This is a genomic window from Psychrobacillus sp. FSL K6-2843, assembly GCF_038626375.1.
GTDB classification, from domain to species: Bacteria; Bacillota; Bacilli; order Bacillales_A; family Planococcaceae; genus Psychrobacillus; species Psychrobacillus faecigallinarum.
Genome location: NZ_CP152021.1, coordinates 2,537,165 through 2,594,835 on the forward strand (window position 1 = coordinate 2,537,165; position 57,671 = coordinate 2,594,835).

The 57,671-nt window shown below is 35.3% G+C and carries 56 protein-coding genes, 2 tRNA genes and 1 riboswitch (2 of these 59 running past the window's edge); of the genes, 12 read left to right on the forward strand and 46 right to left on the reverse strand.

Annotation, left to right across the window (positions count from 1 at the left end):
* On the reverse strand, window positions 1-166 hold the start of the coding sequence (locus MKY94_RS12825) for a DNA ligase D (RefSeq protein ID WP_225215944.1). Its footprint begins 1,673 nt before the window's first position; only the first 166 of its 1,839 coding nucleotides appear in the window; the start codon lies at window positions 164-166; the stop codon falls past the left edge of the window.
* A gap of 121 nt (window positions 167-287) precedes the next feature.
* Between MKY94_RS12825 and MKY94_RS12830 the strand changes: the two genes are divergently transcribed.
* Window positions 288-1,115, forward strand: a complete 828-nt coding sequence (locus MKY94_RS12830) for a Ku protein (protein ID WP_144535629.1) — start codon at window positions 288-290, stop codon at window positions 1,113-1,115.
* Window positions 1,116-1,258: 143 nt separating this feature from the next.
* Here MKY94_RS12830 and MKY94_RS12835 read toward each other — a convergent pair whose 3' ends face one another.
* The 7 genes from MKY94_RS12835 to MKY94_RS12865 form a co-directional block, all read right to left on the reverse strand.
* Entirely contained in the window at window positions 1,259-1,381 is a 123-nt protein-coding gene (locus MKY94_RS12835) for a hypothetical protein (protein WP_255475373.1), read from the reverse strand.
* Between the two features lie 270 nt (window positions 1,382-1,651).
* Window positions 1,652-2,533: an ROK family protein gene (locus tag MKY94_RS12840; RefSeq protein ID WP_191696807.1), complete on the reverse strand. Its 882-nt coding sequence runs from the start codon at window positions 2,531-2,533 to the stop codon at window positions 1,652-1,654.
* 12 nt (window positions 2,534-2,545) lie between these two features.
* Entirely contained in the window at window positions 2,546-3,244 is a 699-nt protein-coding gene (locus tag MKY94_RS12845; RefSeq protein WP_191696806.1) for an N-acetylmannosamine-6-phosphate 2-epimerase, read from the reverse strand.
* Between the two features lie 17 nt (window positions 3,245-3,261).
* Complete coding sequence (locus MKY94_RS12850) at window positions 3,262-4,176, reverse strand: dihydrodipicolinate synthase family protein (RefSeq protein ID WP_191696805.1); 915 nt, start codon at window positions 4,174-4,176, stop codon at window positions 3,262-3,264.
* Window positions 4,177-4,189: 13 nt separating this feature from the next.
* Window positions 4,190-5,071, reverse strand: coding sequence for a carbohydrate ABC transporter permease (locus MKY94_RS12855; protein WP_225321658.1), 882 nt, complete (start codon window positions 5,069-5,071; stop codon window positions 4,190-4,192).
* A gap of 14 nt (window positions 5,072-5,085) precedes the next feature.
* The gene (locus MKY94_RS12860; RefSeq protein WP_151113901.1) at window positions 5,086-5,931 is read right to left on the reverse strand and encodes a sugar ABC transporter permease; all 846 of its coding nucleotides are present in this window, start codon (window positions 5,929-5,931) and stop codon (window positions 5,086-5,088) included.
* 131 nt (window positions 5,932-6,062) lie between these two features.
* On the reverse strand, window positions 6,063-7,439 hold the full coding sequence (locus tag MKY94_RS12865) for an extracellular solute-binding protein (RefSeq protein ID WP_191696804.1): 1,377 nt from the start codon (window positions 7,437-7,439) through the stop codon (window positions 6,063-6,065).
* A 275-nt stretch (window positions 7,440-7,714) separates the two neighbouring features.
* Between MKY94_RS12865 and MKY94_RS12870 the strand changes: the two genes are divergently transcribed.
* Entirely contained in the window at window positions 7,715-8,512 is a 798-nt protein-coding gene (locus tag MKY94_RS12870; protein ID WP_342577147.1) for a response regulator, read from the forward strand.
* Between the two features lie 4 nt (window positions 8,513-8,516).
* Entirely contained in the window at window positions 8,517-10,325 is a 1,809-nt protein-coding gene (locus MKY94_RS12875) for a histidine kinase (RefSeq protein ID WP_342577148.1), read from the forward strand.
* Window positions 10,326-10,470: 145 nt separating this feature from the next.
* Here the strand turns inward: MKY94_RS12875 and gltS are convergent, their stop codons facing one another.
* A complete protein-coding gene (gltS, locus tag MKY94_RS12880; protein WP_191696801.1) occupies window positions 10,471-11,655 on the reverse strand; it encodes a sodium/glutamate symporter in 1,185 nt (394 codons plus the stop codon).
* 10 nt (window positions 11,656-11,665) lie between these two features.
* Window positions 11,666-12,577: a formimidoylglutamase gene (gene hutG, locus MKY94_RS12885; RefSeq protein WP_342577150.1), complete on the reverse strand. Its 912-nt coding sequence runs from the start codon at window positions 12,575-12,577 to the stop codon at window positions 11,666-11,668.
* A 137-nt stretch (window positions 12,578-12,714) separates the two neighbouring features.
* Between hutG and MKY94_RS12890 the strand changes: the two genes are divergently transcribed.
* Complete coding sequence (locus MKY94_RS12890) at window positions 12,715-13,593, forward strand: LysR family transcriptional regulator (RefSeq protein WP_342577152.1); 879 nt, start codon at window positions 12,715-12,717, stop codon at window positions 13,591-13,593.
* Window positions 13,594-14,121: 528 nt separating this feature from the next.
* The gene (locus MKY94_RS12895) at window positions 14,122-14,541 is read left to right on the forward strand and encodes a pyrimidine dimer DNA glycosylase/endonuclease V (RefSeq protein WP_342577154.1); all 420 of its coding nucleotides are present in this window, start codon (window positions 14,122-14,124) and stop codon (window positions 14,539-14,541) included.
* Window positions 14,542-14,603: 62 nt separating this feature from the next.
* Here MKY94_RS12895 and MKY94_RS12900 read toward each other — a convergent pair whose 3' ends face one another.
* From MKY94_RS12900 to MKY94_RS12915, 4 genes are all read right to left on the reverse strand, one after another.
* Window positions 14,604-16,067, reverse strand: coding sequence for an amino acid carrier protein (locus tag MKY94_RS12900; RefSeq protein WP_154310510.1), 1,464 nt, complete (start codon window positions 16,065-16,067; stop codon window positions 14,604-14,606).
* A 32-nt stretch (window positions 16,068-16,099) separates the two neighbouring features.
* The gene (locus tag MKY94_RS12905; protein ID WP_342577155.1) at window positions 16,100-17,695 is read right to left on the reverse strand and encodes an amidohydrolase; all 1,596 of its coding nucleotides are present in this window, start codon (window positions 17,693-17,695) and stop codon (window positions 16,100-16,102) included.
* 146 nt (window positions 17,696-17,841) lie between these two features.
* Window positions 17,842-18,441: a YitT family protein gene (locus MKY94_RS12910; RefSeq protein WP_342577156.1), complete on the reverse strand. Its 600-nt coding sequence runs from the start codon at window positions 18,439-18,441 to the stop codon at window positions 17,842-17,844.
* Window positions 18,442-19,047: 606 nt separating this feature from the next.
* On the reverse strand, window positions 19,048-19,953 hold the full coding sequence (locus MKY94_RS12915; protein WP_342577157.1) for an HNH endonuclease: 906 nt from the start codon (window positions 19,951-19,953) through the stop codon (window positions 19,048-19,050).
* Window positions 19,954-20,345: 392 nt separating this feature from the next.
* Here MKY94_RS12915 and MKY94_RS12920 point away from each other — a divergent pair, with 392 nt between their 5' ends.
* Window positions 20,346-21,350: a nucleoid-associated protein gene (locus MKY94_RS12920; protein ID WP_154310507.1), complete on the forward strand. Its 1,005-nt coding sequence runs from the start codon at window positions 20,346-20,348 to the stop codon at window positions 21,348-21,350.
* A 236-nt stretch (window positions 21,351-21,586) separates the two neighbouring features.
* On the opposite strand, the gene MKY94_RS12925 is transcribed toward MKY94_RS12920, so the two are convergent.
* The 5 genes from MKY94_RS12925 to MKY94_RS12945 all read right to left on the reverse strand — a co-directional run bounded on the left by MKY94_RS12925 (window position 21,587) and on the right by MKY94_RS12945 (window position 27,657).
* Window positions 21,587-22,834, reverse strand: a complete 1,248-nt coding sequence (locus MKY94_RS12925; RefSeq protein WP_342577158.1) for a dicarboxylate/amino acid:cation symporter — start codon at window positions 22,832-22,834, stop codon at window positions 21,587-21,589.
* Between the two features lie 603 nt (window positions 22,835-23,437).
* Window positions 23,438-24,619, reverse strand: a complete 1,182-nt coding sequence (locus tag MKY94_RS12930; protein ID WP_342577159.1) for a nucleoside transporter C-terminal domain-containing protein — start codon at window positions 24,617-24,619, stop codon at window positions 23,438-23,440.
* Between the two features lie 522 nt (window positions 24,620-25,141).
* Window positions 25,142-25,975 (reverse strand): permease prefix domain 1-containing protein, encoded by an 834-nt coding sequence (locus tag MKY94_RS12935; protein ID WP_342577160.1) that lies wholly within the window; start codon window positions 25,973-25,975, stop codon window positions 25,142-25,144.
* A gap of 1 nt (window position 25,976) precedes the next feature.
* Window positions 25,977-26,312: a PadR family transcriptional regulator gene (locus MKY94_RS12940; protein ID WP_144535586.1), complete on the reverse strand. Its 336-nt coding sequence runs from the start codon at window positions 26,310-26,312 to the stop codon at window positions 25,977-25,979.
* A 121-nt stretch (window positions 26,313-26,433) separates the two neighbouring features.
* Complete coding sequence (locus MKY94_RS12945; RefSeq protein WP_151113603.1) at window positions 26,434-27,657, reverse strand: DUF819 family protein; 1,224 nt, start codon at window positions 27,655-27,657, stop codon at window positions 26,434-26,436.
* Between the two features lie 433 nt (window positions 27,658-28,090).
* Here MKY94_RS12945 and dhaK point away from each other — a divergent pair, with 433 nt between their 5' ends.
* Window positions 28,091-29,842, forward strand: a complete 1,752-nt coding sequence (gene dhaK, locus MKY94_RS12950) for a dihydroxyacetone kinase subunit DhaK (protein ID WP_342577161.1) — start codon at window positions 28,091-28,093, stop codon at window positions 29,840-29,842.
* A gap of 79 nt (window positions 29,843-29,921) precedes the next feature.
* Here dhaK and MKY94_RS12955 read toward each other — a convergent pair whose 3' ends face one another.
* From MKY94_RS12955 to MKY94_RS12985, 7 genes are all read right to left on the reverse strand, one after another.
* Window positions 29,922-30,437: a glycosyl-4,4'-diaponeurosporenoate acyltransferase gene (locus MKY94_RS12955; RefSeq protein WP_342577162.1), complete on the reverse strand. Its 516-nt coding sequence runs from the start codon at window positions 30,435-30,437 to the stop codon at window positions 29,922-29,924.
* 10 nt (window positions 30,438-30,447) lie between these two features.
* Window positions 30,448-31,572: a glycosyltransferase gene (locus MKY94_RS12960; protein WP_342577163.1), complete on the reverse strand. Its 1,125-nt coding sequence runs from the start codon at window positions 31,570-31,572 to the stop codon at window positions 30,448-30,450.
* A 16-nt stretch (window positions 31,573-31,588) separates the two neighbouring features.
* Window positions 31,589-33,091, reverse strand: a complete 1,503-nt coding sequence (gene crtI / locus MKY94_RS12965; protein WP_342577164.1) for a phytoene desaturase family protein — start codon at window positions 33,089-33,091, stop codon at window positions 31,589-31,591.
* On the reverse strand, window positions 33,091-33,978 hold the full coding sequence (locus MKY94_RS12970; RefSeq protein ID WP_225321657.1) for a phytoene/squalene synthase family protein: 888 nt from the start codon (window positions 33,976-33,978) through the stop codon (window positions 33,091-33,093). The genes crtI (MKY94_RS12965) and MKY94_RS12970 overlap by 1 nt, the downstream gene beginning before the upstream one ends.
* A gap of 77 nt (window positions 33,979-34,055) precedes the next feature.
* A complete protein-coding gene (gene crtI / locus MKY94_RS12975) occupies window positions 34,056-35,609 on the reverse strand; it encodes a phytoene desaturase family protein (protein WP_144535577.1) in 1,554 nt (517 codons plus the stop codon).
* Window positions 35,610-35,881: 272 nt separating this feature from the next.
* Entirely contained in the window at window positions 35,882-36,019 is a 138-nt protein-coding gene (locus MKY94_RS12980) for a YfhE family protein (RefSeq protein ID WP_144535575.1), read from the reverse strand.
* Between the two features lie 468 nt (window positions 36,020-36,487).
* Complete coding sequence (locus tag MKY94_RS12985; RefSeq protein WP_154310494.1) at window positions 36,488-36,646, reverse strand: hypothetical protein; 159 nt, start codon at window positions 36,644-36,646, stop codon at window positions 36,488-36,490.
* Between the two features lie 514 nt (window positions 36,647-37,160).
* Between MKY94_RS12985 and MKY94_RS12990 the strand changes: the two genes are divergently transcribed.
* Both MKY94_RS12990 and MKY94_RS12995 read left to right on the forward strand, forming a co-directional pair.
* Window positions 37,161-38,099: an RNA polymerase sigma factor gene (locus MKY94_RS12990; protein WP_144535573.1), complete on the forward strand. Its 939-nt coding sequence runs from the start codon at window positions 37,161-37,163 to the stop codon at window positions 38,097-38,099.
* Between the two features lie 718 nt (window positions 38,100-38,817).
* Complete coding sequence (locus MKY94_RS12995; RefSeq protein WP_144535571.1) at window positions 38,818-39,348, forward strand: GNAT family protein; 531 nt, start codon at window positions 38,818-38,820, stop codon at window positions 39,346-39,348.
* Between the two features lie 705 nt (window positions 39,349-40,053).
* Here the strand turns inward: MKY94_RS12995 and MKY94_RS13000 are convergent.
* The 7 genes from MKY94_RS13000 to MKY94_RS13030 all read right to left on the reverse strand — a co-directional run bounded on the left by MKY94_RS13000 (window position 40,054) and on the right by MKY94_RS13030 (window position 45,737).
* Window positions 40,054-40,127 (reverse strand) — tRNA-Arg (locus tag MKY94_RS13000).
* 201 nt (window positions 40,128-40,328) lie between these two features.
* A complete protein-coding gene (locus MKY94_RS13005) occupies window positions 40,329-41,477 on the reverse strand; it encodes a Ger(x)C family spore germination protein (RefSeq protein ID WP_144535569.1) in 1,149 nt (382 codons plus the stop codon).
* Window positions 41,461-42,927 carry a spore germination protein gene (locus MKY94_RS13010; protein ID WP_342577165.1) on the reverse strand — a complete coding sequence of 489 codons (1,467 nt, stop codon included), beginning with the start codon at window positions 42,925-42,927 and terminating at the stop codon, window positions 41,461-41,463. The genes MKY94_RS13005 and MKY94_RS13010 overlap by 17 nt, the downstream gene beginning before the upstream one ends.
* Window positions 42,927-44,066, reverse strand: coding sequence for an endospore germination permease (locus MKY94_RS13015; RefSeq protein ID WP_144535565.1), 1,140 nt, complete (start codon window positions 44,064-44,066; stop codon window positions 42,927-42,929). The genes MKY94_RS13010 and MKY94_RS13015 overlap by 1 nt, the downstream gene beginning before the upstream one ends.
* Window positions 44,067-44,336: 270 nt before the next feature.
* On the reverse strand, window positions 44,337-44,849 hold the full coding sequence (locus MKY94_RS13020; protein ID WP_342577166.1) for a hypothetical protein: 513 nt from the start codon (window positions 44,847-44,849) through the stop codon (window positions 44,337-44,339).
* A gap of 183 nt (window positions 44,850-45,032) precedes the next feature.
* Window positions 45,033-45,365, reverse strand: a complete 333-nt coding sequence (locus tag MKY94_RS13025) for an antibiotic biosynthesis monooxygenase (RefSeq protein ID WP_144535561.1) — start codon at window positions 45,363-45,365, stop codon at window positions 45,033-45,035.
* A 39-nt stretch (window positions 45,366-45,404) separates the two neighbouring features.
* Window positions 45,405-45,737, reverse strand: a complete 333-nt coding sequence (locus tag MKY94_RS13030) for a hypothetical protein (protein ID WP_342577167.1) — start codon at window positions 45,735-45,737, stop codon at window positions 45,405-45,407.
* A 302-nt stretch (window positions 45,738-46,039) separates the two neighbouring features.
* Here MKY94_RS13030 and MKY94_RS13035 point away from each other — a divergent pair, with 302 nt between their 5' ends.
* Window positions 46,040-46,246 carry a helix-turn-helix transcriptional regulator gene (locus MKY94_RS13035; protein WP_144535557.1) on the forward strand — a complete coding sequence of 69 codons (207 nt, stop codon included), beginning with the start codon at window positions 46,040-46,042 and terminating at the stop codon, window positions 46,244-46,246.
* The gene (locus MKY94_RS13040; protein ID WP_342577168.1) at window positions 46,243-46,725 is read left to right on the forward strand and encodes a hypothetical protein; all 483 of its coding nucleotides are present in this window, start codon (window positions 46,243-46,245) and stop codon (window positions 46,723-46,725) included. The genes MKY94_RS13035 and MKY94_RS13040 overlap by 4 nt, the downstream gene beginning before the upstream one ends.
* A 222-nt stretch (window positions 46,726-46,947) precedes the next feature.
* On the opposite strand, the gene MKY94_RS13045 is transcribed toward MKY94_RS13040, so the two are convergent.
* From MKY94_RS13045 to MKY94_RS13100, 12 genes are all read right to left on the reverse strand, one after another.
* Window positions 46,948-47,331 carry a VOC family protein gene (locus MKY94_RS13045; protein WP_342577170.1) on the reverse strand — a complete coding sequence of 128 codons (384 nt, stop codon included), beginning with the start codon at window positions 47,329-47,331 and terminating at the stop codon, window positions 46,948-46,950.
* A 411-nt stretch (window positions 47,332-47,742) separates the two neighbouring features.
* Window positions 47,743-47,816, reverse strand: a tRNA-Arg gene (locus MKY94_RS13050).
* Window positions 47,817-47,892: 76 nt separating this feature from the next.
* Window positions 47,893-48,399, reverse strand: a complete 507-nt coding sequence (locus tag MKY94_RS13055) for a metallophosphoesterase (protein ID WP_154310488.1) — start codon at window positions 48,397-48,399, stop codon at window positions 47,893-47,895.
* A gap of 14 nt (window positions 48,400-48,413) precedes the next feature.
* Complete coding sequence (locus MKY94_RS13060) at window positions 48,414-49,007, reverse strand: XTP/dITP diphosphatase (protein WP_144535551.1); 594 nt, start codon at window positions 49,005-49,007, stop codon at window positions 48,414-48,416.
* Window positions 49,004-49,765 carry a ribonuclease PH gene (gene rph, locus MKY94_RS13065; RefSeq protein WP_151113597.1) on the reverse strand — a complete coding sequence of 254 codons (762 nt, stop codon included), beginning with the start codon at window positions 49,763-49,765 and terminating at the stop codon, window positions 49,004-49,006. Before rph ends, MKY94_RS13060 begins: the two co-directional genes overlap by 4 nt.
* A gap of 65 nt (window positions 49,766-49,830) precedes the next feature.
* Entirely contained in the window at window positions 49,831-50,628 is a 798-nt protein-coding gene (racE, locus tag MKY94_RS13070) for a glutamate racemase (RefSeq protein ID WP_144535547.1), read from the reverse strand.
* Between the two features lie 9 nt (window positions 50,629-50,637).
* Window positions 50,638-51,096: a MarR family transcriptional regulator gene (locus MKY94_RS13075; RefSeq protein WP_144535545.1), complete on the reverse strand. Its 459-nt coding sequence runs from the start codon at window positions 51,094-51,096 to the stop codon at window positions 50,638-50,640.
* A 77-nt stretch (window positions 51,097-51,173) separates the two neighbouring features.
* On the reverse strand, window positions 51,174-51,398 hold the full coding sequence (locus MKY94_RS13080) for a LuxR C-terminal-related transcriptional regulator (protein WP_225215939.1): 225 nt from the start codon (window positions 51,396-51,398) through the stop codon (window positions 51,174-51,176).
* A 61-nt stretch (window positions 51,399-51,459) separates the two neighbouring features.
* A complete protein-coding gene (locus MKY94_RS13085) occupies window positions 51,460-51,912 on the reverse strand; it encodes a thioesterase family protein (protein WP_154310487.1) in 453 nt (150 codons plus the stop codon).
* A gap of 295 nt (window positions 51,913-52,207) precedes the next feature.
* Window positions 52,208-52,984 (reverse strand): succinate dehydrogenase iron-sulfur subunit, encoded by a 777-nt coding sequence (sdhB, locus tag MKY94_RS13090; RefSeq protein WP_186318036.1) that lies wholly within the window; start codon window positions 52,982-52,984, stop codon window positions 52,208-52,210.
* A 2-nt stretch (window positions 52,985-52,986) separates the two neighbouring features.
* Window positions 52,987-54,747, reverse strand: coding sequence for a succinate dehydrogenase flavoprotein subunit (gene sdhA / locus MKY94_RS13095; RefSeq protein ID WP_144535540.1), 1,761 nt, complete (start codon window positions 54,745-54,747; stop codon window positions 52,987-52,989).
* Between the two features lie 46 nt (window positions 54,748-54,793).
* Window positions 54,794-55,405 carry a succinate dehydrogenase cytochrome b558 subunit gene (locus MKY94_RS13100; protein WP_151113595.1) on the reverse strand — a complete coding sequence of 204 codons (612 nt, stop codon included), beginning with the start codon at window positions 55,403-55,405 and terminating at the stop codon, window positions 54,794-54,796.
* A gap of 291 nt (window positions 55,406-55,696) precedes the next feature.
* On the opposite strand from MKY94_RS13100, the gene MKY94_RS13105 reads away from it, so the two are divergent.
* Window positions 55,697-56,110, forward strand: a complete 414-nt coding sequence (locus MKY94_RS13105) for a YslB family protein (protein WP_191696790.1) — start codon at window positions 55,697-55,699, stop codon at window positions 56,108-56,110.
* A gap of 61 nt (window positions 56,111-56,171) precedes the next feature.
* Here MKY94_RS13105 and MKY94_RS13110 read toward each other — a convergent pair whose 3' ends face one another.
* Entirely contained in the window at window positions 56,172-57,392 is a 1,221-nt protein-coding gene (locus MKY94_RS13110; protein WP_342577171.1) for an aspartate kinase, read from the reverse strand.
* A 104-nt stretch (window positions 57,393-57,496) separates the two neighbouring features.
* A riboswitch (Lysine riboswitch) is annotated at window positions 57,497-57,671 on the reverse strand (it continues 1 nt past the right edge of the window).

Here is a 57,671-nt window from a genome sequence, read left to right on the forward strand (position 1 = left end):
AACAAAATTGTATAATTTCCGGAAACATTTTATTGAGGATGTTTTCATTTCTACTTTTTAAAATAGGCTCAACCTCCCATTCTAAAATACAGCGAAATCCATCATATTTAGTTTCATAAAGCCAATCCTTATCCAAAGGAATATTCTCACTTGCAGTTAAAAGCATCGGTTTAATATGATTCCCCTACTTTCCTTTTTTGTTAGCTTTTGATTATTTTATCTTCCTAATACATAAAACGAGTCAAAAGATTACATAGTAAGGGAAAAGGAAAAGCAGGTGGAAATATATGCATACAGTTTGGAAAGGAAGCATTAGCTTTGGTCTAGTCAATATTCCTATTAAGCTTCATGCTGCAACTGAAAATAAAGACATTAAACTTCGCCAGCTTCATAAGGAATGCATGAAGCCCATTTCCTATAAGAAAGTTTGCGAGGGCTGCAGTGAAGAAGTGAAGAGTGATGACATTGTGAAGGCTTATGAATACTCTAAAAATAAATTTGTAGTACTGGATGAAGAGGAACTTGAAAAACTACGTAAAGAAAATGAGGATAAAGCCGTTGAAATAATTGATTTTGTCAAACTTGAAGAGATTGATCCTATATTTTTTGAAAGAAGTTACTTTATGGCTCCAGACAGCGGTGGTTCGAAGGCATACTCACTATTAAGAAAAGCACTAGAGGACTCTGGAAAAATTGGAGTGGCTAAAATTATTATTAGGGCTAAAGAGCAGTTAGCAGTGGTTCGAGTTTATAAGGAAATGCTAGTGATGGAAACCATCCATTATCCGGATGAGGTGAGAAATGCTTCGGATGTCCCGAATATTCCTCTTGAACAAACTGTAGTAAAAAAGGAATTAGAAACTGCTCTATTATTAGTTGATCAGCTAACTACTGAATTTAATCCTGACAAGTATACGGATGATTATCGAACGGCACTTATGGAATTAATTGAAGAGAAAAAAGTTAGTAACCCAACTGTAGAGGCTGACAGTAAACAGCCCGCTGTTGCATCAAATGTTACTGATTTAATGGAGGCACTCCAAGCGTCCTTAGACAAAACGAAAAAGAAAAAGACTCCTGCCCGGAAAAGAACTCCAAAGGCAAAGACGTCTTAAGTTTAATCATCAATAAGTAAAGCCTTCCTTTATAGGGGGCTTTGTTTGTTCTTTATTCATTGTTCACTTGTTACATAAAATAACGTAACTTCCTTCATCCCTCTGTCTCAGACAACACTTAAAATTTTTTCACAAAGTGGTTATTATTTCCTTTTGTCTTTTTGAGATCTGCTTGTTGTAATGAAAACAATCAAAAGCGCAATAATTGCTATAAAAGCAAGGATGCTAATAATAAGTAGAAAACCTGGTAGCGCAATTGTTGGCATTATTAACCTCCATGAATTATTAAAAGATACCCTTTTAATTTACATACTAGAGATAGCTTAGTAAATAGTTTTTTAGAAACTCCCTCAATAATTTTTATTGTTTTATCAATTCAGTAGTCATAAGAATTATTTATAAAAAAAACCGTCCCCTTATAGTAAGGTAAAGACGATTGTAGGGCTGACTATTTGTTTATTCAGTAACTATTGTATATTTCTACTCTTCTATTTGAATACAAAACCATTTGTGCAATCCAGTAACTTTATTTGCGATCAATACATATGCAAAGACACTGCACCCAGTAGTCCAGCTTTGTTACCAAGCGACGCCTTTACTATTTCTAACTCGGAGTAGCTTCCTATTATTAGTTCTTTAACTTTACTATTTACCAATGATACTAATTTATCCTGCTCCATTATTCCGCCACCTAAAATAATGGCGGGTGGATTAAAGATATGTGTTAATGAAACTAAGCCATACGCTATATCAATTATCCACTCATTTAATATTTTCTCTAATTCTATATTTCCTTGTTCAAGTTCTTCAAAAATTATTCGACCATTCACATACTTTTTTTCAAACTCTTTTGCTTTTTCCACTAACGCTCTAGTGGAGGCATACATTTCATAACATCCAAGACGTCCACAAGTACACTTCTTGCCACCCGGTTGTAAAATTATATGACCAAACTCAGCTGCACAGCCATTAAAACCTTTGTATATTCCTGATTTTAAAACAATTGCACCGCCTATACCTGTTCCATAGGTTAAACATAAAAACTCTTCAAATTTTTTACCTACACCATAATATTTTTCTCCTAATGCAGCCGCATTAACATCATTTTCAACAAGCACAGGGACATCGAACTTATCTTCAAAAATATCCTTTAACTTCATCCCAGTAAATTTAGGTATGTTTTCATTTGCATAAATGATTGAGCCATCTTCGCTATTAACTTGCCCTGCAGTACTAATTCCAATGGCTTGAAAATCCTCATAATTGCTCGTTATTAACTGTATTATTCTTGTAATTAGATGGTCTGCTCCCATGTTTGCTTCTGATTCGTATTCTCTAAAATTTGATATGCTCCCTCTTTCATCAGAAAAGCAAAGCTTAATTGATGTTCCTCCAATATCTATAGCTAATATTTTCATAAAGCTTCATCCTTACCCATTGGATTTCATCGCTTCTACAAATCTTTTAGTAATATTCATCGGTCTTGTTATTGCAGTTCCAACAACCGCTGAGTATGCTCCTAGTTCAAACACACATTTTAGTTCCTCTGGTGTCCAAATCCCACCTTCTGCAATAACTGGCATAGGAAAATCTCTCACTAGTTTTTCTATTAGCAATTTATCGGGCAGTACTGTACCTTGAGTATATTCTGTGTAACCACTAAGTGTTGTGCCTAAGCAATCAAATCCTAATTCATAAGCTTGTTTTCCTTCTTCATAAGTAGAGCAATCAGCCATGAATAGTTGATCACTATACTGTTTTCGAATAGCTGGAAAAACCTCGCTTATTACTTTACCGTCTGGTCTCAATCTATTAGTAGCATCAATCGCTATAATATCGACGCCTTCTCGATAGAGTAGGTCTATTTCTTTTTGAGTTGGTGTGATGAAAACATCTGATTTACTATAGACATTTTTTATAATTCCTATGATTGGCAAATTTACGTTTTTTTTTATTTCTTTAATATCTTCAATACTATTTGCTCTAATCCCTTTAGCGCCACCCATCATCGCTGCATAAGCCATTCTTGCCATAATGTATGGACTATGCAGCGGCTCATCAGGAAGAGCCTGACAAGAGACGATGAGTTCATGATGGATAGAATGTAAAATTTCCTGTTTAGTTTTCATTTATTAACATCCCCACACTAAATCGTTTGATATTTCACAATTGCTTCTTCAATTTTCTTTTTAATGTCGTCAATTTTTTTAATATCTTCTCCAGTTACTGCCTCTAAAGGACCTCTTACACTGCCGATATTTATTCCGCTTAGTTTTAAAACACCTTTTATAACGGAATACATTGAACCATTCAATGAACATAGTGCGATAATAATGTCATTAATATCATGTTGAATTTTTCTGGCATCTGAGAAGTTACCTGCTGAAATAAATTCCTCTGCTTTTAGGAATAACTCTGGCATCACTCCATATGTCCCACCAATCCCACCCTCTGCACCTATTAATCTACCAGACACATATTGTTCATCTGGACCATTAAAAACGATAAAGTCTTCATGGGATGCTGCTTTAAATCGCTCGATATCCATAACTGGCATAGAAGAATTTTTCACGCCGATTAGTTTGTCATTTGTTAATAATCTTTTCAGTAACGGAACAGAAAGATTATAGCCAGTTGTTTGAGGAATATTGTAAATGATAAAAGGCAAATCTGTTGAATCCATAATTTCCGTCCAGTACTTTTCAATTGCACTTTCAGGGAGCTTGAAATAGATTGGAGGAATAGCAGATAACGCATCATAACCTACTTCTTTTGCATACCTCGCTAGTTCAATGCTTTCCTTTGTTGAAGGTGCTCCGACATGTGCGATTAGTGTAATTTTTCCCTGCAGGTTTTCAGCAACACATTTTAGTGTTGCTTTTCTTTCATCAAGCGTTTGATATATACACTCTCCGGAGCTTCCTCCTACATAGAGGCCTCGGATACCTTTTTCATAGAGATGGGTACTTAAATTTTTTATTCTTTCTAGTGATACTTCTCCTGCCTCATCATAACAGGCATAAAAAGCAGGTATAATTCCTTTAAACATATTTAGTTGCATATTCTTTCACTCCTTATTTGATAGAACCCATCGTAATTCCTTGTGTAAACGACTTTTGGAATAACATGAAAATGATAATCATAGGTACTGAAGCTAATGCAGCACCTGCCATCATGACTCCATAATCTGTTTTATATTCTCCTTGCATCGTGGCAATGCCTAAGGGCAAAGTCATCATATCAGTCGAACGTGTAATTACGAGTTGACTAAAATAATCATTCCAACTTAGCATGAAAGTAAAAATCGCCAGTGCACCTATAGCTGGTTTTAGCATCGGTAGTACGATATAAAAAAAGGAACGAATTTCACCACAGCCATCTATTTTTGCTGCTTCTAAAAGTTCATTTGGTATTGTTTGCGAGAATTGCTTCATCAAAAAAACACCAAATGGCCAGCCGATTGCTGGAATGATAAGTCCTTTATATGTATCAACCCAGCCCAAATCGGTTAGCATCGTAAACAATGGAACTAAAATCACCTGTTTAGGTAGCGCCATAGCAGCGATCAGTGCGATAAAAATCAGCTTGCGACCAGGGAATACTTTTTTAGCAAGTACGAAGCCTGCAGTTGCACTTACAAAACATACGGCAATCATCTCAGCACTTGCGATAAAGAAACTATTAAACGTCCAACGCCAAACTGGATTGCTAAATAATGTTATCCAATTATCAAGTATAGGATTAAGTGGAAACCATTCTGGTGGAATCGTGATTGCTACAACTTGAGATTTGAATGCACCAGTAACAATCCAATAGAGTGGGAAAATAAAGAACAGTCCAGAGAGGACTAATATAATAGTTGAGATTATTTTAAAAACGCTTAATTTACGTAACCATTTTAAATTTCCAAGTACATTATTTTTCTTCTTAATCTTTAATGGAGATGTTATTCTCAAAACGTTCCCTCCTTTTAATACTCCACATCATTTCCTAAGTATTTAAATTGAATAATTGAAATTATTCCAATGATGATGGCTAGAATGACACCCATGGCAGAAGCTATACCAAAATTACCTAGAAGGAATGCCTGTTGGTAAACACCATACATCACTGTCGAAGTACTATAAATCGGTCCACCAGAGGTGAGTAATTGTATAAGAGCAAAGCACTGAAATGAATTTATAGTCGTAATGACAATTACATATAAGCTTGTAGGCATTAATAATGGCCAAATAATTTTCCGGAAAATTTGCCCTGGTGTAGCTCTATCAATTTGTGCCGCCTCTATATAACTTGTAGGAATATTACCTAAGGAAGCAACATATAAAATGATTGGCTGACCAACAGATGTCGTGATTAATATTACGGTTATGGCCATTAATGCAGTTTTTGGATCACCCAGCCAGGATTTTGGATCCATACCGAAAAAGTTTGTCACATAGTTAAGTAATCCAAAGTTTGGATGATAGATCCAACCCCAAACTACTGTAACACTGACGACAGAGGTAACTGCTGGTAGATAAAATATACCTCTACAAAATGATCGGATAAATTCACTTTTCTTGTAAATCGACATCGCAACAAAAATAGAAAAACCAATTACTATAGGAACTGCAACAGCAACTAATACAATCGTATTTATAACTGACTTATGGAAGGTTTCATCATGATATAGCGTTACATAATTTTCCAAACCAATGAATTCAAAATTCGTAATGCTATAATCAAAAAAACTCATGTATATCCCTCTTAACATTGGATATACAACAAAAATGAGGAAAAATGTTAACGCTGGTAACAAGAACAAATAACTCATCAACCAATCTAGCAATTTGTTTTTGTTTGGCTTACGAATAGTTGCTAACAATTTTCTACCACCCCAATCCTAATTCTTTTAAAGAAAGGAGCAACACATCAAAGATGTTGCTCCTTTTTTGTTTATCCGTTTTAGTTTGCAGACTTTGCTTTTTCAATCGTTGCATTTGCTTTTTCCGCAAAATCATCTAACGCTTCTTTTGGTGTTTTCGTTTCAAGAATTGCTTCCTGCAACGCTGGGAACCAGAAAGTACGAATCTCTGCATAACCATCTGCAGTTGTTGGAGGATCTGTTATAAACTTACGTGCTAGTTCTGAATAATCATACTCAGAACCTTCATACAGACCAGTAACTGAGTTACGAGCTGATAATCCTCCTGTTTGGATAAGGTTTTTCTTGCCCCATTCAGGATCGTTCACGATGAAATCAATTAGTTTCTTAGAAGCCTCTATTTTTTTGTCGTCCTCATTATTGAAGACAGCTAAACCCCCAAGAAATGGCTCTAGCTTCGGATCTGATCCATCAGGAGTTGGATAAGGTAGTAAAACATCTTCAAAGTCTTCTGTTTTATTTGGAGCAAACAATGATTTTAGTACAGCAGAATAGTTAATAGCGAACGCCATTTTCCCTTGTAGGAATAAATCGTTATGATCTCCTGCCTCAAGTGAAGCAGCACCAGGTGCAACTAGACCATCCTTCGAAGCCTGCACTACCCACTCAAGTCCTTTCACGCCTTCGGCAGAGTTAATCGCCACTTTACTATAATCCTCATTTAAAAATCTGCTTGCACCTAAGTTTGTAATATAGCCTCGTGTTCCCTGGTCTCCTGCTACACTCTTTGCATAAAACCCAGAGGGAATAATACCTGGTGCTTTTTCTTTAACCGCATTTAATGCTTTCTCGTATTCCTCAACCGACCATGTACGATCTGGTCGATCTAAAGGTAACAAATCTAGTTCACCGATTTCTTCGAATAATGTTTTATTAACAGCCATCATGAATGGTCCTGTATTGAATGGGTACATATATACTTGGTCACCGACCATCGATTGCTTTAATAGAGCTGGAGAAATATCGTTCATTACATCAGTTGGCATCATGTCATTCAACGGTGCAAGCAAATCTTTCTTGCCCCAGTCAATAATTCTTCCAGGAGCATCGTAAATTACATCAGGTGCTGTATTCGTAGCAATTGCTACATTCAACTTTTCAGGTCCGCCTTCAAAAGTCAGCATTTCTAAATTCACTTTAATGTCAGGATTCTTTTCCTGAAAAGCAGCTATAATTTCTTCCTCATACTTTCCTACTTTTCCATCTAAAGCCTGGAAGTTCGGGAAATTCCACCATGTTATTTCTACTGATTTGCCGTCGCTAGATACCGGAACTTTTGTTGAATCATTCTCCTTTTCATTGTCGTCCCCAGCCTCCTGACTACACGCTGCCAAAAACATTGATACGACAAATGCAATTACGATAAACAAAATGAACCTTCTTTTTGAACCTTGCATAGTATCCCCCCTAATACAATTATGGAAATATCGGTAAACGCTTTCATTTCCTGTTTTTATCTTAAAGTCAAAAATAAAACTTCACAATCCTTTGTATTTTACATTCATACACCTATTCTGACATGTATACTTGAAAAATATATAATTATTGGAATGTTCATATAATTAGTATTGGGAAAATCTTCTTTATCGTGTACACTATAGCAAATACAAAAAATGCTCTAGTTACAAAATCTTCTAAAACAATAACTACTAATTAATCATTTTGGGGGAATATGATGTATAAATTGATGATTGTTGAAGATGAACCTATCATTCGTTCTGGATTAAAGCATTATTTCGATTGGAAGGAATTAGGCATACAAACAATTGTTGAGGCAGAGAATGGCAAAGATGGTGTAGATATAGCCTTAGTTGAATTGCCTCATTTAGTCATAACAGATATTCGAATGCCGGTGATGGATGGTCTTGAGATGATCGGTAGTCTTCGAACCAAACTCCCTGAAACCTTGTTCATTATTTTAACTGGCCATAGTGAGTTTGAGTATGCACAAAGGGCCATTCAATATGGAGGTGTTCATGATTACTTACTCAAACCGTTACAATATGAAAATAGTTTTTCAGTTATTAAGGAATGTATAGAAAAAATCCGTGTCAAACAACTTGAATCCAAAGTAAATACGGAGAAAAATATAGATTTACTTGGGACATCTCAACTTTTGAAAAAGATGGAGTTCCTTACTCAAGAGGATCTACAACTTTTTAAGAAAATTGAATCCTATATAAAAAAACATATCAATCAAGAATTAACGCTCAATATGGTTGCTGAGCATTTCTTTTATAATCCATCCTATTTAAGCAGGTTATTTAAAACAAAACTAAACATGAATTACATGACCTTTGTAAGCGAAATCAGAATTGGATATGCTTTAGAATGTCTGAAAGAATCTAAATACTCCATTACCGAGGTTTCTCTTATGTGTGGATATAAAAGCTATAAGCACTTCGTAAAATTATTTAAAAGTGTCTCGCAAATGACACCTACGGAATATAGAAAACAGTTAAGGATATAATGTGATGATCCTATTGAAGCGACTTTTTCAACTTTTTCAGTTTAAGCATGTTAATTATCAAATCTTTGTCATGATGATTATAACAATTACTATTCCACTACTCATTTTGTCTGTTATTATTTATATTTTTTCTATACAATCAGCTAAAAATGAATATCAAAATAGTTCAAACCTTATTCTTAATAATTTATCATTTAATTTCGACCAATACTTACGAAGTGTAGAGATCGGTGCTCTTACGGCTCATATGGATAGTAGGCTTCAAAATGCACTAGAAAATTGGGGGAAAACTGACTCGGAAAAGGACTATGTTCAAAGTATAGAATACGAGAATGCAATTGAACGCTTCATAAGTAGTATTGAAATGACTATTGAGAATGTTGATAGTGTGCAGATCTTTTTAGATAATCGCGTTTTTTATTCTAGCTTTAAAAGAGCTGTTTACGATGTTAGTAGCCTTTCGAGTGAGGAAATGTATCAACAAACTATGGAACAAAAAGGTAAGGTAGTTTTGTTTGGTACACATGAGCCATTTCATCGACCAAATTCGAATGAGTCAGTTATATCCATCGCCAGAGTCATAAACAAAAGCGGTACTAGAAATCCTTTAGGTGTTCTACTTATAGATATCCGTTTAGATTCATTACGGAATATCTTAAACTTATCCGAGAATAGCAATCGAAATTTTATCATTCTCGATGATATCGGCAAGGTTGTCTATGCCTCTGATCTAAATCAGATCAATTCTGATAAGACATTTAAGACACACACTTTGTTAGGCATTTCTGACTCTAAGGAGGATACCGGTAGCTTCTATGCGGAGATAGGTGGAGTTAATTCTTTTTTTAACTACGTTACTTCTCCATACTCACAGTGGACAGTTATTCAATATATTGATGAACAGGAAATGACGAAGCACGCGAACCTACTTCGTCAGGTTATTTTGTGGTTGGCACTATTTTCACTAGCAATGGCTATGTTATTCATGGTGATCTTATATTCCCGTGTTACAAAACCGATTATCTTTTTAAGTAAGCAAGTGAAAAAAATAGGGAGCGGAAAATTCGATGTAAACCTAACTAGCGACCGTCAGGATGAGTTTGGAGGCCTATATCAAGGGATTAGCAAAATGGTCACTGATTTACAGGCGTATATTGAGCGAGCCTCTTACTTAAAAGCACAACAGCAACTTGCGCATTACCGAGCACTAAAAAGTCAGGTAAATCCACATTTTTTAGCAAATGCCTTAGAATCCATTCAAATGAAAGCAGTTATAAACAAACAAAGAGAGATAGCTGAAATGATTGGATTACTAGGACAGTTATTTCGAATCACTATACAAAGTGGTAAAGAGACTATCACAGTGGAAGAAGAATTGACTCATATCCGCTTGTACATACAAGTACAGCAAATGAGGTTCGGAGATAAAATACAGTATTTAGAAAACTTAGCACCACAAAGTGGTTCAATACAAATAGTACATTTTTCTCTTCAGCCTCTAGTTGAAAATGCAATTGTCCATGGCCTAGAGCCCAAGCTTGGAGCCGGTATATTAGAAGTATCTACTACTTTCTTGGACAAGGATCTTCTCATCATGATTCGAGATGATGGAGTCGGGATAGACAACAAGCAACTTCGACAATTACGAGCTTATTTAGACGAATCCTCTAACACATTAACGGAAAAGCATATCGGGCTCAAAAATGTACATGAACAAATTCGCTATTATTTTGGAAACAAATATGGAATCACCATTGATAGCGTTTTAGGTGAAGGCACTACTATAACTGTACGAATTCCAGCACTTTCTTGATACGAAAACTCTATTATGGATTCTATTCTTCATTTATGGGGACCAATTATTAAGAAGTGACCTATATATTCGATATTAAATAAAAAAGCGCAAACACTTGAAGTTCAAGCGTTTGCGCTTTTAGGATTCTATTGGTTCCATTATTTTATTTAAATAGATTAATTGTTGTAATAATAATTGGCATTCCGAAAACATCGATTAAGAATGCTCCTACAATCGGCACGATTAGGAATGCTTTGCGTGATGGACCAAATTTAGAAACAACTGCAGACATATTGGCCATTGCGTTAGGCGTTGCTCCTAGGCCATGTCCAAGGAAACCCGATACCATAATTGCTGCATCGTAATTTTTTCCGAGCAATCGAAAAAGAACGAACACTGCGAATAATACGATGAAGATTACTTGTACTAAAACGATGATAAATAACGGTAAGGCTAAATCTGCGATTTCCCATAGCTTTATGCTCATTAATGCCATAGAAAGGAAAATACCGAGGGAAATATCACCAATTAAATTGATTTCTTTCATGTTGATTAATTCAGGCTTGAAACGATCAACGATATTACGAACGATTACTGCTATAAACATAGCACCTACATAACCAGGTAATACAAACCCTGTTAAAGTAGAGAACAATTCCCCTGCATATGTACCTGCCGCCATACAAAAAGTGATTAAGAAAACTTGCATCATGAATGATTTTTCTGTAATCGGATGTTCTGATTTCTCAACATATGCTTCTGTTTCTTCTGAAGATGGCTTTAAGTTAAATTTGCGGATTAAGTACCCGATAACAGGACCACCAACAAGTCCACCAGCTACTAGTCCACATGTAGCTGCTGCCATTCCAATTGATACGGCAGAAGGAACGCCTAAGCCTTCAATTGTTTCCCCAAAAGCAGCAGCGGCACCATGTCCCCCTTCCATGGATACAGCTCCAGCCATAACACCGATTAATGGATGAAGATCCATTACTTTCGCTAAAGAAACGCCAATCACATTTTGCATTAAGGCTAAGAATCCACAAGCCAACCAATAGATTACTAGCAATTTTCCACCTAACTTAACAAGTTTAAAACTCGCGCCGAGTCCAATGGTTGTAAAAAATGTAATCATGAAAATAGATTGTAGTGAAGTATCTAATGTAATTTCGATAATGTCGAAACCCTTCAAAATCGTCGCTAAAATAGCGAATAGTAAACCTCCCACAACAGGAGCTGGAATACAAAAACGATTTAAAAACCCAACTCTTTTAACTAAAAATGAACCTATTAGAAATAATGTTACTGCTAGACATAGTGTTGTAATTTGATTTATAGCCATATACATTCCCCTTTGGTTATTCGAAGCTATTCATAATTACTTCATTAATAAAGTAAGCCCCCAATTTTGCTGTTTGATTGTTTATATCGAGTGTCGGATTAACTTCACAGATACTGAAACTTACAGTGTTTTTATGCGAAATCATCTGACGTAAAATGTCACGAACCTTTAAAGTGGATAAACCAAATGGAGATGGTGCACTGACGCCTGGAGCTTCTGCAGCACTTAAGACATCCATACAAAGAGTAACGAGTAATACATCATACGCATCCATGAACTTATTTAAATCCTTAGTAAACTGAGGTGAATCCAATTGTTCATCTAAAAAATACTGAACATTATAATTAGCCGCTGTATCAAATAATGCCGTCGTGTTTCCATATTGTTGGATGCCACACACAAAATAATGTGCATTTGGATCCTCGTCTAAAATTTGCTTAAACATAGTGCCAGAAGAGGTTTGATTGTCATAAGAACGCATATCAAAGTGCGCATCAATATTAAGCAAACCTATGGAAGCGTCTTGGCCTACTGCTTTACGCACCCCTAAATATTGCCCGTATAATGTTTCATGCCCGCCTCCAAGTACAATTGCCTTTCCCTTAGTTAAAATGTCAGAAACTTTATCTCCTAGTTCCCGCTGCGCCTGCTCTAGTTCATGGCCCTCACAAACGATATCTCCCAAATCGAATAAGGAATTTATATGAATATGATTACGCCATGGCAACGATGATAACTGCTTGCGTAAAGCAAGAGGAGCTTCTTTTGCACCAATACGCCCATTGTTACGTCGAACACCTTCATCGCAAGAAAAACCTATCAATCCAACTATTCCTTGTTTAGTTATGGATTCCGTTTTAACAATTTGATGATAACGAAAGTAAGTCGGTTCCGTTTCATGATCTATGCGGCCTTGCCAAACACTCAAATCAGTTTTTTTTAACAATATGTTTCGACTCCTTATAAACTGAAAAATTCATGTTTTCATTATATTTATATATATTTATAATAACAAATACTATTTTTTTATATTATAATAGTTTAAAACTATAAATGAGGTGTGAAATGGATTTACGAAGGATGTATTACTTCAATGCTATAGTAAAATATCAAAGCTTTTCAAGAGCAGCAAAAGCCTTACATATATCACAACCTTCATTAAGTAATGCTATAAAAACACTGGAAACAGAAATCAATGCACCTCTTATAGAACGTACAACCAAACAATTTCGATTAACAGAATTAGGTTTACAATTCTATGAACGTTCGAAAAGTTTACTTGCTCAATTCGAAGTAATGGATACCGAGTTAAAAGAGTTTGCAAAAGGCGAGAAGTTAGAAATTCGATTAGGCATGATCGAGTCAGCAAATTACTGGTTTTCACAAGTAATTATTACCTACCAAAAACAATACCCACAAAACCAAATTACATTAATGGATACATTGTATAATCAAACCGTCCGTCAAGCGTTATTGGGTTTAAACGTACATGGTGTCATAACTAATCAGTATATTGTAGATCAGGAAATAAAAAGTGAATTGTTATATACCGAGCCTTACGTCGTGTTAAGTAAAAAAGATCATCCTTTTGCTACGAAGGAGAAAATATCACTAAAAGACTTTGCAGAAGAAGCATTGATAATAGGTATGCCAGAATTTCAAACGAGTGCACAAATACTAAAAGCTTTTGAACAGGAAAATGTCACGCCGAATATTCAATATAAAATAGAAAGATTTGAAATGATAAAAGTATTGGTAGAGGAAGGGCTAGGAATTGCCCTCCTGCCTGAACACTATGTCAACCACCATTTATCAAAAAGCTTAATATCACGCCAAGTACAAAGTAAGTTTCTAAATCGAAATGTGTATTTAAGCACTATGAAAGACCGCACTTTTCCGGAGAGCATATTAAAGCTATTTGACCTAATAAAGACAATGCACTAAATAAATACAGCAATAATACAAACGCTCTAGAGAATTACTGAGCGTTTGCTTTTTTTAATGAAAATGAAAAAAATCTTACGGATTAACATAGTTAATTATATAAAAAACCCTTCAAATTTTCTTTCTTATAATGGGAGCGAGCAGAACGTTTAATATTTCAGTCTGATATTTTTAAAAAAATTTCTATTCTTTATGATTAGCTTTGCCAGAAGGCACTTTTGCCAATTGGTAGATTGCAGGAGTAATTAGATTATATTTTGGATCTAGCAATACGGAAATTTTCCGTTTGCCTCCCAGAAAGAATGCAACAATAGCAAGACAAATTCACTCAATCGAAGTCAGTGTATTGTAGTATTATAGAATAACAGGCGTCCTGAATAAAAACAGGGCAAAATGAAAAGTATATGTCTAAATCCACTTTTCTTACCGAAGGATGATAACAGGATTCGCTAATGAAAAAAAGATCAGGAAATTAAAACAAGACTGTCTATTTTCACGATAAATAGATTGAACAGGAGATGATTTTGTTTGCGCTTATGGCACCAAAGTTTACTAAGGAATTTGCCAAAATCTCAGCTGTTGGCACAGTGGCGTGAGTTAAATAGTATATTTGCTAAGGAAGACAGACATATTTTGATAAATTATATTTATGACTATCCGAAAGAGGATTTGTTTGCCTATACACAACTTGTTCTAAATGAAATGCGTGCTCGCAACATTAATATTAGGACGCTAGATAAAATGAAGCGTTATTTCACAGATGTACCTTTTGAACAAATAACGGATCCATTCGTTCATCATCATAACGAGGAATATTTCGAGATATGTTATTTTAATCTAAAAGAAAAATACATGCGAGGACAAAAGGATTTTGATGCGGAGCAGTATGAGGCTTTAACGGAGAAGTATGAAGAAATTTGTTCGTCCCAGTGTAGTAAACAATCATGAAGGTTCGTTTGTTCGAACTAACACGATTGTTTCTAACACAGAGACACCTTTATGAGTGAAGTTTATTTGTTTTTCTTTTTTAATCTGTCCTCATAAAACACATTAAAGTTAGGGTCTACAACACCTATGTTTAAATATCTAGCCTTATAGTCTCTTAATAATTCAAAGAATTTTTTACTTAAAAATAACAAGACAACTAAGTTTACAAAGGTTGGAATTGCTGTAGTGATATCCGCAAAATACCATACCGCTTTACCTGGTAGATTATAAGTAACCGCATACACAACCATTAAAAACCCTGGTATTGGGTAAAGCCATTTAAACCATAGTAAAATCTTATATTTTAACGTTAACTTCTTCTCATCTCCAAAGACGTGTCTTAATAGAATTTCATAATACGTATACCAACCAGTAGATGTAGTCAGGCCAAAAAGAAATATTGAAATAGTGATAACATATCTACCAAATTCACCAATCCCTATTTCAAAAGCAGATAGCGTTAAGGCTGCCCCATCCAGTCCAGATGACCAAACACCAGTAATAATGATTGTAAATGCCGTAATAGTACAAACGATGATTGTATCTACAAATACTTCCACTGCGCCCCACATTCCTTGTTTAATAGGATGACTCGTTTTAGCTGTAGAGTGAATCATTGGAGAAGTTCCCCAGCCCGCTTCATTACTGTAGACAGCACGAGCTACCCCCATCCGAATTACTTGGGCAATTGCCGCTCCAGCGAATCCACCTACAGCAGCGATACCAGTGAAGGCACTTTCAAAGATTAAACTAAACACCGGAATGATCTCCGAATAATTCTTAAAAATTATAAACAGCCCTGCCAATACGTAGAAAATACACATAAATGGAACGAGTCTACTAGCAATTTCACCAATACGTTTAATCCCACCATAGATAATAATATAAATGAGAACTAAATAAATAAAAGAAGCTGGAATCATACCAATATCAAAAGAAGAGCTTAATGCCTCAGAAATCGTATAATTTTGAAGAGTGATAAAGAATGTAGTAAAAATTCCAATTCCGAAAAGTATAGCTGGTACTTTCCAATATTTAAAGTTTTTTTCTTCACCAAGTCCCTTTTCCATATAATAAGTAGGTCCTCCAAAAGGATCACCTTTTTCATCGGTATTGCGATAATAAACCGATAGAGTTACCTCTACAGTTTTAGTAATCATCCCTAGCAATGCAGTAAGCCACATCCATAATACAGCACCTGGTCCTCCTATTGCTATAGCTGTTGCCACTCCACCTATATTCCCTACACCGACACTGCCACCAATAGCTGTACTTACAGCTTGAAAAGGTGTCAGTATACCCTTAGAATCCTCTGATTTATCTCTTTTCTTAAATAAATCGCCGAAAGTCACCTTAAAAATATGAGGCAAATAACCAAATTGGAATAGTTTACTACCAATTGAAAAGTAAACTCCTACAAACAAGACCGTGAAAATTAGTGGAAGACCCCAAAGCCAGCCTACTATTGTTTCTAATATCGCGTCCATGCTTCATCCCCCTATTAAATTATTTACATACGCTACTTTCTGTACTTGATAACACCGCCAATTACTGTCATCTCAACTTCTGTTTCTAAAAGTTCATCTGCACATTCCATACTAAATGGATTTTTGTTGAGTACTGTCATATCTCCAAGCTTTCCTCTTTCTAGCGTTCCTTTCATATTCTCTTCATTCGTAGCATAGGCACCCCCTACCGTAAAAATTTTAAAGGCTTTATACATGGAGAGTTTTTCTGCCTCATTATAACCATTATGATTTTCCCCAATTTTTTTACGGGTAACAGCTGCATGAATTCCTAATAAGGGATTTAACGGTTCGATAGGTGCATCTGAGCTTCCGGCTGTAATGACACCTTTTTCTAGCAACGTTTTAAATGGATAAGACAAATTAGCTCTTGACTCTCCTAACCTATCAACAATCCAAGGATAATCGCTTGGTACAAATCTAGGTTGTATATCGATTATGCGATTAGGACTTTTTAATCGTTCGATTAATTGGTCATTTAGAATAGACACATGGATCAATCTGTCCCTGTAGGCAACTGGCTTCAGTTTGTCGAGATTATCCAGAACATCTATCAAAGCCTGGTCACCGATGGTGTGGACAGCTATCGGCATATCAAATTCTCTACAATTTCTCATTAGTTGCAATAGCTCTTCCTTCTCATACATAGCGTTCCCGTAATTACCTGGACTATCTGCATAGGGCTCGGACAAAAGTGCCGTTCTACCTCCCAATGCACCATCTGCAAAGAACTTTATAGCACCAATCATCACTTTATTGTTTCCATACCCTGCATACATTCCTGCATCCTTTAATTCTTCCAGGTATTTATAGTCCATTAAAAGATTGCTTCTAGGACCAATCCCCTCTTGATTTATTAGTTCATTAAATAGCTTGTAAGTTTGCTTAGCACCATTCAAGTAAGTTGGGTCGTTCGTATGAATACCTGTTAAACCAACTCTTAAAGCATCCTCCAGCCCCCACTTTACAGCATGCTTAAGCTGTTCATAGCTTTTAATAGGAATACGTTCTGTAATAATAGTAGAAGCAGTTTCAAGTAATAGTCCAGTGGGTTTATTTGTTTCGGTGCTTGTAACTACTGTTCCTCCATACGGTACAGACAGCTTATCATGATAACCACTTTGCTCTAGAGCTTTTGTATTCACTAGAAATGCATGACCACAAACTCGCGGAAGAAATAATGGAGAGTCGGGTGAGACATAGTTTAGTTCTTCAATTGTTGGAATTTGTTTATCAGGAAATATATTCTCATCCCAGCCCCTCCCTAATATCCATTCTCCAGGTTGAATTAACCTGGCCTTATTGCTTATTACATTAAGAAGCTTCTCTTTTGACTCTATACCTGTCAGATCTAGCTCTTGAGCATTAATACCAACGCTCGAAATATGTAAATGACTATCTATTAACCCTGGAAACGCATATTTACCGTCCAAATCTATGACTGTTGTATTATCCCTTCCCCATTGAAGCATCATGTCTTCATTGGTTCCTAAATCTATAATTTCTTCATCTTCGATTACTATAGACTGTACAAGAGGTTCTTCTAAATTCATCGTAAAAATATTTCCGTTTGTATACATTATTCTCATATGACATTTCTCTCCCCTTTTCATCATAATTTGATTCTATTAATTTATTTTAATATTCAGATAAAATTAATTCAATTTATATTATAGAATTTATTAAGAAGAGCAGATTAGAACTAGGTAGAAATATATCTACTATAGCTAAAACACTATGCTGTTATAGGTGAATGAGGATGGGGTTTTGTTTTTCTAGCTATGAGACTAGTTGACAGAGCAACAGACAAAATGGTCATGATTGAAAGCAAAAAGGAATCCATAGACAGCAATAATCCACCTACAACTAATACTAGTGAGTCAATAACAAAAATATTTATACCTACGTTTACACCCGTCTTTGCACTTATAAACTGTGCAACTAAATCAGTCCCCCCAGTACTTGTCCGATATCTAAGCATAAAACCTATACCGATTCCCACTAGTGACCCACCAACTAAAGCACTAGGAACAGATTCCAAGATCACTAGCTGACTATATGGTTTAAATAAGTCAATAAAGAAAGAAGAAATGATCATTCCATGTAGACTGTTATAAAAATATTCTCGATATTTATACCAAGCGATAACAAAGATGGGAATACTAAATAGAATAATTGTCGCACCAGTCTTAACTCCCCACAAATAGTTAAAAATTAACCCTATACCTATGACTCCACCATCTAGTATTTCATAGGGAACTAAAAACAAATTGATACCCAGGGCTATAAAGATACTGCCAAAAATAATAACTAAACCCTTTTTAAATAAATACATATTAACCTCCACTGTCTGGATATGTATTTAATTTATGATTGGAAAGAGGACAAAATGTCTAATTTCAAATCGTTATTCTGAATATAGACTAATAAACCAAATAGAAAGAGATTTATATTTGTGTGTTGTAGATAAGATGCTATTAAGATATTAACTCAATTAAAAAAAGGCTAGCTGTGATAGTCACTAGCTAACCTATTAATAGGAGAAGTAATTAGATACAATCGCACTGATAGTATGCACCGAAAATGGATATTAACTTTGAATTGTTCCCCTGATAAACTTGGAGAATAAAGATCTTTCTCCATTCCATAAACCCCCTTCTTTTTTTGCATAATTAGATATCAGAATTTTTTAAGATGATATCTCTTGACTGCTCGTCACTGAACTAACCTCCTAAAGCAATTTACAAAATGAATAATATATCTTTTGATGCAAGATGCTATTTTTAAATCTAAATAATGTATACATAATTTTCTATTTATTCCATCATAAAGTCAAATATTTCTATGAAAAATTGTAATATCAAAGATAGGCTAGACAAAAAAAAATTGCCTTATCCTCTATCTAAAAAAGCTTTCCATCCTTTTCAGGATGGAAAGCTGATTATTTTAATATATTCTTTTTATGCCATTTAAAGTACTTTTTATTTTCTTCTTTTCTATTAATGCGCATCTTCGAATGAATTTGATATTTATCGTAATCCCTTTCTTCTATACGGTTAGAAATATGGATTTTTCCTTGACCATCAAATGCTATATACCCCTTTTCATATAATGCCTCATGATTATAACAAAGCAATATTCCATTATAAGGGTCTAGCCTTTCTTCCTCAGTACTATCCTTCCAAGGTTTTGATGGGCAAGGATGTAATAGTTCAGGAGAGTCGATGTTGCAAATAGCACATTGGTTATCCCATAAAGGGGAAAGCGTCTGCTTAAATTTCTGAAGTCCTTTGCGAATTTTTACTTTTGCTTCAGACTCCATTACTGCAATAATTTGTAGAAGTCGATTAGTTTCCTTTAATAGAATCGAACTAATAGCAAATTCAAGCTGCTCCTGTTTTTCTAAATTTACATTGTTGTCAGCTATTAACTCTAAAAGTTTGATGGCCAATTGTTCATTACACGGGTAAAGATATCCCTGGTTACCATCCCCGTTTTCTTGAAAGGCTGAATATTTTATCGGAAGAAATAGCTCTATCTCCTGAAAATTATCCTTAATATTTAATGGAGTATTTAGTTCCTCGTATGAAGTTTCTACCTTATTACCAACTTTTTTATAAAGAGCATCATAGGGATTTTCTGCTTCGTAACAATCTTTTTTAGCAATACTGACAGCTACAATGTCACCTTTTACGTAATGAAAAATACAATCCCCTGCTTTGACTTCCTTCATTCGCTCCCAAAAATGTGGATGCATACCACTTTTATCGACCTGTTTAGACCAAATAATGTTATTTTCTTTTTCTTCTATATACGTTTGTCCTTGCATGACGATATAAAAATTCATATATATGTACCTCTACTCTCTTAATCCATATATATATTATAGCAAAAAATTATCAATGCATTATACGATCAACTGTCTTCCAATTTTAGTTAGATTGATTTAGTTAGAAGGCCGCCTTCGCTATAAGATATATGAACACTGTCTTTGTTGAAAAGAGCAGCTAGCGGTTATTCTCTCACCTATCTTTAGGGGGATTCATCGGATTCGCTTGACGAAAATACTGAAACAAAGGGCGAACGGTTATAAGTCTTTGCTCATTGGATTTAATACTTTTAAGGAAACAGGTTTCTCTTACCATCCTTTAACAAAAATAAGTGAAAAAAATATATGAAAATAGCTTCTAGAATATGATATGGTAGAATATCTAGAACTCTAATATAGAAGGTGAAGAAGTGTTAGAAGTAAATGAAAGTAAGTTAGATCGATATATAGTGCATTATGTAGGCGATTCACTTGTTTTAGGTGACGAAATATATTTACAACCAGAAGTTATGCTAGAGGCTGCATTCACACAATTGGCATTTAACAAAGTAGATTTTGAGCAACAATATGATTTCTTCCATCAAACAGACCTAGGGCTAAATGAAGTTTACACATATGTAAATAGCATTTTTGATAACAAAAATAATTTCCTAGAGCAATCAAAAAATATTGCAGTTCATCTACAAAGCGTTTCTCAGCATCCTAATATAAAAAACGGAGAATTATTTATTGGATTGTTTGAAAACTGCATATGGAATACAGAGACTAAAAAAGCTCTTGCTATCGTTAAAATTGATGAAAAAGAGATGTATTTAGATATTAAAAATGAACAAGACAAAGTAATAGTAAACGGTGTAGATGGGATTAACGTAAGGAAAATCAACAATATAGCAGTAATCATTGATATGGGTCCAGATGCAGCCCCTGCAATTTTCATGAAAACAAAGAAAAAGGAAGATGTTGTTTACTGGCAGGAACGTTTTCTGAATATTAGAGTGGCAGATGAACACTTCCATAAAACTAATTTAGCTTTAACAGAATGCAAAAAACTAATAGTTAAAGAAGAGAGCTTCACGAATACCGAAAAGCTTGGACTACTAAACAAAACGCTTGATTACTTTAGAAATGAAGAAACATTTGAAGTTGACGAATATATTGAAACGGTTTTTGACAATGCAGATCAAACTCAAAAAGATATTATAGTTAATTCGGTGAAGCCATATGAAACTGTCATATCTGAAAGTGCAATTGCTAAGTCAGAAAAAATTTATAAGCGAAAAATTAAGCTGGATTCCAACATTGAAATTCAAGTGAATGTTCGGGATATTGATCAAGTAGATCAGCTTATAGAAGTTGGCTATGATGAGGTTACCAAGCGAAAGTTTTATAAGATTTATTTTCAGGAGGAAGTATAGAATTATATTGTCACTGCTGAGAAAAGCTAGAGACTGCTCAAGCTACAATATAATTTTAACAGAGTATTACATGGGATAAAATAATCGTGATAGCTTTCCTAGGAATCAGCGAAATAACCCATTATACTTGCCATGTCAATTCCTCTCCTCGCTCGAGTTAATAACATTAAATCTACAAAAAAAGCTATCTCAAGTTGTGATTATTCATCCTTGAAATAGCTTTTTTATATTATTACTTAATTAATCGGAGAAGTAGATTCCACTGTTCTAGATTTCTGATGTTTCTTTTCACTTTCAGTTACATAAAGTGCACATGTTAAGTCACCTGTACAATTGACCATTGTTCTTGTCATATCAAGTAATCGGTCAATACCAATGATTAATGCGATCCCTTCCACGGGAAGATTAACAGACTCTAGCACCATCGCTAGCATAATCATACCAGCCCCTGGGACAGCTGCTGTACCGATTGAAGCAAGCACTGCTGTCAAAACAACTGTAAGCATTTGGACAAACGATAGATCTACTCCATATACCTGAGCAATAAAAATTGTCGCAACCCCTTGCATGATTGCTGTTCCATCCATATTAACTGTCGCCCCCAAAGGCTGAACAAAACTACTGATCCCTTTTGGCACTCCCAATTTTTTTTGTGCAATCTCCATAGATATTGGTAAGGTCGCACTGCTACTAGAAGTACTAAACGCCACTGTTAAAGCAGGTAAGTATTCTTTAATGACCTTCAACGGATTTTGTTTAGCTAAAAGCTTAAGTGCGGAACCATAGACGATAACTGAATGAACTAGTAATGCTAAAAAGACGACTACCATATACATAAACATTACTTTTAGAGCATCAAAACCTTGCTTCCCTACAGCTGAAGCTAGTAATCCAAATGTGCCAATTGGTGCAAACTTCATCACTAATGTCACTAAAAACATCATTAATTCATTTGCCTGCTCCATAAACCTTTGGACACTTTCCACTTTGCTTCCTAAATAGCTAATTCCTAAACCAATAAATACCGCAAAGAAAATAATTTGTAGCATATCTCCACTAGCCATTGCTTCAACAGGGTTAGCTGGAATTATTCCAAGCAATGTTTCTGAAACTGGTGGTGCTTCTGCAGCTTCGTACTCAACTGATCCTACATCAAAGTTTTCACTGTTCCCTGGTTGGAAAACAAGTGCTAATACTATCCCTATAGTAATCGCTACAGCGGTTGTTGCTAAAAAGAAAAGCATTGCCTTTCCGCCCATACGCCCTAACGATTTTGGATCTCCTATATTAGCAACCCCTACAGCTATTGAGAAGAATACTAAAGGTACTATTAACATCTTAATAAGATTCAAAAAGATTGTTCCTAGTGGTGTAAACAAATAACTATCTGCCGTTTTAAAAAATTCTGGTGCTACGATATTTAAAATTACTCCGACAACCGCACCAAGTACTAAAGCCCACAATATCCTAGTTGCTAATTTCATTCAATCACCCTTTACTAAATATATAATCAAAAAATTATTGGCAGCTTAATAGAATATTAGCTAAATAGATTATTCATTGTTCTAGTTGAAGTATTCTGCATTAAGTAATTTTTCCGACAAATTATTATGTAAAAATATTATAGTTGAATAAATTTCATAATTTCTGTTTTTATGAAAAAACACGAACAATTACATGCTTTTCTAGCAATATAAAATATTTCATTGAGGTGAGCGATAAGCCAACACCACCCTCCGCTACAATGAACAAATAAGAAATGTGCATATTTAATTGGTAAAGTGCTATTTATGAAATTAACTCAGCCAACTTTACAATATTGTATTATCACCTAGAATCAACGAGTAACTAATTTTTGTAATGCTAAATTTCCATAAAAACCAATAATCTTCCAATAACAACTAAATCTATACTTACTAATATATAAGTACCACAATTAACTACAATCTAATCTGAAAATAATAAAAAAATTAGAAATCTATTGGTTCCTTCATTTATGTTAAATAAATATCTTAGTTCGATACACATCTTTATAAAAAAATAGCATCATTCCCAATAAAGAGAGTGACGCTATTTAAGATTGAAGCTTAAATAAATATCCCAACTAAGGTTGCAGTTAAGAAAGAAACCATGGTAGAAGCGACTAATAACTTAAGACCATGTTTTGAAACGATAGAAGCTTTTTCTCCGTTGATAGCTTGTAGAGAGCCACTAACTATTCCAATAGAACTGAAATTCGCAAAGCTAATTAAGAATACCGAAACTACTGCAACTGTTTTCTCAGAAAGATTAGGAATTTGATCTCTGAATTGAAGCATTGCTACAAATTCGTTAGTTGCAAGCTTCGTACCCATCGTTTGACCGGCTACTAAAATTTCGCTTGCAGGTACACCCATTAACCAAGCAATCGGCGCAAATACATATCCTAAAATTTCCGTAAACGTTAAACCGATCGCAGCTTGGAACCCTGCGTCTATTAACGCCATTAATCCTACGTAAGCCACTAGCATAGCTGCTACAATTAAGGCCACTCTACCTCCATCTAATGCTCCCATTGAGATAGATTCAAAAAGAGATTTTGCTTGAGATGCTTCTTTAATGTCGATAACTTCTTCTTCCTTAGAAGAGTCAGGAGCAATAATTATACCAATAATCAAACCTGACAAAGCATTTAGAGCCATTGCACCTAAAACATACTTAGCAGGTAACATAGTGATATAAGAACCCATAATGGATGCAGATGCAGATGCCATAGATGTGATCGTCATGACAAACAACTTGTTTTTGTCCATTTTAAGCACGTGTGATTTAATAGCTAAGATTCCTTCTGATTGACCGAAGAAAATATTATTTACAGCATGGAATGTACTAACACGTGAAAGCCCTGTAATTTTAGACAGGAATCCTCCCAAATATTTAATAATAAGTGGTAGTACACGTAAGTAAGTTAAAACTGAAAGTAACATAGAAGTAAAAATTAAAATTACTAATACATTTATAAAGAATACTGAGCCGCCTTCTGGGACCCAACCTCCAACTACGAAGTTTACCCCTTCACGCCCTATATTAATAACTTTTGTAAAACCATTACCAATACCTTCTATTACAGTCAGTCCGACAGTTGTCTTGAACATGATTAAAGTTAATACGACTTGAAGAACTAACATAACTCCAACAGCTTTAAAATTAATCGCTTTCTTATCATTACTAATTAAGTAAGCTAATCCAAAGACTACAATTAATCCTAGTATTCCTATTAAAATTGACATTCTCTATACCTCAATTTTTATTATTTTTTGATCATACAACTTGTTGTATTTTCTTAGCTCGTCTTAGCATCAAGGTATCAAATGAAGAAATTATAAATTTTTAGAAAACCATTTGTGACCGCTTTCAAAATGATATGAAATGCATATTTTTGTTGACTTAACTTTGCCTGCTCGCTTCCCTTATCTTGTAAGACAGCAAACAAAAACGCTTACAAATAATTCGAATGAGGCTTCCTTTAAAAACCATCATTTTACCTTCAATTGCTCTTGATACTTTACGTCATTTTGTCATTCTACATTGCGAATATTATAGAAGTCAAATAATTGATATTTTAAAATCTTTAGAATGACTAAATGCCTAATATTCTAAATTTTCCTTTGAATTGATATAAACGAATTAGTTATTTAGTCTTTTTTCTAATATTAGAGTATATATTAGTTCAAATTTCTCAACAAAAACAAAGGAAGAATGAGTATTTGCCATACATCATTCTTCCTCTATAGGTTTATTTTTATATTTTTTTAAGCCATAACTTTTCTTTTACCAACTAGATAATATACTAAAAAGCCAAAAATATTCGATAAAGCAAATATGATAATCCAAGCAATATTTAACCTCTTCTGATGATAAGCGTTGATGGTTGCCCAAATTGTGAACAAAGTCCAATAGATTGTTACTCCCACAAATAAAATGATTGTCATCACTTTACTAAACACTCTTTGCTCCATACTAACGAACCACTGATCATCTCCATTCCCATATGGATAAAAGGCTGGCTTTAGCCATTCAGGGGACCAAACTGCTTGATTAAATTTATAGTCTGGAGTTGCTTCTTCAACATATTCAAATACATTCGAGTAGTGGCCAGGTTTCTCACCCTCTTTGACTCCCCTCACATCAAATATCTTAACAGTAGTTATGAAATCAGTTTTTATTATAGAGTTCTCTATCGCCATTATCATTTCAGGTGTAATAGTAGTTTTGTTTTCTAAAACTGTTGCTATCTCTGTTGCTACATTAGATATTTGAGACGATTGCTCTTCTGCATTTTGCCAAAGCCAACCAAAAACCGATAAAAATAAAACAAGGAAAGCTAGTGATAAATATAAAATCCATTTAGCAAATACTTGTTGGGCTTTAAACATTTCACCTAGAATGGTACGAATTTCTTTTTCCTCTCCGAATCTGGATATGGCTATTTTAACAGCTTCCTCTTCAGTTATACCTTCTTGTTTTAAATCATGGACAGCTTCTAGTAAATGAGTTCTCATCTCAGCTTTCATTTCAATAATCTCTTTCTTATTTCCTTTTGTGTTTTGATAAACAGAATTAACAAATAAATCTACTTGTTTCAAATTAATCTCCTCCTTCCAAAAAAGAATCCATTATTTTTTTTACAAATAACCATTCATTGCATTTTTCCTTGTAGCCCACTTCTCCAAGGGAAGTAAGCTTATAATATTTTCTTCTTCCACCGGGCCCTTGTTCATCACCCCAATAGGACTCTATCCAATTGTTTTTCTCCAATCTTTTTAAAGACAAATAAAGTGTTCCTTCCTTTAGTTCAAAAAGATTGTTACTTTTCTCTCGAACGATTTTAGCGATTTCATATCCATAGCGATCGTTTTTCTGTAACAGAGATAATATGAGTGTATCAATATGCCCCTTCAACACCTCTTTATTTATTTCCATTTTTTACACCACCTTACTATTATTTATAAATTATATTACCTAATAATGCAAGGTATTATTTATTTAGTACTAACCAAAAAAAATAGCATTGCGACTGCAATGCTATTTTTATTAAACTATTTTACATAAAACCCTCTAACCACAGTCCTAAGAAAGTACCCACGTAGTTTCCAATTATATATCCCAGTGTTCCAACAATTAAGATTGGTCCTACTAGATTACTCCATCCCTTTGCAATTGCCAGTGCTGCGGCTGTAGTGGGACCGCCGATATTTGCATTTACTGCTAACAGTGTCTCCTCAAGTTCAAATTTAAAGACCTTCGCACCTACCAAAGATACGATTAAGTTGATTGCTACAATGATAAAAGCAAAAATTAGCAATAACGGTGCATTTTCAATGATCAATGGAATTGAAGCAGGAATACCAATCACTACAAAGAAAATATGTATGAGATAGGTTCCAATTTCTTGGCTCCCACTTAATGAATCGAAGAATTTAGGAAACAGTAAAAGAGCTAGGAAAGTGAATGTCGTTAACATTAAATACTGATCTCCTATTAATCCGTTTAACAGGTTTAGTAGAAAGTTTACATCTTCTCCAGAAGGAATAAGAGTATCAAACCAAGTAGATACCTTTTTTGCTAAAATAACTAATGCAAACGCCGTTCCTACCGACAAAGCTATATCCTTTAGGGATATCTCCTTCGCCTTCCAATAGGCTTTTGACTGATTTACTTGATCCTTATTACTTTGAGATTCTAACTCATCTATATGTGGTGTTTTATACTTTTTACGGAAAAATTGCATAGTAGGAATAACCATTAATATAACAAAAAGAAGCGCCATATTTAAGTTGTCTGCAACTACCGCCGATGAAACTAACTCCCCCGGCGTTTCAAACTTAGCAGACATTGCTGCAAAGTTAACCCCTCCACCTATGTAGCTAGCACTGAACATAGCAGCCAGCTTATTGAGTAATGGTATATGATCCTTTAATATAAAAAATGCTATAATTGTTCCAGCAACAGTACCTACCGAACTTATTAAAAATATCATTAAAAGTCTGCCGCTTTCCTTAAACAGCTTTTTAATATTCACATGAAATAATAGTAATGGTATTGCAAGTGGAACAATAATGCTCCATACCGAATCATAAACAGCGGATTCAGTTGGTATGATCCCCGTGTTAGATAAGAGTATGGCTATCAATAAAGCGATAATGGCACCAGTTATTTTCGCCGCCCAGCTAAATCTCTGCTCCAAAAAAATACTCAATGAAGCAACGATAACAATGATTCCCCAAAGTGTAAGTGTGTCATCTGCTTGGATTAGTGTATTTCCCATAAATTCCTCCTAGTTTAGTTAATTTCATAAATAGTACTTTACCAGTAAACACGAGCTTTGCTCTACGAGTAATTGGAGCGGCAGGCGGTGATGGCTTATCGCTCACCCCACGGAAAGCGTCCCCCTAAAGCGTAAATCAATTACATTTTACTCGTTGACAGCATTTAGATATCATTATTTTCTTCTCGATTGTTCGTGTTCATTATAATTATTGGAATTATGAATTTAACTCATTTGAATATAAATTTTATGTATTATACTTACCCTTTAGAAAACACCAACTTTCTTTTTCTTTAATTCTATTATATTCGTAATATTTAAATTTTCAAAATTTTATTTCCCTCGAGTTATTGGATAGCTTTCAATAGTTGTATTATAATTTAGTATGCTACATTAATGCAGAACTAAATTAGTTATATAAGGAGCAATACATATGAAAAAAATCATGAACCAACCTGAAAACCTTGTGATGGAAATGTGTAATGGATTAGTCTTAGCACATCCAGAGCTAGAATTTTTAAAGAAGTACAAAATTATTAAAAAGAAAGCTATCGATCACAACAAGGTAAGTATTATTAGTGGTGGCGGTAGTGGACATGAGCCCGCTCACGCTGGATTTGTAGGTAAGGGTATGCTGGATGCCGCTGTGTGTGGAGATATATTTGCTTCACCATCTCAAATACAGGTTTATCAAGCCATTAAGGCTACGGCTGGCCAAAAAGGTCTTTTGATGATTCTCAAAAATTATAGTGGCGATATGATGAATTTTAAAAATGGAGCTGCTTTAGCTTCTGAAGATGGCATTCACGTTGAATACGTTAAGGTGGATGATGATATTGCAGTAGAAGACAGTCTTTATACTGTAGGTAGACGAGGAGTTGCAGGTACTGTTTTCGTTCATAAAATTGCTGGAGCAGCTGCGGAAGAAGGTAGAGAGCTATTAGAGGTCAAAAAGGTAGCTGAAAAGGCAGCAGCTAATGTAAGGAGCATAGGTGTAGCTCTTACCTCTTGTACCGTACCTGCAAAAGGTACGCCAACCTTTAAATTGGCAGAGGATGAAATAGAGTACGGAGTAGGAATTCATGGTGAGCCAGGAATAAAGAGAGAGAAAATGCTTTCCGCAGATGAATTGGCAGAACGAATGACCATGGACCTTTTAAAAGATCTCGGCGTGAATGAAAAGGATGAGATTGCGGTATTAGTCAATGGGTTCGGTGCAACTCCACTACAGGAATTGTATTTGTTAAATAATTCAGTTGTACGAGTGCTATCACGTAAAAATATTAAGGTGAATCGCATTTTTGTAGGCAATTATATGACAAGCATTGATATGGCTGGTGCCTCCCTTACTTTCATGAAGTTAGACAATGAATTAAAAAACTTACTGTCTAGTCCTAGTGATACACCCTCATTTAAAATAGTTGGACCGATTGATTCAGTCGAATATACTGAAGTTTTTGAGGAAGAAAGCGAAAAGCCAGTCTCATTTAAAACAGAAACTAATGAAGGTTTTTCTGTGATTCAGAATGAAAGATTATCATTATCCAACATGATCTACCTTGTAGATAAAATGAGTGAAGTAATAATAGATAATGAAGTACCTTTCTGTGAGTTAGATTCTCATGCTGGAGATGGAGATTTCGGAATGAGTGTTGCAAAAGGATTCAAGCAATTGAAGCGAGAATGGAGTGATATTATTCAACAGCCCGAACTTACGATCGGTTCCTTTTTACACTCATGCTCTCTCGTTATTATGGAGTATTGCGGTGGGGCATCAGGACCAATTTGGGGCTCTGCTTTCCGCGCGGCTGGAAAAATAACAGATGGCAAGATGGACTTAACTATAGCTGAGTTTGCTGAAATGCTACAAGAGGCAGTGAAAGGAATTCAATCGACTGGAGAACGTTCATTTGGTAGAGGGGCAGAAGTTGGAGATAAAACATTGATTGATGCGTTAATACCTTGTGCAGATTCATGGATGGATAGCAGTTCATCTAGCACAACATTTAAGCGAGCATTTGAACAAGGAGCTGCTGCTGCAGTCTTAGGTGCAGAACAGACCAAAGACATTGTAGCTCGTATGGGTCGTGCTGGAACAGTAGGTGAACGAAGTCTTGGTTATCCAGATGCAGGTGCTTTTGGATTAGGGGTCATTTTTAGCGAGCTTGCTCGTTCCATTAAATAGAAAAAAATAAACAGACCTATCACTTGATTGTACTAGTGATAGGTCTTTTCTTTATATAGGAAATCTAAAGAATTAAAGCCTACTTTAAGACAACCTCTTTTGTTACTCTAGTTTTTCTCTTTCTAGACAGAAACCTTTCTATACGAGGACGATTATACCGTTGAACTATAATAATTGGTAAGTTAAACAAAAGAGCATATGCTACCATAATCCAGCCAGCCCATGCAGGATTCCAAAGGAAAAATAGAACGGCCGGCACGATTGAAACCCAATGGGTCAACTCTGCTCTTTTAGTCTCAATAACAAAAAGTTTAAGATAACGTTTATCGTTGCTAGCCAGGGTATTCTTTTCAAATCCCTTTCGTATTACCTTTGTTCCATCAGGGATTAAATGCTTCCACAGCTTTACACTAAAAAGTCGTTCCCATAATTCACCTGATTTTTCCCATTTCCTCAATTTATATAAAGAATTTTCTTTTTCAAAAAAATGAACAGGAATTAGTGCCATAGAAAGCGAAATCACAATATGGAAAAATGCCCATGCTCCAATATCTATTAAAATAGTCCAAAGTACAGGGAGATGTATTATTTGCATTCAACCACCCCTACAATTTGATTTTTCTACCCTTCCATGTTACTACACGTAAAACCTTAGTTCGAAATAGGGACCACATAAAAACACCAGTAAAAAAGAAGAATAGAATAGGATAAAAGATAAATATATAAAACTGAAAATTACCCGTCCGACTAGCAAGATAATAGGCTTGAGTCATGAATCCAATATAGCAAATTAGAGCTATGGAAATCCATGTTAGAGAATTAACATAAGCAGCCGTTATAAACAAAGCTAATGGAAGGAAACCTCCACTCATCCATATGCTAATAAGTGTCATAACAAACGGATGGGTTGACTGGGAAGCTGTTCCAAAATTCTTTGACCAACCTTCTACAAGTGACTTCATGCCTTCGGGATACATTTGAAAATGAAGTACACCCCTCCCCCCCAGACAATGAACTGGGAGACCAATTTTTCTAAAGGCTTTCGCAAGCACAAAATCATCCATTATTGCTTCTCCTACCACAAAATGTCCGCCTGATTCCATATAATCCGCTCTAGTAGTCAAAATACATGGGCCAAATGCACCTGCACCTTGTAATCGATTACTCCAAAAAGTAAATAGATTCATACCTGCCATCACCATAATATTGAAGATAGCCGAAAAGTTTTCATAAAGTTTATGGACCTTGTGATAAGGCTGAATGGATAAAATCCCTCTAGTGCCTTGCGCTTGAAAACTTATAGCCAAAGATTTCAAACTATCCTTATGTTCTAACCTTACATCAGCATCTAAAAATAATAACCATTCACCAGTAGCTACCTCAGAACCTATCCAGCAAGCTGCGGATTTTCCTTTCCATCTTTGGTAATTTTCATGAGTTTGTTTAACTATAGTCCCAAACTTTTTTGCAATTTGTACAGTCTTATCTGTAGATTCATCATCGACTACTATAATCTCCTTTGGGATAAGTGATTGTATTTGTAAGGACTCGAGCAATGGCTGTAATCGCCCCTCCTCATTTCTTGCTGGGATTATCACAGATATAGTAGGCTGTCCAGATAGCTCTTTGTCCGTTTGTCCCGAGAGAGGGATTTTCCATAGCATAAGAAAACCACACACTATAGCCATAATGATTATTGCTAATGCAATTATGAACAGAACGTCTATCATTAGCCCCACCTCTTCCTTATGACTCTTTTCTGTCTCTCTCCAATATCATCTCACTAACCTGCTGACCGCTAAGTGTAACCATGGGCATTCCCCCACCCGGATTGACAGTACCACCAACAAAGTACAAATTGTCATATAGCTCACTATGCTTTGCATTTTTAAACCCATGATTTTTCTTTTTAGAGGAAACCGTCCCGTAAATAGAGCCACGGTGTGAATAATACGTTCGCTCTATATCATGTGGGGTCCACATATCTTCAGTGACAATATGCTGCCGAAGACCTTCTAATCCCATATTTTCTAGCTTAATGAGCACACGTTCTCTTAAAGCCATGTAATCTTCTTCAGCAAATGGCTGGTCCTGGAGATAAGGAATATGAGGCAATATTTTAATGTTTTCGTGACCCTTTGGAGCCTGTTTCGGATCAGTCTTGTTTGTATTCACTAAGTATATTGTTGGATCCTGGGGCAGCTCATAGCGATGGAAGACTTGATCCATTTGCTCCTTTAAGTTATCGGAAAAGAAAAAGTTATGATGGGCAAGCTGTGGATATAATTTATTCACACCTAGATGCAACACTAACCCCGAGCTGGAGGGCTCAAATTTCTTTTCTAGCTTCTCTATATACTTTGGCTCTTCCTCCAATAATTTTTCATATGCAGGAATGACCTCCATATTAGAGATAAAATAATCTGCTGTTACCTTTTTACCATCCGCTAGCTCTGCTGCAGCAATTCGTTTAGCTCCATCTCTATGTAAACGCTTTACTTCTTCTCCAGTATGGAAGGATACACCAAGCTCCTTCCCAAGCTTCACCATTCCACTTGCAATTCCATGCATACCTCCCGGAACATACCAAACACCCTGTGCATGCTGCATGTAAATCATCATATTTAACACAGCTGGTGCATCATATGGGGAGGAACCAACATATTTGATGAAATAAGAAAGCATCGTACGTAAATTAGGGTTGCTCACTCTTTTCTTTATAGCATCATACATAGTCGAAAAATAATCAAAGCCTCTTAGTGACTCTATAAAACCATGCTGCCGAAACACATCCATTGTACTGTCCAATCCTTTTCCAAGATACCCTTCTTCTGTCACATCATAAATCTTTTTAGCGTAATGTAGAAATTCTTGGTATTCCCTCATATCCTTTGCTGAGAGGTTCAGGTTTTCTTGTGCCATTTTTTCAAGGTCTCCGTAAAGGTCAATTGTTGTTCCATCTGTAAAAAAAGACCGCCATTCATGCTCTAATCTATAGGCAGAAATGTAATCTGACATTTCGCGGTTGCTGCGCTTAAATATTCTTTCAAAGATATGTGGCATAGTGAGAATGGATGGGCCTAAATCAAACCCGAATCCCTCCTGCTCCAACCGATTCAGTTTGCCTCCTAAATGTTTGTTCTTCTCATAAAGGGAAACGGAATAACCGTTTTGAGCAAGAGAAATAGCTACAGATAAACCCCCTAGACCACCTCCGACTACAACTACAGTTTTTTTACTTTTGCTCATTAAGATGACACCTGCCCTTTCATATCAAAGCAAGTTGCTTGATGAATTTTTTTCATTTCTAGAGGGGATACAAAATTTCTAGTGTGAAAACAGTCATAATCATTTTTACGGATTGTATTTAATATGCCACGATAGATTCTAGCAGCAAGTAGCACCTGAAAACGGCTATCCTCATCAAAGTAAAAGATTGATTCATAGAAATGATCATATAATTCTTCTGCACGATGAGCTAATAACTCCCAAATTCGAATGAATTGGATGTTTATTTTTGCGTTTTTCAAATCATACTCACTATATAACTCTGATTTCAATAAAGATTCTGGTAGATAAATTCGGTTCTTCCTACTGTAATCTTCCCCGATATCACGAAGAATGTTAGTAATTTGCATAGCTATTCCAAGACTGATAGACTGCTCCCGTAAATCTAATGTTGAATCCTCAGCAATTATAGGTAAAAGCATTAACCCAACTGTTCCAGCAACATAATAGCTATAATTCTCTAGTTCTAAAAGGGTTTTTGGCTCTTTAAAATCAATATCCATTCTTTGCCCCTTCAATTGATCATAGAAAGGCGCTATATCCATATTGTATCGGTTAAATACATCCCGAAGCGCTAGCCACACCGGATGGTCGATTTCCTTGCCTTGCTCGAATAATCGTAACTCTGCCTCTAACTGATCTAATGCTACCTTCTGGGTAACCTTTGTATTGTTTTCGTCGACACTGTCATCAGCCTTCCTACAAAAAGTATAGATTGCAAATACTGCATTTGCTTTCTCCTTTGGCAATTGTTTAAACGCAAAGTAAAAACTTTTCGAGTTACGTTTAATCATTTCTTCACAATAACGATAGGAATCTTCTATAGGTGAGACCCTTTTTGCAACCAAATCTTTCGCCTCCTTCTATCTTTTCGAAATTTGAAAACTATCAAGTATTCACTCTATTTTTATATAAAGAGAATCTTTTAATTCGTCACAAGTTCTGGTAAACCAACTTCATTTTTTTCTTTAATTCCATCATCTAAAAGTAACTCTTCAGTAGCAATTTTTGCAGATAGTAATACAATCGGCACTCCTGCACCCGGATGAGTACTACTTCCAGTAAAGTACAGATTCTCACAGTTTTTTGCTTTGCTCTGCGGTCTCATGTGATTACTTTGTGTAAGAGTTGGTTGTAGCCCAAAGCAAGCACCATTATAAGCATTGAACTTAGACTCAAAATCCCTAGGAGTCATATAAGTTTCTGCGACTATTTCTTCTTCAATATTTTCGAATCCTTTAACATTCTTTAATGACTGCATTACTTTATTTTGATAATATTGAACCGTCTCATCGGTCCATTCATATTTCGAGGAAGATAGCTCAGAAACTGGAACAAGGATATATAGACCATCCTTTCCTTCTGGTGCCAGACTTGGGTCTAATTTAGAGCCAACGTATACATAGAAAGAAGGCTGTTCTAGCTTGTTACCATCAAAAATATCGTTTAAGTTCTTTTCTAGCTCATCGGCTATAAAGAAATTGTGTACATTGTCTAATTCCTCGTATTTTCGATCCATTCCTAAGTACATAACAAAGCACGAACACGAGTATTTCATACTATCGATTTTTTTATCTGTATATTTTCCCTTCGCTTTAGTATCCTTCACTAAATTCTTCATAGCGTAAGGAAAGTCTGCATTGCACATAACGTAATCAGCTAGAATTTCTTTTCCATTGACGCGAATACCATAAGCTTTTTGTTCTTTTATAAGCACCTCATCTACAGATGCATTGTAGTAAACTTTGCCACCTAATTCCTTGAACAAACGCTCCATCGAAGAAGCCATTGTATACATTCCACCCTTGATAAACCAAACTCCGTAGAGCATTTCAATCATTGGAATAATAGTATACAAAGAAGGTCCATTGTAAGGTGACACTCCTATGTATAAAGTTTGAAAGCTAAGAATTTGTTTAATACGCTCATTTTTTACGTATTTCCCAATAAAATGGTCTGCACTATCAAACGTTTTTAGCTTAAACATTTGTCGAATCGTTTTTGGATTATAAAAATCCGTAAAATTTCGAAAAGGTCGTTGAAGAAAATGGTTTTTTGCTACAAGATAACGCTGGTATATTTCCTGTAAATATTTTAAAAATCCCTTCGAATCTTCCTCAGAAATATTTTCCAACGTTTTCATCAACTCAATCAAATCAGAAGAAATATCATATTTTTCCTCTGCTTTTGATCCAAAGTATGTAGAATACATTGGGTCTACTTTTTGCATAGGTATGTAATCGTCGGGATCTCTTCCAGTTAGTTCAAACACTTCTCGGTATAGCTCAGGCATCATGACAATACTTGGTCCCAGATCAAATTGATAACCATTCATGTCTATTCGGTGCATTTTCCCTCCAGGTAATGCCTCCTTTTCATATAGCTCTACTTCATATCCTGCATGCTGGAGACGAATAGCACTCGCTAATCCAGCAACACCTGCTCCTATTACCACGACTTTCTTTTTACTTTTTGGCATTGTACATTCTCCTTCTCTTTTCTTTTAACCTGTCTATACTTTTAGCTTGGATGTTTGGATGTTTGGATGTTTGGATGTTTGGTTATTTTATTTAATTATTCACAAACCTTATACAAAAGTCAAACCTTTTGTATAAGGTTATTTTAAAATAAGTTATACAAACATTATATACGAATTATTAATTTATCGTGTCAGGAAAATAAAATATTTTCAAGAAGACAAAAAACACCACGCTTTTTAAAAGCATGGTGTTTTTATAAAAGTAAGTTATCTTACCTTTTCTGTTGATCATTTTTTGATGTAGCTTTATCAGCCTTTTTAAATTCTTGCTGGTACAAAACCTCTTGAGTTGAAGTCAATCCATTGTCTTTTACGGTCAGTTGCTCATGTGGCGGCTTACGATCTGGCATTTAAACACTCCTTTCTAAGTATTCATATTATGTTGTTCTTATGGAAAGATAGATATACAAATAATATGAGGCAAATAAAAAAGGTGTAATACACATTCATTTATCTTAAAGGTGGATTAAGTTTCCTAAATAGAAAAACCATCTCCAGAAGTGTATATTAAGTGTTACGAGAGCTTAGACAACTTCGCCAAGAAACTTCAAATAAGACATAGATATATAATTACGGAGAATTTTTGTAAACATAAGTTAAAAAGTTGGTCTTTTAAAAATATAGTCTTTACTGAATTTTTTTCTAAAACAAAGAATATAAACCAATCACACGAAATGGAATTAGTTGGTCTAGAAAATAAAAGATTAATCTCCAATAGAACTTTCTTTACCAATAAAATATCGAGAGGTTGTACTTTTTAAGACATAAAAAAAACACCAATTCTATTTTGATAGAATTTGGTGTTCTGTAATAAACCATTACGGTCCAATAGGGCAAGGTTTACCTGGAATGCATTTTATAGGAGTACCGCCGCCAGCTTCCGGTGCAGGTACTTGTGCGCTAGCACTTGTTCCAAACGATAAACTCAAAACTAATAAAACACCTAAAATTGAAAACATCGATTTTTTCTTTTTCACGAATTAAACACTTCCATTTCCTTGATATTTTGTCTTACACTTCTAATTTCTACATTATTCGTTAAAACCCTTTTTTATTTTTAGAATATTTTTAATTTTAACTAAAAAAAGAAAACTATAACCTGTAAGCACCTTATATAAATATACTTAGGTTGGTATATTCACCATGCACTCGCTTTCTTTAGTTCAGTTATAATTTTAATTACCTATCTTGCAAGATGATTGTTTTATGTAAGTAATTTGTACTTATTCGTTTATTCAATGGGTAAGTCCAACTTCTTTTAAAACTTCCTTAAACTATTACAAATTTTATCTCCTAAATTTGACTTTAATATTACTTTTCTAAGTGTTACGAAGGATTGATGATCAACTATCAAATGCAATGTAACCTCTACGAACGGTTTAGTAGATAGTCTCACTATTCTCGCATCATCTTTAAATTATTTATATTAAGTCGTATAATTTTTCTATTCTCAAACGTCTATTAATTGAAGAACATTAGGAGGGTAGCTATATGGAAGAAAGCAAAAACATTAACAAAATATTTGTGGATGAAGCTCGAAAATTAAGAGATGAATTTGAAGAGATAGTTTCTGAATACTCAGCAGACCTTTGGAATTATTGTAAATATGTTACCGGTTCTCCTTGGGATGGCGAGGATCTTTATCAAGAGACTATGATTAAATCCTTTGGATTACTCCCACAACGTTGGAGTGAGATTACTAACAAAAAATACTATCTATTCAAAGTTGCAACAAACACTTGGCTCGATCAGTGTAGAAAACTTAAACGGGAAATAGGAACTTTAGATGAAGTACCTGAGAAAAACACTGATTTTTCGGATCGTTTATTATTGGAAGAAATTCTAATATCATTGGAGTCGAATTTGACTATTAAACAAACAGCAGCGTTTCTATTGTTGGATATTTTCCAGTTTAATGCAGATGAAGTAGCTGGGATTGTCAAAAGCACTCCAGGTGGTGTATATTCCTCTGTTCAAAGAGCGAGAAGAAAAATAGATTCTTTGGATTTCTCTAAAGCAAAAACTAAAATAGCCACACAAAGTCATAACGTAACCATCCAAGCATACTTAGAAGCCTTTAATAATGGAGATTTAAAACGTATGTTAAGACTATTTAGTGAACAAGCACAAAACGAAGCCTTCTTTGGATTCCAGGAATTTTCTAAAGATGAAATGTTGAAAGGTTCTTTAAAATTTGGTTTGCCTGGTCACACAGCACGTGAAATTTATCTGTGGGGTAAACCAGTTATTGTTGTGTTAACTTCTGAAGACGATAATGCTGAAATTCACGACATTCAGCAGCAAGAAATTGAAAACGGAAAAATAGTAAGCCATAAAAGTTATTTCTTCAGAAAAGAATTTATTTTAGCTGCCGCTGAAGAGCTTGGAATGAAGGCGCAGTTAGTAAAACCACCGGTAGATTGGAGTTGAGTTTTAGGGATGACAATTGTTGTCCCTTTTATTGTGTCCTTTGCACTGCTCTCAACTTTTCTACTTAACAATTTGTTTCTAATACGCCTTTTCACTACAATGTTTTTAAAATTTTTGCCCAATAATCCCCCCTGGTATAGGTGTGGATTACTCCATAATTATTATCTACAATTACATTGTATCTGTTGTAATATCCACTTTAAAATCTACTCTTGTAATCTCTAAACAGTTTTATGTATCCATTGTAGTCTGTAATAGTTCTTTCTCTAAATCCACTTCTTTCATTTTGCTGCGAAAAGATCTCCATTACATCTCTAAGTGTTACCTTGTTTTTTAATGGGTTGTTGCCTTACTTCCTTGTAGAAATAAGCTAATTTCTGTGCTTACTTCAAAAATACTGTTTGTCTTTGATTGTGTATAACCTGACGGCGCGTAGTACCTTAGAATACATACACTCGAAAAATATCAATAATCGGCAATTTGAACACTAATTTGCGACGCTATGTTACGAACTTTGTATCATCATTCTTTAACCCTTACCTTTTTAAGGACACCCTAAAATTCTAGGGCCTAGTGCCCGCAAAAGCTGTGATTTTCTATTTTAAAGTTCCTTTAATTGTTGACTCAATGTATAATAAAACTAAACTCGAAGGGACTGAACTATGCGCAGATGGCAATATTTTTCATCCAACTGATTAAAAAATTGGAGGTAAAAGTATTGATAAATGAACTACAAACTCAAAGATTACATTTAAGGAAAATGGAAACATCAGATTCACCTAGCTTATTTAAAATTTGGTCTGACCCAGATGTTACTAAATTCATGAACATCTCTAGCTTTACACACGAAGTTCAAGCAGAAGAAATAATTGAAATGTTTAAGGAATTGGCTCAATCTAGCAAAGCTATTCGTTTCTGTATAATTGAAAAAGAATCCAGTGAAATAATTGGCACGTGTGGTTTAAATTCGATAGACTTTGAAAATGAGAAGGCCGAAATAGGTTATGAAATTGCTAAAACCTATTGGGGCAAGGGATATGCTACAGAGGCTATTTACACGTTGATTAATTATGCTCTAGAAACATTAAAAATAAATAGAATTGAAGCCAAAATAGAACCTGCAAATGTAAATTCAATTAACGTTTTAAAAAAATTAAATTTCACATTTGAAGGAACATTAAGACAATACGAAAAATCAAAAGGAAACTTAATAGACATCAATATTTATTCACTATTAAAAACGGATTGAAGTTAAATTTTTCTTACCTATATCTCTCGAGATATAGGTTTTTTTCTCATATTGTTGTCCTATTAGGTGCCCTTATTTTCTATCCTAAGTTACTTCACAGTTTGGTTCTAATACGCCTTAACACTACAATGTTTTTAAAATTTTCATCCAATTATCAATACCTGCATAGGTGTGGATTACTACATTATTTTTATCTATCATGCAATTATGTTCTACTAAAACTTAGACTTATTCCACCAATGTTAACCTTAGATAGCTTTTAGATGTTTTAGTCGTGTGTAAGCTTTGTTTGATTGGATACCCTTATGGGATTCAACCACAATTACACTGTATCTGCTGTAATATCCTTTTTAAAATCTACTTTTGTAATCTCTAATCAGTTTTATGTATCCATTGTAGTCTGTAATTGTTCTTTCTCTAAATCCACTTAACTGCATTTGCTACTACAAGATCTCCATTACCTCTCTAAGTGTTACCTTGTTTTTTAATGGGTTGTTGCTTTACTGCGAGTTGAAATAAGCTAATTTTTGTGCTTACTTCAAAAATACTGTTTGTCTTTGTCACACTGATTCCTCCATATATTTAAGAGGGAAGAATCAGTGTAGGGACAAAAAAAGGATACTTTCACAGTGGTATAATCTGTGTTAGCATCCTTTATCTGTATCAAGCCCTGTCACATCAAAGCTTGAATTGTGTTTAACTGTACGTCCCAGGAGAGATTCGAACTCCCGACCGACGCCTTAGAAGGGCGTTGCTCTATCCAGCTGAGCTACTGAGACAATATTTTCTTTCCTTAATAAAATATTGGAAAGACAATATATATTATCTAATAATAATAGGATAAAGTCAATAGGAATTCAATTTTTTTTATAAAATAATTGGAAAGGAACTCAACTTTATCCTTACTCTATATCGCACTACCTCTAAAATATTGTAAAATTCCCTGCTGAGATTCTGCACCTAATCAAATAATCATTAATCTATTCGACAGTTTCTCTGAATGATTTTCTACCTGAGTATACCTTATTGACATCTACGGTAAGATTACTAATCGAGTTCTCTGTTAACGGTACTTTTCCATCCTTTTGGACCTTTTTCCAAGCCTCTAGATCTTTTCGATACATATATTCTGATAATCGATATATATCCACATCTATATCTAATCCTTCTAGATAAGTTTCTTCAACTTCTTTTTTTATTTGCTTCTTAACAAAAGAACGTACCTCCTTCTCTGTTATTGTACCTTCAAAACCACTTAATAAAGCGTTCATATTTAGTTTAATATCAAATTTTACTTCTTCCCCTTGTATTTTTGGCTCTACATCTATTTTCAGATTATCTATTACAATTGTAACAAATTCATCTTCCCGAGGAACTGTGATTTCACCTCTTTTTGTTTCCTTGGACATCCATTGTAGACCATTAATTTTATCCCCTGTTACAAATCCTTTAAGATCCTTTGGTGTAAGAATACCAATACCGTCAAATTTTGGCAATTTATCTTTTTCTTTATTAGAATTCCATTTGTCATCTATTTTTATATATGGTATGTTCACTTCGTGACTAGGTTCGTTTAAACGGATAACTAGTTTTCGAAAATCTATCGGTTCTATAAAAGACTCTTGCTGATAGGAGTTCATCGGATCTGCAAGCTTAAGTCTGGTCAATGCATTATTGAATAATGGATCGAGCAACAATACATCCTCTACAGAATCTTTCGTTGCATAAATCCACGTTTGGTATCTAATCTCTCGGTATCGTAAAAAAGAGTTTATGATCGTATTAGCTCGCCCTTCTTTTAATGCTTCTTCCGAAAAAACTAAATACGTCATATGTCCCCAAAAAAGCTTTAAATCCATGGATTGGTATAACTCAAAGAAAGCCTCTTCTACGGTGTTACCCTTAGCCCTGCCTACTTCCGCTTGGATAGCATCCTGAATTGGTTGATCCGTTTTAGCAATATTAATAAAATCTACAATTTGAGCATATATCTCATATTTTCCATCTTTGTAATCTATACCAACCCCATAGATATATCGTATTTTGTTTGGCTCATCCGCGTCCCAGCAGCTTGTTAATAAAGGAAGAAGGCAACAGATAATGCAAAATTGTTTAATTCTTCTTTTCATCTTCTGCTCCCCCTAATCGAGTAGAATCCTGCGGATCTAGTGAATTTGGACGGTCCTTATAATCAGTAGCCGGTGGTCTAAATAAAGATTTTTTAATGGTTGCCCAGCTGAGATCTGTGGCAATATTCATATAAGACACACCGAATATTCTAATGTTTGATAAGTAAAGAAGTAAAAGATATAAGGAGACAAAAAATCCAAATAAGCCAAGAAAAGATGTAATAAGAATCATAATGATTCGTACAACACTAACGGCAGTAACAAGGGATTGATTGACTAGTGTAAAAGTAGCGATGGTAGATATAGCAATAACAACAATCATTGCCGGACTTGTCAAACCTGCCCTAATCGCAGCGTCCCCAACTATTATACCTCCAACTACGCTAATGGTTCCCCCTATTACACTTGGTAATCGTAGTCCCGCTTCTCTAAAAAGCTCAAACATGATTAACATTATAAGCATCTCTAGAGCAGAAGGGAGCGGAAGGCCTGTATTATTTTGGACTACTGTTGCCAGTAATTGAAAAGGCATTTGATCCTGGTGGAAAGTAGTTAACGCTAACCAAAAAGCTGGCAAGGCTACACCTACCATAAGACCTACTATTCTCAATAGCCTTTCTGCAGTACTAAAAGCAACTGGATATTCTATATCCTCGCCAGCCTTTAAAAGCAAAAATAAATTTACCGGAGTAATAACAACATAGGAAACTCCATCTACTAATATAAGAAACCTTCCCCTTACTAACGCTTGCATTGCAAAATCTGGCCTTCCTGTATAATCATTTTTCGGAAATACAAGTGATCTCTTGTTCACTCTTTCCATTAATAACTCTCCACCAAAGAGAATATCTACATCAATTTCATTTAACTGCTTTAAAATATCCTGAAGTATTTCCTTGCTGGCAATGTCTTCCATATAGAGTATGGCGACAGTTGTCTTAGACCTTCTGCCTATTTCCATTTTTTCTACGCTTAAGGAATTGGTTGGTAGTCTTTTTCTTATTAAAGCAATATTAACCGAAATATCCTCTATAAAGTTATCTCTTGGTACCTTAATAAGTACTTCCATTCTAGACTCTTCTGGATTTCGGTTGGGCTTCTTTGATATATTACTTGAAAATGTAAGATTTTCATCTTCAAAAAATAGTATTAAATAACCATTAAACAGCTTTGTAATAACCTCTTCCTTCGTGTTTAGTATTTTTAGTTCAGGAATATGAAGTTTCTCTAATATTGTTTTCTCAAGCGGTGTTTGCTCTACCTGTGCACATGTCTCTTGAACTCTTGGGACAATGACTTCATTCAAAAGCTGAAGATTTACCATAGAGTCACAAGTGATAAAATGAACTTTATATTGTCCATAAGTATACAATTGAAAATCTACATCTGCATTCTTTTTAAATAGATTTTTGTATGTTTGAAGATCCAGTGCTTCCTCTGTCGGCTTCACTATGCTTCACTCACTTCCCTACGTTTTTTCTTTTTCTTTTTCTTTTTCTTTTTCTTCTTCTTTTTCTTTTTGTTTTTATTAAATAAAGCTACGATAAACAAGAAAATGGATACTATAAAAAAGAATATGAAAGTTATTATCAGAAAGTAATTACCTTTAAAGTTAAGAAATAAATTGTCACTTATTATGGTTAAAACTAGGCATATTGCGATGAACACTGGAGTAATGATAAACCATACATGCTTAACTTTTTTTATATTAAGCAGCTCAATAGCAATGAATAGGAGAAGTCCCACTCGAATAAATGCTCCTGTCAACCATTGATAAATTGAAAAAAAGTCTAAATGCTCGATAAACTGACCGATTGACACTAAACCCCATTCTTCATAGGCTGGATAGATTTGCTTACCTGCCTCTGTTGGTCCAAACTCTGTAATAGCGCCAAGTAATGGTCCCAAAGTTAGACCCATTAACAAAAACAATATTATGGCAAAATGATACCATTTCATCTTTTCCTTCATATGCTGCTGTAAAAATAGAAGCAGTACCAATTCTACAAATCCGGCCGCAGGATAAACAGTCGCTTTAATCACGGGCTCCCATCCATGTTCCAAAAATGGCCTTAATAATGAATAATCTTTCACTTGAATATTGACGAATGCTACAAAAAAACCTAATACTAATACACCAAATAAAACAATAACATTTAGGATTGCTATAGTTTGAATGTTAGTAGTAGCTAATAGGATGCACAAAACAATATAAATTATTAATAAAACAAGAATTGACGTGGTAGGTAAAAATGTTGTTTTCATCCATTGAATAGCTTCTCGCATCGTTACTGCAGCCAATACGATTAAGAAAATACTTACAACATATCGAAATAGAGTACTCATTTTGGGACCTATCGCTTCTTTTAACCATTGGGTTAACTTTTGCTGACCTATTTGTTTATGAACATAATAAAGTAGAAAAATCCACCCAAATATAATAATCGTTGCTAAAATGACGGACATCCATCCATCTCTACCTCCAATTTTTAAAATGGGAGGTAAAATTGTCACATGATTTTTTAGTCCAATCATGGTCATTGACAAGGCAACAATATGTATAATACTAATCGGTCCGACTCTTTTCATTTTCATACCTTCTAACGTTTTATAATACTTACCAGTTTTGACAACTTTCGAAGTGTTTATAAGGATGAAATGTAAATTTACAAATTAAATTTTTTATAGCAAACTGACTTAAATAATGTTCAATTTAACTCCTCACATATTCACTTTGCTATTGATTTCATGCTTGATGGAAATGAACGCCAGCTTTGCTTAATGTTTTAACTAAAAAAAGAACGTACTCGGAATAGAATCCCGAATACGCCCTTCAATTTAAAAACCAAACTAAGTTCTTTACCTATTTTCGTTGTAAAAACGACGGAAGATATTTTCAAAGTCCTCTTTAATAAATGTTTCTTCACTATAGTCCATAGACTTATAAGTCAGGGGAGAGTCTTTTTTATACTCTGTTATTATTATTGTTTTTCTTGGCCCATCATTGTAATCATGATAGGTTTTAGGTAAATCAAGTGTGACCGGCTCCATAAAAGGAATATGTCCCTTAGCAGACTTCATGAATAGGACTGTCAATTCCTTTTCATAAAAAGCATCAATATATTCTTTTTCTGATACACTCTCTAGATAATCCTCACCAATTACAAGTAATTGAAATGTTTCCTTTATAATATCATTCGTCAATATTTCTTCTACACTGATAGAAGTGTAGGTGACATTATCGTATTCAGGAAGTGACACTTCACCCACCACTCCAATATCAATTGGTTCAGCAGAAATTAAATTCCCTTGTGAGCAACATACAAGCAATATTAAAATAGAAATAATAATAGCATAAAATAAACCCCTCATTTTTTTAGGGATTTTAAAAATATCTCCCATTCTCCCACTCCCTTTATTGGTTTATATTGTAAATTAAATTATATATTATCATGTACTAAATTTTTTATATTTCTTTTAGTTGTCTATTTCATAATATAATCCAAACATAAAGAGCAAGTTGATTTTAGTCAACTTGCTCGTGTACATTCTATTTTATTCAACTATTGAATAATTACCATGCTCAGTAGAGATCACATACTCAGGCTTAGGTGGTTTTCCACCATGCTCTTTAATTTTATTTTTGTGTCCTGCAATATGCTCCGGGCTCTTCTCCCATGCCTTCCATGCTTCTTCAGATTCCCAGCGTATAATCATCACTACTTCTTCCTCACCGCGACGAACATTTTTCACTAACAGCTCACGGCTGATAAAACCTTCACGTTGCTCTATTAAAGAAGGTCCTTGATCTGGTTTTTTCTTGAAACGCTCCAGCACCTTATCTGAATTTCCTTCTGTCACTGTCCACTTGCGAATTTGTACGAACATTGTCATCCCTCCATGATATATTACTATTAAATTTGAAAGTTATTGTTTTGTTTCTAAATCCTGCGATTCTATACCAGTCTCAGACGCCTGACTTTCTTCAACTTCTACTAATTCAAATAACTGTGCAAACTCATCCATTAACATCTCAACCGCCTTCAACTCACCCACTAAAACTGGATTAATTGATTGCAATTCAGGTGTTTCTAACTGTTTCTTCAAAGAAGTAGATTTGGTATTCATCATTTCATAAAAGGCAAGAGCTCTACCTCGTCGAAACGTTTTGGCACCTCTTCTTAAATCATGCTTACCTTCCTGTTCATTTCCTTCTTCGCAACGGCCACCACGTCTACCTCTATGGGATTCATTTTTCATTTAAGAACCTCCAATCGTATACATTTGTATACTAACGTTATTGTATACAAATGTATACGATAAGTCAATTAATTAAAAAAAACTCTCCTGTTTCATAATTTCACCACTACTCATCCTTTTTAAAATTCTCAACTGATTTATTTATCACTCATTCCCTAAATATATAGTTCATTACTAATTATCAGAAATGATGTGGTCGAAAACCTTGGCAATTAAATTGAAATCCATTTCAAGGTAAGAAATACTTTACTTTATGTCCGGTATACTTTACATTTAATGAAATGAATCGCGGGAGGGAAAAAATGGAGGTCAAGAATCGATTAAAAGAACTGAGGGCTAGATCCAACCTTACGCAAAAGGACTTGTCGGAAAAAGTAGGTGTAACACGTCAAACCATTGTCTCACTGGAAAAAGGGACCTATGTCCCTTCGCTGTTATTGGCAATGAATATATCTGAAGTATTTCAGGAGCCGATTGAGAAAATCTTTTATAAGGGGGATGGCAAGTGAAGATTGTTTTATTTGAAAGTATCAGCAAGATCATTGTTATAAGCGTATTTGCATATGCAGTGGCATTTGCGTTTGAAAACATCTGGTTAATGGACGAATTCGAACGGGGTTTGGCAAACGGTGAAATACTTTTAGTTAACGTGAAATTTAGTTTATGGCCATTTATAATCAGCATCTTGTTAATGTTGCTCCACTCCATTCTGTCTGTAAAATTGAAACCAAGAAAACGGGCTGACATCCTTTTGAAATTCGGAGAGTTTCAAGAAGCTGATGAACGGGAGTTGATCATCACCAATAAAGCAACCAAGGCTTCTCATGTTACTTTTACACTGACTGTAATGTCGGCAATGGTAATTATGATACTTTTCACAAGTCACATTTATCTTCATCCTGTATTTCCTATATATTTATTTGCAGGAACAATAGTGGCTTCCAGCATTGCTTATGCTATTACATGGTGTATAGAATATTATAAGTAAAAAAATTGCACTGAGGGTAAACTCAGTGCAATTTTACCATTATATTCCATAATAAAAAAACATTATAGTATTAGAAATCCTCTTCTACAATTTCTTTTACAAATGAAAAGAAAATTTCGCCAAAAACTGCCTCGTTAGTTTAAATAGTAAACCACCATGAAATCTACATTGTTTTAATTAAATATTATCACCTTACTTTTTAACCACAGCACTCACTTGTATTTAACTGATACAAGTACATACCATCAAGATATTACCATCAGGATCTTTAAAGGAAAACTCTTCTAAATCAGGATGAATAATAATTTCAGTTACTATCTCCGCACCCATTTTAGTGACATGGGCAAACGAAACGTTAATGTCAGAAGCACTAAGATTAAAGAGTGGCTGATTTGATGGGATAAATTTATAATTTTCCTCAAAAATATGGTTATCAAGGGTTATTCCAGGGCGTCTGTCACCCATATTTAAAGTATATACAGGTCCTATATGATTCCCCTCTCTTACTTGCAACCCAAGTAATTCACTGTACCATTTTATTGAACGTTCTAAATCCGACACATGAACAAAAATTGTATCAATCCTATTTTCAATTGTTTTAAACAAGTGAGCACCTCCAAAGATTTGATATCAAATAATTCTATATAACTATTAAACAATCCTGCTAGTAAATTTGATAATCAATTCCTGAATGCTAAACATTTCGCTTACATTGTTATGAGGAGTGATAGTACAATTTGTATCCGAAAAGGCTGGTCATAAAGATGTAGAAACGCATTTAATTATTATTTTCTAGTGTTAAAAGAAATGACTAAAAAGGAGGAAAAAAATCTTTAGATACTCCCCTTCCAACACAGACGTAGGCTATAGAATATGTTACAAATATGTAGTATTGGTATTCAAAATACAATAAAATCCTCTAATGTTAAATGAATAGAAAAAACGCTTTAAAATGTTGTTACAACAACATTTTAAAGCGTTTAATCATTTTTAAAACCTATTCAATTACATTTATTACGTCCCAGGAGAGATTCGAACTCCCGACCGACGCCTTAGAAGGGCGTTGCTCTATCCAGCTGAGCTACTGAGACCAAGTACTCCCCCACCACACAGATAGGAAAGACAAGATTTATTATATAATCATAACAAAAAAATGTCAACGGTATTTCAAGAAGTTTTTAAATTAACATTTTCAATCAGTTTATGTTCCGAAGAAAAGAATAGAACTTGCCAAAGGTTTTCTTTCTTTTCTACGATAGAATAACTTTTTTCTTTGCGTCCCCTTGGCTCATGTAGACTTCCAGGATTAACGAACAGGATACCGTTTTGTAACTCTGCACCTAGCATATGAGAATGCCCAAAACAGACTACAGTAGCGCCCACTTCCTGCGCTCTATAACTCAGTGGCAATATTGTAGATTTTACTTGGTGTCGATGTCCATGTACGACCAAAATCTTTTCATTGTCCAAAGTAATGAGTTCCTCTTCGGGAAAGCTAGAATAGTAATCACAATTACCTCCAACAATGAAAATGGATTTCCCCTCAAAGTAAGAGGCATCTAATTCACTGTCTCCACAATGAATTATTGCTTGTACTTCATCTTGATGGACTTGAATTACCTCTTCCATCGTTACAGTATCCTTATGTGTATCACTCATAATCAATATTTTCAAGAAAATTCACCACCTTATAATAAAGCGGTTAATTTGGATTGTAATTGCTTGATAGCATTTCCTCGGTGAGAAATTGCTCCTTTTTCTTCAGCTGAAAGCTCGGCCATCATTTTATTCTCGGATGGAACAAAGAATACAGGGTCGTATCCGAATCCGTTGTTTCCTTTTCTCTCTTGAGCAATGGCACCTTCGCATGTTCCTCTAACAGTAAAAGGTTCCATAGTTGGTGATGCTACAGCAATCACGCAAACGAAGCGGGCTGTTCTTTCGGATTCTTTTGTGTCTCTAAGCTCTTCTAGCAGTTTTGTAATGTTTGCCTCGTCGCTCTTCTCTTCCCCAGCATAACGAGCAGAATAGATGCCTGGACGCCCATCCAGTGCATCTACCTCCAGCCCACTGTCATCTGCAATGACGATTGACTGTAAATGTTCAGCCAAGGCAGTAGCTTTTAAAAGTGCATTTTCTTCAAATGTAGTTCCTGTTTCTTCTACATCCATGTCCTCTGCAACGTCATGTAAAGTCAGAACTTCATACCCTAATGGGTTGAATAATGCTTCAAAATCCTTTGCTTTTCCTTTATTTTTTGTTGCAATAATAATTTTTTTCATTCGGTTATCAATCCTTTCTCTCCAATTTTAGATGCAAGGTCTCCTAATGCAGATCGTTGGATATCCATTAATTGTTGAATACCTATTTCTCCAAATTCAAGAAGCTCTAACAGTTCTTTTTTCGAGAAGGTTGCTTCTTCTCCGGTGCCTTGTAATTCCACATACTCACCGCCGCTAGTTTGAACAATATTCATATCAACAGATGCTGAAGAGTCTTCCACATAATTCAAATCAAGAACGACACCAATCTCATCGACGATTCCTACACTTGTTGCAGCTAAGAATTCTACGACCGGGAACTTAGCCAGCTGCTTTTGTTCATAAAGTTTTCCTAATGCAATCGTTAAAGCAACGAATGCTCCAGTTATACTTGCAGTTCTAGTTCCACCATCCGCTTGAATTACATCACAATCTACCCAAATTGTTTTTTCGCCTATTACTTCTAGGTCCACTACAGAGCGCAATGCTCGTCCAATTAGACGTTGTATCTCCATTGTACGACCTGTAACCTTCCCTTTGGATGATTCACGCTGAGTGCGTGATTCTGTTGCACGTGGCAGCATAGAATATTCTGCAGTGATCCAGCCCTTGCCTTGTCCTCTTAAAAAAGGTGGTACTCGATCTTCTATTGTTGCATTACAAATTACCTTTGTATTACCAACCGTTATCAATACTGAGCCCTCTGGATGCATTAAATAATTTGTTTCAATCGTTACATTTCTAAGCTGTTTTGGTTCTCTTCCATCAAATCTAATCATATTTTTCTCCTTTTTCTCACCTGAGCAAAAGAAAACCCCGCTATTTGAGGATTCTCCTAACAGGGTCAATTAAATGAAATTGTTCTAACATCTGCGTTCGACATTTCTAACCACTTTTCTACAATCGTTTTAAAGATAGGAACAGATCCGGTTGTATAGAAAATCGGTTCCTTCGCTTCTTTAATAGGGTTCTGTAAATGATGATACTCTAAGTACTCCAGTACATCCTGGGCAGTTTCTTCTGCTGAGGAGAGAACATGCACGTTCTTTCCAACAACACTCTCGATATGTTTTTGTAGTAAGGGATAGTGTGTGCAACCAAGGATTACTGTATCAAAATGCTCTGATTTTAAGGGCTCTAAAGCCTCTATAACCATTTTGTGAGCAAAATCACCCTCATATTCATTACTTTCTACAATTGGCACAAAAGTAGGGCAAGCAAGGGGAATTACCTTACTTGATGTATTTAAGGCAGCAATCGCCTCTTCATACGCCCCACTTTTAATAGTACCGCTTGTACCTAAGACTACGATTTCGTTTTTTTTAGTTGCCTTAATAGCTGCTCTTGCACCTGGGAAAATAACGCCAATTACAGGAAATGGCATTTTTTTACTTAGTGAATTAAGAGCCACTGCTGTCGCAGTATTACATGCTATCACGAGCATTTTTATATTCATTTTAGACAAGGCAATTGCCATTTGCCATGTGAATTTACGAACTTCACTGCCAGTTCTAGGTCCATAAGGACATCTAGCTGTATCACCTATATAAATAATTTCTTCGTTGGGAAGTAGTCGCATAATTTCTTTTGCAACTGTCAATCCTCCCACACCAGAGTCTATCACACCGATTGGGGCTTTCACGTCAATTCCTCAGTTCTTTTTCATCTCTTGATGTAATTTTGCTAATAAAGTTGATAATGCTGTTGCTTCGTCTTGATCAAATTGTTTTAGCACGTCTTTTAAATACTGCTGTCGTTTGTCAATTACTTCTTCGATGATTCGTTCGCCTTCTTTTAATAAATGTATCCGTACGACACGACGATCTTGCTCGTCTCTTACTCGCTGGACCAATTCGCTCTTCTCCATACGGTCAATTAAATCCGTTGTGGTACTAAAAGCTAAATACATTTTATTAGATAAATCCCCGATTGTCATGTCTCCAATTTCAAAAAGCCATTGAAGTGCCACAAATTGGGGAGGCGTTATCGTATAAGAATTAAGGATTTGTCGCCCTCTCTGTTTGATAATCCCTGATATATGCCGAAGCTCTTTTTCTAAAAAAGCAACATCTTCGTGATTTAACTCAACTTGATTTTTTTCTTCTGCCATTAATAACTTCACTCCTCAAAACAATGCGTCCTACTTATTATTGTGACTTGTTCTGAGGAAAATGGCAAGGATTCAAATCAATTCAATGATAATTCTCCAAGTCTTAATAGTTCAACAATTGCTTGTGATCTACCTGATACACCTAATTTTTGTATCGTATTAGATATATGGTTGCGAACTGTTTTTTCACTAATAGACAGCTGAATTGAAATGTCTTTTGTAGAATTATCTTCTACTAATAACTGAAATATTTGACGCTCTCTGCTCGTCAATATTGATCGTTGCTGATTACCATCGTACAATGCCATAGCCCCCTATCCACTCTCCTACTAACGTATGTAGCAAGGGGATGGTAGGTGACGGCTAGCTGATACTCTTTTGAAAAACTTCTCTTTCCTCTTCCGTCCATTTTGCAGCTTTTCCAGTTCTTTTATCAATTTGGACGATAGAGCCTCTACCTGTGAATACGATTTCCCCTTTTACATTCTTTGCCATGTAATGGATATCAACTGATGATCCCCCAACGGAATTAGCTTTTACATAAATCCGAAGCTTCTCATCAAAAAAGACTTGCTTCTGGTAATCGCATTGTAAATCGGCAACAACTGGTATCTTATCCCCTTTAGGATTTAGCCAGTCATTCATAAGCATTATATTTTTGAAGTATTCAATACGCGCGTATTCGAAGTATGCAAAAGTAACCGTATTATTTAAATGTCCGTACATATCCGTTTCTGAAAACCGTACACTCACCTCTGAGTAAAATGAAAATTCCTTTTCCCATGCTTCTAAGTTTTCTATGTATGCTGCTCTCATCTAATAATCCCCTTTATAAAATAGTTAGCCTATATCCATTAAATGAATAGCCATTCATTTAATTATATCAGAAAATTAAAAATCTAACTAATGCTTAGAAGAAAAATTTTAAAATGTTACAGCTATTTAGCTACTCCAATCATAAATAGTACTATCCGGTTATAAAATTTCGCGAACGGTCATAAATTTTTCTATCCGGTCATAAACAACTCGCCGCTCATTACTCACGGTAATCTAAGATTTTCCCCATAAGAAAAAGCCTAGAATCTTAAATTCTAGGCTTTTTCTATCTATATTAGTCAACCATATTGTCGCTTCCGAAGAAGTTTTTGAACATTTGAACTGTAGTATCACGGTTCAATGCAGCGATAGAAGTTGTAAGTGGAATACCTTTTGGACAAGCAACAACACAGTTTTGTGCGTTACCACAGTTTGCAAGGCCTCCGTCTCCCATAATTGCATTCAAACGCTCGTCCTTATTCATAGCTCCAGTTGGATGAGCATTGAACAAGCGAACTTGTGATAGTGGTGCTGGCCCGATAAATGAAGCATTATCATTTACGTTTGGACAAGCCTCTAAACATACACCACAAGTCATACACTTAGATAATTCGTAAGCCCATTGACGTTTACGTTCAGGCATACGTGGACCCTCTCCAAGGTCATAAGAACCATCAATTGGAACCCATGCTTTTACTTTTTTCAAAGCATCGAACATGCGGCTTCTATCTACTTGAAGGTCACGTACAACAGGGAAAGTACTCATAGGTGCTAATTTGATTGGTTGAGTCAATTGGTCAATAAGTGTTGAACAAGATTGACGTGGACGACCGTTAATAACCATAGAACATGCTCCACAAACTTCCTCTAAGCAGTTCATGTCCCAAGTTACTGGAGTAGTAGCCTTACCATCTGTGTTCACTGGTCTTTGACGAATTTCCATTAAAGCGGAAATTACGTTCATATTTGGACGCCAATTAACTTCGAATTTTTCCCAGTAGGGATCAGATTCAGGAGTATCTTGACGGTATACTTCTATTTGAACTTTTTTGGTTTCAGTTGCCGTCACCATAATTAGTTTGCTCCTTTCGTTGATGAGTAATCACGTTTACGAGGAGCAACAAGTGATACATCAATTTCTTCATAATGAATTATTGGAGCCCCTGTAGCTGGGTCAAACTTAGCCATAGTAGTTTTCATGAATTCTTCGTCATTACGTTCTGGGAAATCAGGTTTGTAATGTGCTCCACGGCTTTCATTACGTTGAAGTGCTCCTAACGTGATAACACGTGCTAAGTATAACATATTTTTCAATTGACGCGTAAATGAGGCACCTTGGTTAGACCAACGTTGCGTATCATCCATGTTAATATTTTCGTATCTTTCCATTAACTCTTGGATTTTCTTATCAGTTTCTTCTAGCTTGTCATTATAACGTACTACTGTTACGTTATCGGTCATCCACTCGCCTAGTTCTTTATGAATTAGGTAAGCGTTTTCTGTACCTTTCATAGCTAGTGTTTGATCCCACTTCTCTTGCTCAAGTTTTACTTCATTTTCATAAATTGAAGCATCCAAGTCTTCTGCATGAGTTGCAAGGCCTTTCATGTATTTAACTGCATTAGGCCCAGCTACGCTTCCGCCAAATACAGCAGAAAGTAATGAGTTAGCTCCTAAACGGTTAGCTCCATGTTGAGAATAGTCACATTCACCAGCAGCGAATAGACCAGGAATGTTAGTCATTTGATCGTAATCTACCCATAATCCACCCATTGAATAGTGAACTGCTGGGAAAATTTTCATAGGAACTTTACGAGGATCGTCCCCAGTAAATTTCTCATAGATTTCAATAATTCCACCAAGTTTAACGTCTAATTCATGTGGGTCCTTATGTGAAAGATCTAGATAAACCATGTTTTCACCATTAATACCTAATTTTTGGTTTACACAAACATCAAAGATTTCACGAGTCGCAATATCACGTGGTACTAGGTTACCATATGCAGGATATTTCTCTTCTAGGAAGTACCATGGTTTGCCGTCTTTGTATGTCCAGATACGTCCACCCTCACCACGAGCTGATTCTGACATCAGACGTAGTTTATCATCTCCAGGGATTGCAGTTGGGTGAATTTGAATGAATTCCCCGTTTGCATAGTAAGCTCCTTGTTGATATACGATACTTGCTGCAGAGCCTGTATTAATAATAGAGTTAGTTGTTTTACCGAAGATGATCCCAGGTCCACCTGTTGCCATGATTACTGCATCTCCACGGAAAGCACGGATTTCAGATGAGTTAAGGTTTTGCGCTTTAATACCGCGACAAGTACCTTCATGGTCTTTTATAATACCCAGGAATTCCCAGCCTTCGTACTTCGTTACTAATCCTTCTACTTCATAACGACGAACTTGCTCATCAAGCGCATAAAGTAATTGTTGACCAGTTGTTGCACCAGCAAATGCTGTACGGTGCATTAAAGTTCCTCCAAAACGACGGAAGTCCAATAAGCCCTCTGGCGTACGGTTGAACATAACACCCATACGGTCAAATAAATGGATGATTCCTGGAGCGGCATCAGCCATTGCCTTAACTGGGGGTTGGTTTGCTAAAAAGTCTCCACCATATACAGTATCATCTAAATGCACTGCAGGTGAATCCCCTTCACCTTTTGTATTTACAGCTCCGTTAATACCGCCTTGAGCACAAACAGAGTGTGAGCGTTTAACAGGAACTAATGAGAATAGATCTACTTGTGTGCCTTCTTCAGCAGCTTTCATTGTTGCCATTAAGCCAGCTAATCCACCGCCGACAACAATAAGTTTACTTTTTGCCATGCTATTTCACTCCTTAAATTTATAGTAGCTTAGGTGTAGAAGGGTCTTATACGAATGCTAAAAGTGCTTGTACACCAACTACAGATAACGCTAAGAAGATTACTAATGTTACATAAGTTGAAATTCTTTGAGATTTTGGTGATTGTGTAATTCCCCAGCTTATAAGGAATGACCAAATACCGTTAGCTAAGTGGAATGTAGCTGAAACTACCCCAACAATATAAAACGCTAACATCCAAGGATTCGATAAGATTTCATTCATCATATTGAAGTTAACTTCTTTTGCACCAATTGCTTTTTGGAAACGTGTTTCAAAAATGTGCCATGCAATAAACACCACTAGGAAAATACCTGTGAATCGTTGTAAAATAAATAACCAGTTTCTTAATGTGCCATATCTATTTGGATTATACTTAACAGTAAATGCAATATAGATACCATAAAATGCATGGAATAATAAAGGAATATAAATTACGAAAATTTCCAGCAATAGCACAAATGGAAGGCTTTCCATAAAATGAGTAGCTTTGTTAAAAGCCTCTTCTCCTCTTGTAGCAAAATGGTTAACTACTAAATGTTGCGTCAAAAATAATCCGACTGGAATAATCCCTAGTAAAGAATGTAATCGACGCATGTAAAATTCGCGATCTTTCGACAAAACAGTAACCCCCCTCAGATTTCCAATTAGCGATGATTAAATTATTGTAATAGAACAATAAATCATCACATGTTCACACCTTCTTGTTACGAATTTATGACATATCCATTGTACTCTCATCATTTTGGAGCGTCAAGGTATGTTTCTTTATTTTATTCATCTTTCAGACACATTTCCCTATAATGATTAGATTAACTTTTCACAAAGTATTCCATCCCCGAGAAAAATTTTATGTTAAAATAGATTCATAGTTTTTTATTTACATTTTCTTTTAGAAAGAAGGGTTGCTACTTGAATGAAAAAGAACATTCACATGTAACTTCCTTTGGATACGAAATAATAAGAGATCACGTGCTTGCTTCTATTCTCGGAAAACATGAAAAAGATATTTTATACTGGGCAGGTAAAGACCTCGCTCGTAAATTTCCTCTCTATTCAATGGAAGAAGCCATCTCTTTCTTCCAAGAAGCTGGTTGGGGAAAGCTTGAATTAGAAAAAACTTCGAAGGATTCTGCTCATTACATATTAGAAACCTTTAATTTGCCTCAAAGTGGGATTAACAGAAGTCATAGACTAGAGGCAGGTTTTCTTGCGGAGCAGCAACAAAAAATTGGCGGCTATGAGACCGAGTGCTATGATGAGCTTGTCAAAAAAACTGGAATGGTCACTTTTCATATAAAATGGGATTTAAAAAGTTCGCGATAAAACAGCATGTATACAAAAAAGAGGATTGTAGGTAAAACGACAATCCTCTTTAAATATAGAATTATCGGCTGATAGCCAATTCAAATTCATTATGCAAGGCATTAGCAGCTTGGATCATATTCCCCTGAGGTACTACTACAGAAACTTTAATCTCTGAGGTGCTTACCATTTTGACAGGTATGTTCTCCTTACTAAGACGGTCAAACATTTGGGCAGCAACACCTGGATTAGATACCATTCCCGATCCTACTATCGATACTTTAGCTAGGCCAACCTCAAAATCAGCAAAAGTAAAACCTAATGTTTTTTTATTTGTTTCTAAAACCTCAATTGCTTCTGAAAGTGATTCCTTTTTGATAGAGAACGAAACTGTTGGCTTAATGCCCTCAACGATTGATTGGACAATAATGTCTACGTCTATATTATTATTAGCGAGTGTAGTGAAAATGGAAGCTAGCGAACCATTAAAAGGCACTTCATACTCTATAGTCAAACGTACTATATCTGATTCAAACGCTACCCCACGTACTACTAAATTATTTTCCACATCTACTTCCTCCTTTAAAATTGTTCCTTCTGTTTCTTCATAGCTTGATCGTACTCTAAGTGGTATTTTATAGTTTTTTGCAAACTCCACTGCTCGGGGGTGCAACACTCCAGCGCCTAAATTGGCTAACTCTAACATCTCATCATATTCCAACTGCTCTAGTTTTCTAGCATCTAATATATAACGAGGATCTGAAGTATAAATGCCATCTACGTCTGTGTAAATATCACATATTTCTGCATCTATCGCAGCTGCAACAGCGACGGCAGTAGTATCTGATCCTCCTCTTCCTAAGGTAGTGATTTCCCCCTCCAAAGAAATCCCTTGAAATCCTGCGACAATTACTACTTGGTTACCATCAAGATATTCATTTATCTTGTTGCCATCTAGTTGACTGATCTTCGCATTTCTATGTACATCGTCTGTTTGGATGCCTGCTTGCCAACCTGTGAGAGATAGGGCTTCCACACCAAGTGAGTTCAATTGTATTGCAAGCAAGGACATCGTCACTTGTTCCCCTGTTGACAACAACATATCCATCTCTCTTTTTACAGGACTATCGGTGATTTTACTTGCCAACAAATTTAAATCATCAGTTGTTTTACCCATTGCAGAAACAACTACTACAATATCGTGGCCTTTTTCTTTTTCATTTTGAATCCTTTTTGCGACATTCGTTATTTTGTCGAGAGTGCCTACAGAAGTTCCGCCAAATTTCATAACAATTTTACTCATTAACCTATCTCCCCTTTTGTCTCTGTCGGGATACAATAAAAAAAGCTTTCCACAAGATTGCGGAAAGCTAACTCTTCTCATACACGGTCAAAAAACAATTGCCCATGTGAGATAGCCCTCCAGAATATATATTCTGACAATCCTGCATCTCTTAAATACAGAACCAACATAGAAAAGGAAAAGCTTTTCTATATTTCGGCGAACAACCCTTTCCTAACCCCTCAATGGATCTTTCATCCTCATGATTAGTACTATTGCAATTCGCACCTCTATCTTCAC

What these genes read in the sequence shown, in the direction of transcription:
- MKY94_RS13025 (WP_144535561.1), bottom strand. Translation starts at nt 45,365, where the DNA reads ATGTTCGTACAAATTCGCAAGTGGACAGTGACAGAAGGAAATTCAGAT.
- MKY94_RS13015 (WP_144535565.1), bottom strand. Translation starts at nt 44,066, where the DNA reads ATGAAAAGAGTCGGACCGATTAGTATTATACATATTGTTGCCTTGTCA.
- MKY94_RS12900 (WP_154310510.1), bottom strand. Translation starts at nt 16,067, where the DNA reads ATGGACGCGATATTAGAAACAATAGTAGGCTGGCTTTGGGGTCTTCCA.
- crtI (WP_342577164.1), bottom strand. Translation starts at nt 33,091, where the DNA reads ATGAGCAAAAGTAAAAAAACTGTAGTTGTAGTCGGAGGTGGTCTAGGG.
- MKY94_RS12840 (WP_191696807.1), bottom strand. Translation starts at nt 2,533, where the DNA reads ATGAAAATATTAGCTATAGATATTGGAGGAACATCAATTAAGCTTTGC.
- sdhA (WP_144535540.1), bottom strand. Translation starts at nt 54,747, where the DNA reads ATGGCAAAAAGTAAACTTATTGTTGTCGGCGGTGGATTAGCTGGCTTA.
- MKY94_RS12915 (WP_342577157.1), bottom strand. Translation starts at nt 19,953, where the DNA reads ATGAATTTTTATATCGTCATGCAAGGACAAACGTATATAGAAGAAAAA.
- dhaK (WP_342577161.1), top strand. Translation starts at nt 28,091, where the DNA reads ATGAAAAAAATCATGAACCAACCTGAAAACCTTGTGATGGAAATGTGT.
- MKY94_RS13085 (WP_154310487.1), bottom strand. Translation starts at nt 51,912, where the DNA reads ATGAGAGCAGCATACATAGAAAACTTAGAAGCATGGGAAAAGGAATTT.
- MKY94_RS13110 (WP_342577171.1), bottom strand. Translation starts at nt 57,392, where the DNA reads ATGAGTAAAATTGTTATGAAATTTGGCGGAACTTCTGTAGGCACTCTC.
- MKY94_RS12865 (WP_191696804.1), bottom strand. Translation starts at nt 7,439, where the DNA reads ATGCAAGGTTCAAAAAGAAGGTTCATTTTGTTTATCGTAATTGCATTT.
- MKY94_RS12830 (WP_144535629.1), top strand. Translation starts at nt 288, where the DNA reads ATGCATACAGTTTGGAAAGGAAGCATTAGCTTTGGTCTAGTCAATATT.
- MKY94_RS12990 (WP_144535573.1), top strand. Translation starts at nt 37,161, where the DNA reads ATGGAAGAAAGCAAAAACATTAACAAAATATTTGTGGATGAAGCTCGA.
- MKY94_RS13060 (WP_144535551.1), bottom strand. Translation starts at nt 49,007, where the DNA reads ATGAAAAAAATTATTATTGCAACAAAAAATAAAGGAAAAGCAAAGGAT.
- MKY94_RS13005 (WP_144535569.1), bottom strand. Translation starts at nt 41,477, where the DNA reads ATGAAAAGAAGAATTAAACAATTTTGCATTATCTGTTGCCTTCTTCCT.
- MKY94_RS12925 (WP_342577158.1), bottom strand. Translation starts at nt 22,834, where the DNA reads ATGAAATTAGCAACTAGGATATTGTGGGCTTTAGTACTTGGTGCGGTT.
- MKY94_RS12945 (WP_151113603.1), bottom strand. Translation starts at nt 27,657, where the DNA reads ATGGGAAATACACTAATCCAAGCAGATGACACACTTACACTTTGGGGA.
- MKY94_RS12875 (WP_342577148.1), top strand. Translation starts at nt 8,517, where the DNA reads ATGATCCTATTGAAGCGACTTTTTCAACTTTTTCAGTTTAAGCATGTT.
- MKY94_RS12905 (WP_342577155.1), bottom strand. Translation starts at nt 17,695, where the DNA reads ATGAGAATAATGTATACAAACGGAAATATTTTTACGATGAATTTAGAA.
- MKY94_RS12845 (WP_191696806.1), bottom strand. Translation starts at nt 3,244, where the DNA reads ATGAAAACTAAACAGGAAATTTTACATTCTATCCATCATGAACTCATC.
- MKY94_RS12870 (WP_342577147.1), top strand. Translation starts at nt 7,715, where the DNA reads ATGATGTATAAATTGATGATTGTTGAAGATGAACCTATCATTCGTTCT.
- MKY94_RS12910 (WP_342577156.1), bottom strand. Translation starts at nt 18,441, where the DNA reads ATGTATTTATTTAAAAAGGGTTTAGTTATTATTTTTGGCAGTATCTTT.
- MKY94_RS12860 (WP_151113901.1), bottom strand. Translation starts at nt 5,931, where the DNA reads ATGAGTTATTTGTTCTTGTTACCAGCGTTAACATTTTTCCTCATTTTT.
- gltS (WP_191696801.1), bottom strand. Translation starts at nt 11,655, where the DNA reads ATGTATATGGCTATAAATCAAATTACAACACTATGTCTAGCAGTAACA.
- MKY94_RS13075 (WP_144535545.1), bottom strand. Translation starts at nt 51,096, where the DNA reads ATGGCAGAAGAAAAAAATCAAGTTGAGTTAAATCACGAAGATGTTGCT.
- MKY94_RS12890 (WP_342577152.1), top strand. Translation starts at nt 12,715, where the DNA reads ATGGATTTACGAAGGATGTATTACTTCAATGCTATAGTAAAATATCAA.
- MKY94_RS12960 (WP_342577163.1), bottom strand. Translation starts at nt 31,572, where the DNA reads ATGATAGACGTTCTGTTCATAATTGCATTAGCAATAATCATTATGGCT.
- MKY94_RS12930 (WP_342577159.1), bottom strand. Translation starts at nt 24,619, where the DNA reads ATGTCAATTTTAATAGGAATACTAGGATTAATTGTAGTCTTTGGATTA.
- crtI (WP_144535577.1), bottom strand. Translation starts at nt 35,609, where the DNA reads ATGCCAAAAAGTAAAAAGAAAGTCGTGGTAATAGGAGCAGGTGTTGCT.
- MKY94_RS12940 (WP_144535586.1), bottom strand. Translation starts at nt 26,312, where the DNA reads ATGGAAATAAATAAAGAGGTGTTGAAGGGGCATATTGATACACTCATA.
- MKY94_RS13035 (WP_144535557.1), top strand. Translation starts at nt 46,040, where the DNA reads ATGGAGGTCAAGAATCGATTAAAAGAACTGAGGGCTAGATCCAACCTT.
- rph (WP_151113597.1), bottom strand. Translation starts at nt 49,765, where the DNA reads ATGATTAGATTTGATGGAAGAGAACCAAAACAGCTTAGAAATGTAACG.
- MKY94_RS13020 (WP_342577166.1), bottom strand. Translation starts at nt 44,849, where the DNA reads ATGAGGGGTTTATTTTATGCTATTATTATTTCTATTTTAATATTGCTT.
- sdhB (WP_186318036.1), bottom strand. Translation starts at nt 52,984, where the DNA reads ATGGTGACGGCAACTGAAACCAAAAAAGTTCAAATAGAAGTATACCGT.
- MKY94_RS12835 (WP_255475373.1), bottom strand. Translation starts at nt 1,381, where the DNA reads ATGCCAACAATTGCGCTACCAGGTTTTCTACTTATTATTAGCATCCTT.
- MKY94_RS13030 (WP_342577167.1), bottom strand. Translation starts at nt 45,737, where the DNA reads ATGAAAAATGAATCCCATAGAGGTAGACGTGGTGGCCGTTGCGAAGAA.
- MKY94_RS12850 (WP_191696805.1), bottom strand. Translation starts at nt 4,176, where the DNA reads ATGCAACTAAATATGTTTAAAGGAATTATACCTGCTTTTTATGCCTGT.
- MKY94_RS12980 (WP_144535575.1), bottom strand. Translation starts at nt 36,019, where the DNA reads ATGCCAGATCGTAAGCCGCCACATGAGCAACTGACCGTAAAAGACAAT.
- MKY94_RS12955 (WP_342577162.1), bottom strand. Translation starts at nt 30,437, where the DNA reads ATGCAAATAATACATCTCCCTGTACTTTGGACTATTTTAATAGATATT.